This is a genomic window from Neptunitalea chrysea (assembly GCF_027924145.1).
GTDB classification, from domain to species: Bacteria; Bacteroidota; Bacteroidia; order Flavobacteriales; family Flavobacteriaceae; genus Neptunitalea; species Neptunitalea chrysea.
Window position 1 is genome coordinate 1 of the sequence record NZ_BRVP01000026.1, and the last position, 41,750, is coordinate 41,750.

The following is a 41,750-nucleotide window of genomic DNA, read 5'->3' on the forward strand; positions in this document are numbered from 1 at the left end:
CAAAACAAAAAAAGCCCGCACTAATGCGAGCTCAATACTTTATCAAGTAAATCTAGAATAAAATTACGCTAAACCAGCGATTCTTTTAGTCAATCCACTTTTTAAGTTAGCAGCCTTGTTGCTATGAATGATATTTCTCTTAGCTAACTTATCAATCATAGAAGCAACAGTAGGATATAAAGTTTCAGCTTCTTTCTTATCCTCTAACGAACGTAACTTCTTAAGAGCGTTACGCATAGTTTTGTGCTGATATTTATTTCTTAAACGAACTGCTTCGTTTCTTCTAATTCTTTTTAATGCTGACTTGTGATTTGCCATTTCTTTGTGTTTTTTAAAACCTAAAGGTTCAAAATTTTTACTCTCCTAATATATAACCAAGTTGTAGCCCGTAGGGGAATCGAACCCCTCTTACCAGGATGAAAACCTGGCGTCCTAGCCGATAGACGAACGGGCCAGCAATAACTTAAACTTTTAACTCGTTTGTAGTCCGTAGGGGAATCGAACCCCTGTTACCAGGATGAAAACCTGGCGTCCTAACCCCTAGACGAACGGACCATCTTTTTCGTTATTGCGGATGCAAAGCTACAATATTTTTTCAACTACGCAACACTTTTCGAGAAAAAAACATTTTTAATATGCTTTTGCAAATAAAACCCTCTTTTTAGAAGGCTTTCCGGTAAAGACACACACCCCTTCTTCTTCTTTTGCATCCAATGGAATACAACGAATTGTTGCCTTTGTAAGGTCCTGAATTTTCTCTTCTGTCTCTGTAGTACCATCCCAGTGAGCAGAAACAAATCCGCCTTTACCCTCTAAAACTTCTTTAAACGCATCAAAAGTATCAACTTCCGTAATATGTGTTTTTCGGTACTCAAAAGCCTTGTTATAAACATTCTCCTGAATCTCCACTAAAAGTCTCTCTACAGTAGCCGTTAAATCTGCTATTTGAATACTCTCTTTAGTTAGCGTATCTCTCCTAGCTAATTCTACAGTCCCATTTTCCATATCTCTTTTCCCAATAGCAACACGAACAGGAACCCCCTTAAGCTCGTACTCATTAAATTTCCATCCTGGCTTATGTGTATCTCTATCATCAAACTTAACAGACACTCCCTTAGCTCTCAATTCTTCTAAGTATGGTGTTATATATTCTCTAATCAACTCTAATTGATCTACCCCTTTATAAATAGGAACCACCACCAATTGAATGGGGGCTAATTTTGGAGGTAACACCAACCCATTATCATCACTATGCATCATAATCAACGCCCCAATTAAACGAGTAGACACTCCCCAAGAAGTAGCCCAGACATATTCTTGCTTTCCTTCTTTAGTAGTATATTTAACATCAAACGCCTTTGCAAAATTTTGCCCCAAAAAGTGAGATGTTCCTGCTTGTAAAGCCTTTCCATCCTGCATTAATGCTTCAATACAATAGGTTTCATCTGCCCCAGCAAATCTCTCTGCCTCGGTTTTAATACCTTTTACAACAGGCACCGCCATAAACTCTTCCGCAAAAGTAGCATACACATTCATCATTTGCTCTGTCTCTTGTATTGCTTCTTCCTTAGTACTATGTGCCGTATGCCCTTCCTGCCATAAAAACTCAGCAGTTCTTAAGAACAACCTTGTACGCATTTCCCAACGCACCACATTAGCCCATTGATTTACTAAGATTGGTAAATCACGATACGACTCAATCCAGTTTCTATAAGTATTCCATATAATAGCTTCACTTGTTGGTCTTACCACAAGTTCCTCCTCAAGCTTAGCTTCAGGGTCTACAATAAGCTTCCCCTTATTTTCTTCGTCTCCTTTTAATCTATAATGTGTAACAACTGCACACTCTTTTGCAAAGCCTTCAGCATTTTTTTCTTCTGCTTCAAAAAGACTTTTAGGAACAAAAAGTGGAAAATATGCATTTTCATGCCCTGTTTCTTTAAACATTTTATCTAACTGCGCCTGCATTTTTTCCCATATAGCATACCCATAAGGCTTAATTACCATACATCCTCTAACCCCCGAATTCTCAGCTAAATTAGCCTTTACAACTAACTCATTATACCATTTTGAATAATCTTCTTCTCTACTGGTTAACTTTTTGCTCATTTTATATAATTTGGCACAAATTTTGTGATTATGTTAAATAAATAATTGTTTCAGCAAAACTAATTATTTTTGTTATGTTCAACAATAAAAAATATGCAATGATGATGACTATTACCACACATATTAAAAAGGAAAATATATTTATCCTATTTCTAGGTCTAACAATAACCACTTTAATGGTTTCTTGCGGATCTTTTCAGAGTTCGTCATATTATGACACTGACGGTATTTACAGTTCAAGCAATGTAAATTATAATGAAGTTGCTGTTACAGAAGCTCCTGATGACACACAATATTCAAGTGTAGATGCATATAGAGCCTATATTAGTGAATTAGCAAGTGAAGAAATACCTAATGATTCTACTCCATATTTCACCGATATAGATGCATATTACAGTAATGATTCTGTTGTTGACTCTACAGAAGTAGCCACAAACATCAATTATGAATATGCAGATAATGGATATGCTGGATGGGGACAAAACACCTCTGATGTTAATGTAAATGTATATTCAACTCCATATTACGGTTACGGATTTGGATTTGGATACAACTATTATGGCTGGGGATGGAACAATCCCTATTACTGGAATGCAGGTTGGTACAATCCTTATTGGTATGGAGGATTCGGGTTTCCAAATTACGCTTATGGATGGGGCGGATACCATGGATGGAATAACTATGGTTGGAACGGATACTACCACCCACACTACCCATATCACAGAAATAATATCGCATACAGTAGAACTAGAAGAGGTACTCCGTCATTAGCCGCCTCTAGAAACACCCGTAGTGTTGTTAATAACGCAACTAGAAGGGTTAATAGAAATGCAGTTGTTTCAAGAAGAAGAACCAAAAGCGCTACCACGAGAACAAGAAGTAATTCTAGAACTAGAACATACACACCTTCTACAACTAGGAGCACTACAAGAACTAGAACATACACACCTTCTACAACCAGAAGTACTACAAGAACCAGAACATATACCCCTTCTACAACTAGAAGTACTACAAGATCTTATTCACCTAGCAGATCATCTGGTAGCAGAACAAGAACTTCAGGTGGTGGAGGTAGACGTAGATAATTACCTCTATACACGCGATTAAAAATTTAAAATACTGGTTTTTAAAATAAAAAAACATGAAAAGATTTTCCTTATTCTTAGTTATGTCAATTGCTATGACACTAAGTACAAAAGCTCAAGATATAACAGATGCATTAAGATATAGCACAGATGAACTAACAGGATCAGCTCGTGTAAGAGCCATGAGCGGTGCTTTTGGAGCTCTTGGAGGAGACATTTCTGCTATAAGTATAAATCCTGCTGGTTCTGCAATTTTTACCACCTCTGAAGCAGGTGCTACCCTTGGTAATTTCAGTACACAAAACGACAACAATTTTTTCAATACTTTAACTACCGAAAACAATAATAAGTTTGACCTTAGTCAGGGAGGCTTTGTTTTTGTACTTAACAATACTAATGATAAAGCAAATTGGAAGAAATTAAGTTTAGGAGTTAATTATGATATTACAAATAATTATTCAAACTCGAACTTTATAGCTGGTATTAACACTAACAATTCTATAGATCAATATTTTTTAGCTTATGCTAACGGTGTAGAACTAGGAATTATGGATGCAGGCTCTTATCCTGATTTGGACAACGTTTCTAATAGCCAATATATAATTGATTACATATACCAATATCTTGGACAATATGATGGATTTGCTCAACAACAAGCATTTTTAGCTTATCAGGCATATCTTATAGACCCTGTATCTAATGACGCAAGCAATACCGGATATGTTTCTAATGCTTTATATACAAATGGTGTAGATCAACAATACTCCTTAGAAACTACTGGAGCCAATAGAAAATTTACCTTTAATTTTGGAGCTCAGTACAAAGATTTTCTACATTTAGGTCTTAACCTAAACAGTCATGTTATAGACTTTAAAAAGAGGACTTACCTATCTGAAATAGGTTTTGATGCATACTCAAGTACAGGAGATTATTCTACTGTTCAAGAAATTGGATTTGAAAATTACCTTGAAGTGTATGGTAATGGTTTTTCTTTTCAGTTAGGAGCTATTATTAAAGCAGGTAATAATTTAAGGTTTGGTGCTACTTACGACTCCCCAACCTGGTACAGTATTGATGAAGAATTATCTCAGGGTTTATTTGCAGTATCTGTAGATGATATCGGAAATGAATATGATGCAGACCAAGTATATCCTAACATCACAAATGTTTATGAAACCTATAAGATTAAAACTTCAGGAAAGTTATCTGGTAGTGTTGCATATGTTTTTGGCAAAAAAGGGCTTTTAAGCTTTGATTACTCAAGAAAAGACTATGGTTCTATAAAATTTAAACCTGAAAACAATTCTTATTTCCGTTCTCAAAATCAAGTTATTAATAACTCACTAACTACCGCTAACACCTATAGACTTGGTGGTGAATATAGAATTGATAGATTTAGTCTAAGAGGAGGATATCGTTTTGAAGAAAGTCCATATAAAAACGGAGTTACTGTTGGTGATTTAACAGGATATTCCTTAGGAGTAGGATATGATTTTGGAGCTACTAAATTAGATATATCGTACGACAGAGCTGAACAAGATAGCATGTATCAACTATACAGTGTTGGCTTGACTGACGCATCTAATATCACCACAATTTTTCAAAACATTATGATTTCTCTTAATTTTAAACTGTAATAAAATTAACAAATATCCTTTGAAATAATTGACAAGAAACCAAAAGTAAGTTAAGCTATAAAATAAAAAAGAGGGGAAAAGGGAAAAATATTAGGGGGGAATGAATTTATGTTTTGATTAAAACATATAACCTAAGCTAAATTGAATGTTTGATAATCTAGAATAATTACTCCCCATGAATTTAGCCTTAATAAATTGATCAGGAATACCATAAATGTAACGAGTAGTAACAAAAATACCACCTTCAAATTTATAACTTAAACCAGCTACAAGACTAGTATCAAAATCTCTTGCATAATCTTCTTCAACGGCTGTACCATCAACTTTTTCTGAAAGTTTCAATCCAATTTGTGGTCCAATCTCAAAACTACTAAAGCCTTCAGCGAAATAAATTTTTGCTAAAACAGGTAACTCAACGTAATCCAATTTATATTTAACAGCGGTTCCATCTGTTAAAACAACTTGAGTACCTTTATCTGAGTAAAACAATTCAGGTTGAATAGAAAATGAATCTGACATTGGAAATTCAGAAACAAAACCAGCGTTTAAGCCAATTTTTGATTTTTGACCATAAGGAAACTTACCAGTTAAGGATGCAACGTTTACACCAGCCTTTACACCAAAACTTGCTTGTGCGTTCACACATAAAGCTGTGAACATGAGTGAAACAATTAAAAGAACAGTTTTTTTCATAGTTTTCAGTTTTCAATTTTATATAAAAATAATTAAAAAAAATGCAATTACCACAAAAACATATGGTTAAATCTTATATATAAATCCAAAAACAGGATTTTTACACTATTAGTAATACAATCAGAAAAAACACAACGTTTCTGCATAAAATTAACACTTTTTAAGATTCTTATTTAGATATCTGCTATGTTTTTTAACAAAAATAACCATATGTTATAATTCTATACCTCAAGCACTCATTTATTCGGTAAAGTATAAAAAAAGAGAGGTAAACTACTAACCCTTTATATTATTATCATCTTCTAAACAGGTTATAAAACCTAATTCCTTTCCCAAACTACCAAACTGTATTTTTACATTCTATACTAGAAAGAATTAAATCTCGAACAAAAATATTATTCAATTAATAAGTATATCTAGCCTATGAATAAAAATTGTATGCTATACCTACAACAATATAAGTCTCAAAATCCTTAGCATCAGCATCAAACCTTCACCACCTGTTTGAATCCATTTCTTCATTAATAATAAATCTTAAATCTTAAAACCAAATTATGGTTCAGCTTCTACACATAATTATTAAATAAGATAAAGTTTACTAATACACACATCTGTATATAATCTCATTAATATTCTAAATCATCTTCGTTATGTTAATTAGCAAAACTTTGAGCATACTATAAAAGAAAACCTATCTAATAAAGATGTTTCGGCTAACAATCCCATATATAAACTGGCTCTAAAATCTTTTCCTTATTCAAAAATAGAATTCTTAATTCTTGAGTTGCGTTAACAAAATTGAAAATAAACTCAAAAAAAGTAAATTACCTAAAACGTTTTAGCTTTTTATAACAATTATTTAAATTAAAATAACCAATAAAACAGGTTAAATATTGATAAATTGCCTTTTTTTTTAGATTTTATTGCCATTTTAAAAATATTATATATATTTGCTTTAGTAGTGAACTATTAGTTACTAAGGATTTTTTGAAGATTCATTTTGTGTTTGGGGGAATGTAAATATGACTTCAAAATCAGAAACCACCTGAAATTTTAGGTGGTTTTTTTTATTTTTACATTAATGAATTGGAAAACTGCCATAAAAGACTATGAATTCTATTTAAAAATAGAAAGAGGCCTCTCTGAGAATTCTGTTAACAACTATATTTTCGACATTCGGAAACTAGAAAAATACCTTTTAGACTCCAGTATTAATTCTTTACCTCTAACTATTTCACAAGAGGAAATTCAACAATTTATTTATACCGTTTCAAAAGAAGTACAAGCTAGCTCTTTAGCAAGGCTTATTTCTGGATTGAAAAACTTTTTCTCCTATTTAGTTTTTGAAGATCTTAGACAAGATAATCCTGTAGAATTGATTGAAAGTCCTAAAACAGGTAGAAAATTACCAGATGTACTATCTATTGGAGACATTGATAGCTTAATAAATGCTATTGATTTAAGCAAACCAGAAGGACAACGAAACAAAGCAATACTAGAAACGTTATATGGTTGCGGTCTAAGAGTTAGTGAACTATTGGATTTATCTATTTCGGACCTTTATTTTGAAGAAGGGTTTATAAAGGTTACAGGAAAGGGAAATAAACAAAGATTTGTTCCTATTTCTAACACTGCTATAAAGCACATTAACCTTTATCTTAATGAACTAAGATGTCACCTAACAATAGACCCTAAATTTTCCGATATCGTATTTCTTAATCGAAGAGGTAAGAAATTAAGCAGAGCCATGATTTTTACAATTATAAAACAATTAGCCGTAAAGATTAATCTTGATAAAAAAATAAGTCCGCATACCTTTAGACATTCATTTGCAACTCATCTATTACAAAATGGAGCTAATTTAAGGGCAATACAACAAATGTTAGGACACTCAAGCATTACTACTACAGAAATTTATATGCATATAGACAGACAACATTTATCTGAAGTAATACATACGTATCACCCCAGAAATAATTAGAAGTTCTTATCTACTAAATAAATTAAACTAGTCATTGTAGCCGCACCCAATTCAAGCTCTCTTTTATTTACCGCATCAAAGCGGTCATTTGCCGCATGGTGGTAATCAAAATATCTTTGAGAATCTGGTCGTAAACCAGCTAACATTGTACCTTCTTTCTTTAATGGACCAACATCGGCACCTGAACCTCCTTTTTCAAAATAATGAATAAGATAAGGTTTAAATAAAGTACTCCAACTACTTATTACATTAAATTGTTCATCATTGCAATCAAAAGAAAAACCTCTAGGCGTAAAGCCTCCCGCATCGCTTTCCAGAGCAAAAAGGTGTTTTTCATTTTTTCTTTCTGCTTCTTCAGCATATTTTAAAGCTCCATCTAATCCACTCTCCTCATTCATAAACAAAACCACACGTATGGTATGTTTCGGCTTATAATCTAGCACTTTAAACATACGCAATACTTCCATACTTTGTACGCATCCAGCACCATCATCATGAGAACCATCTCCTAAATCCCAAGAGTCTAAATGCCCACCAACAAGTATAATCTCTTCAGGCTTTTCACTTCCTTTAATTTCTCCAATAACATTATAAGAATCTACCTTTCCTCTGTAACCGCAAGATTGTTTAAAGTGCACCTGAAGATCTGGTGTTGCAGACAACATTGCGCTTAAAATTTCAGCAGCACTTGTGCTAATAGCCGCTGCAGGTATTCTTCTTTCCTCAGGTAAATCTCCATAACTCATGGTACCTGTATGTGGTAAATCATCTATACGTAAATTCATAGATCTCACAAAAACGGCAGCAGCTCCTAATTTTGCAGCTTCCTCTGCCCCATGAACACGCTGATCTACACAACCACTATAAGCCTCAAAAGTTTGAATTAAATCTGCCTGCATGGGTCTATTAAAAAACACTATTCTCCCTTCAACCCTATCTCTCGTCAACGTTTTTAATTCATCTATGCTTTTTACTTCTATAACTTCGGTAGTTATACCCAAAGGTAATGTTGGAGACGAACCTCCTAAGGCACAAATAGGTAAGTTTGTATTTCCAGTTTCCGTTTTTATATAGGCATATTCCTTAGCTCCTCTCACCCATTTTTTAACCGTAACAGGTTGTAACCACACCTTATCTAAGCCTAATTTATCTAATTCTTCTTTGGTATAATCTACCGCCATTTGAGCACCAACGGAACCTGTTAATCTACTACCTATATGATTAGACATATAATCTAACCATTCATAGCTTTCACCGTTGAGCAAAGCGGTATTATAAAAATTCTTAAGGTATTGTTCATCCGTGCTTTGTGCACCTCCTATTAAAACCCCCATTAAAAAAAGAATTGCTACTCTTTTCATTTTCACTCAGACTTAAGTTGTTCTTTAAAATTATCTATATGTTTTTGGATTTCTGGACTTAAATTAGGTTCCTTTACATCCTTATACTTTTTCAATTCGTCATACATTATGGATGTTACAATTAACCTTGCCGCATCCTTATTATCTGAAGGTATAATATGCCATGGCACATCCCTTTGACTTGTATTATTAATAGCATCAGTATAACAGGCTTGATAATTATCCCATAATTGACGCTCTTTTAAATCATCTGGAGAAAACTTCCAGTTTTTCTTCTTTAATTCTAATCTTCTAAGCAATCTGTTCTTCTGCTCGTCTTTAGAAATATGAAGGAAAAATTTAAAGACGATAGTTCCTGTTTTAAAAATATGGCTCTCAAAATTATTAATTTGCTGAAATCTATTCTGCCAAAATCGCTCATCAATATCATCTACACTATGAATTCCCGGAATTTTTTCTGTTAAAACATACTCAGGATGTACTCTACTTATAAGCACATTCTCATAATGAGTTCTATTAAAAACACTAAACTTTCCTTTCTCTGGTAATGCCACATAATGCCTCCATAAAAAATCGTGTCTTAGCTCTAAAGCAGATGGTGCCTTAAAACTATGAACTACAATACCTCTAGCGTTAAAATCCTTAAAAATTTCTCGAATTAAACTATCTTTTCCTGCTGTATCCATTCCTTGGATACATACTAAAACTCCATATTTACCATGGGCATATAAGGTATTTTGAAAATCTCCTAGCTTTACACGAACCTTTTTTAATTCTCTTTCCAATCGCTTATCAGAAGCATCAAAATCTTCATAGGTAGAAATACTCGATAAGTCTACCGGACTCTGGACTATATATTCTGAAGCATCAATTTTTTTCATGTACTCTATATTATGATTTACCAGAGAAAAGCTCTACATCGCCAGCGGTAATTTCATTTCCTCCTAAAATAATAAGACGCTCTATTACATTGCGAAGCTCTCTAATATTACCTGTCCAGTTAAGACCTTTTAAAACCTGAACAGCATCTTCATTAAAAACTTTTGCTACCGCCCCTTGTTCTTCAGCTATCTTCTTAGTAAAATGATCTACCAATAATGGTATGTCATCTCTTCTATCATTAAGTCCTGGCACCTGTATTAAGATGACCGCTAATCTATGATACAAATCTTCTCTGAATCTGCCTGCTTCAATTTCCTCTTTTAAATTTTTATTAGTAGCTGCTACAACTCGTACATCAACTTTAATATCTTTATCACTACCCACTCTGGAAATTCTATTCTCTTGAAGCGCTCTTAATACTTTAGCCTGAGCTGCCAAACTCATATCTCCAATCTCATCTAAAAAAATAGTCCCCTTATCTGCAGCCTCAAATTTACCCGCTCTATCTTTCACAGCAGAGGTAAAAGCTCCTTTTACATGACCAAATAATTCACTCTCTATAAGCTCTGAAGGTATTGCAGCACAGTTGACCTCTATCATGGGAGATTTACTTCTAGAACTCTGTTCGTGTAGCTGATGTGCAACCAACTCTTTACCAGTACCATTACTACCTGTAATTAGTACTCGGGCATCTGTTGGAGCCACCTTTTCTATAATTTCTTTAATTTGAGTAACCTCTTTACTTTCCCCAATTATCTGGTAATTTTTACTCACCTTTTTTCGTAGACGTTTATTTTCTACTACTAAAGTCTTATTGTCTAAAGCATTTCGTACTGTATTTAAAAGCCTATTTAAATCTGGCGGTTTTGATATGAAATCGAACGCACCTAAGCGCATTGCATTCACTGCAGTTTCTATATCCCCATGACCAGAAATCATTACAAAAGAAGTGTCAGGTTTCAGTTTTTTAGCTTGTTCCAATACTTCAATACCATCCATCTTAGGCATTTTAATATCGCAAAGTACCAAATCATAATCCTCGGATTTTATTTTCTCTAATCCTTCTGCACCATCACCAGCCTCTTCTATTTTATAGTCTTTGTTTTCTTCTGAGAGTATTTTTAGCAGCACTCTTCTAATAGCTGCTTCATCTTCTATAACAAGTATTTTAGACATAGTTAAAATTTAAATCGAATTCCAGTCCTAAAATATACTGAATTTTTATCATGTATAACGCAAATATCATACCTCTCATTGCTCCGAAATGTACAATCATTTTATAAAGAGTGTCTACATCCGTATAAAAAAGTAAATGATAAGTAGAATAATACCCATACCCAACGCCTAATAGCACATTTATCATAGATTCATCCTATAACAACATACCTTCTATCAGTTTGTTTTTCTGAATATTAGCAAAAAAGTTGTCGAATATACCAAAGGTTTATACCTACTTTTATCATTTAAGATAATAATATACATTCGTTTTCAGTATCCTTCCTAACCTCTATCTACTTTTTTAGAATATTTTATGAAAGATTTATGTTTTCATTTTAAAACTCAACCCGATGCTATTCGGTAAAAACTAATATTTAAGCCACTTATAAAGTTCTTTATAAGAAGGCTTTTTACCATACATAAGAATTCCTATTCTATAAATTTTTGAAGCAAGCCATACAACTCCAAAAAATGTTATATATAACAATACTATAGATACTATAATTTCCCATAAATCAACTCCAAATGGAATTCTCATTAACATTACTATAGGCGATGTAAACGGTATAAAAGAGAATATAGTTGCTACTGTACCATTAGGGTTATTAATCACTGTAAAAAAACCAATATATACCGCTAACATTAATACCATAATCACAGGCATCATAAATTGCTGAGTATCTGTTTCACTATCTACCGCTGCTCCTATTGATACATATACTGAACTGTAAAGCAGATATCCCCCAATAAAATACAGAAGAAAACAAACAATTAAGGTTACCAAAGGCAGTTTAAACAGTTCCACAACACCATCCTGAATCATTGCTTCCATAGCTCCCGAATTTTCTAACATAGCTCTATGCGGTGTTTCAATAGTAGCAACATCTACATTAAAAATAGAAGACACCACAATTGTTAATACCGCACCTATACAAAGCCAAACAATAAACTGTGTAATTCCGGCTAGAGAGGTTCCTATTATCTTGCCCATCATTAATTTAATAGGCTTAACAGAAGAAATAATAATTTCAATAATCCTGTTCGTTTTTTCTTCAATAACGCTTCTCATAATCATATTACCATATATAATAATAAACATCATTAGAAAATACCCTGCAGCTCCTCCAAAAACTAACTTTAAAATATTGGCAGTTTTTGAAGATTCCTCTCCATTAAAATTCTCAATTTTTATATTTACTGTAGTCGTAGCTTTATGAATCTCATCTATAGATACTCCGTCTGTCTTTAAATTTCTTTCAAAAGACTTATCTTCTAAAATTCCCGTCATGTAATTAACTACTCCCATTCCAGGAGAATCTTCTGAGTAAAACACGACATCATTTTTTTGTTTCGCTATAGGTTCATCAGGTATATAAAGCACTCCATATTCTTCCTTACTAATTGCATTTGCAACAACCTCAGAAAAGTCAGCCTCTTTATTGGTATTTACGAAATGAAAATTCTCAAAATCTTTAAAATCACTTATATACAAACCTGTTTCATCTAAAACAGTAATAACTTGCTTCTCCGCATTATTAATTCGAGATAAATAGGCTACTAGAACTATTAGACCTGTGAAGATTAAAGGGCTTAAAAAAGTCATTACTATAAACGACTTATTTTTTATTTTTTGTAAGTACTCCCTTTTAACTATTAGTAGTAACTGGTTCATATATTATGATTATTAACCGCTTTAATAAAAATATCATTTACACTAGGTATTAACTCTTTAAAGTGAGCTACTGTTCCCCTATTCATTAAAAAACTGAGTAGCTCATTTGGACTACTATCAGCATCTATCTGTATAGAGAATTTAAGTTCTTCTCCCAATGTTCTAAAATCCGCTTCGTGCATTTTAAAATGACTATTCATTATTTCATTATACACTGCACCCTTATCTTTTACATCAAGTGCTATTTCGTAGGTGTTGCTTCTAAATTGTCTTTTAACATCTATCAGTTTCCCATCCAATATCTTATTTGACTTATTTATTAAAGCTATCTCATCACACAATTCCTCAACCGACTCCATTCTATGAGTAGAGAAAATAACTGTTGCTCCATTTTCTTTCAACTTTAAAATCTCGTCTTTAATTAAATTTGCATTAATAGGATCAAAACCACTAAAAGGCTCATCAAAAATTAAAAGCTTAGGCGTGTGAAGAACCGTTACAACGAACTGAATTTTTTGAGCCATCCCTTTAGAGAGCTCTTGAATTTTCATATTCCACCAATCCCCAATTTCTAATTTATCAAACCAATATGTAAGTTTTTCTTTAGCTTCTGCTTTACTTAACCCTTTAAGCTGCGCTAAATACAACGCTTGCTCTCCTACCTTCATACTTTTATAAAGTCCACGTTCCTCTGGCAGATATCCTATGTTAGCAATATGTTTTGGCTGTAGTTCTTCGCCATCAAACAACACCGTTCCTGCGTCTGGATAGGTTATCTGATTAAGAATTCTAATAAACGAAGTTTTTCCTGCACCATTAGGTCCAAGAAGCCCGTAAATACAACCTTTAGGAATATTTATAGACAAATTGTTTAAGGCAACATGGCTGCCATATTTTTTATGTATGTTGGTAGCCTCCAACAAATTATTTGTCATACGTCAAATTTTAATCAAAGGTATTGAAATAGCTATTAATTAAGGAAAATTTAAAAGTATTTTAAGATGAAGTAAGTACCCTATAAACAAAAACCCACCCTTAAGGGTTTAAGGATGGGAAAAAAATTGCTATGAAAAAGAAAAAATTAATGCTAGTCTTGACTAGCATGTGCCAAATATAAAGTTTTTTTGGCAAAAAACAAGTTTAAATCAAGAAAACATATCTTTTACTTTTTCAAAAAATGACTTGTCGCTTTTCTCTGGTTTTGGGATAAAATGCTCATCCTCTTTAAACCTATCAAAAAATTCTTTTTGCTCTTTATTCAGGGTTCTAGGTGTCCAAACATTTACATGAACCAATAGATCTCCACTACCATATCCATTTAAACTAGGAATCCCTTTTCCTCGTAATCTTAATATTTTACCAGACTGAATACCAGTCTCCAACTTAATACGTACTTTCCCAGTAACAGTATCTATTTCTTTAGAGGTACCAAGCACAGCATCAGGAAAGGAAATATACAAATCGTAATGTAAATTCTCTCCTTCTCTTTTTAATGTATCGTGCTCAACCTCTTCAATAGCCACTAATAAATCTCCCGGAATTCCATTACCTGGAGCGTCGTTTCCTTTACCTCCAACTTTCAGTTGCATTCCATCTGCAACCCCTGCAGGAATTTTTATAGAAACGGTTTCTTCAGAAATCTCTAATCCATGCGCGTCGGCTCCATGCGGTTTATTTCCGATTATTTGACCAGAACCACCACATGACGTACAAACGGTAGAAGTTTGCATTCTTCCTAAAATAGAATTTACAACCTTTGTTATTTGTCCGGTTCCATGACACGTAGGGCACGTTCTATAATCTACTCCTTGAGCTTTTACCTTTCTTCTTACCTTTACTTTTTTCTCTACTCCATTGGCTATTTCTTCAAGGGTAAGTTTTACTCGTATACGTAAATTACTTCCTTTCATTCTTCGTTGGCCTCCGCCACCAAAACCTCCGAAACCACCACCACCAAAAGCACCTCCAAAAATATCTCCAAATTGACTAAAGATATCATCCATATTCATATGGTGACCTCCGCCAAAACCTTGACCTCCTTCAAAAGCAGCATGACCATACTGATCATATTTAGCCTTTTTATCTGAATCGCTTAACACTTCGTAAGCTTCTGCAGCTAGTTTAAACTTTTCTTCAGCCTCTTTATTTCCTGGGTTTTTATCAGGGTGAAATTCAATTGCTTTCTTTCGATATGCCTTTTTTATTTCAGCCGCTGTAGCTCCCTTACTTATACCTAATATTTCGTAAAAATCCTGCTTCATGGGTATTTTTTAGATTATTGTCCAACTACTACTTTTGGATGACGTATTACCTTATCTCCTAATTTATAACCTTTTTCTATAACATCTACAATTTTACCTTTAAGATCCTCTGTAGGTGCAGGTATTTGCGTTATTGCATCATGTATTTCGGCATCAAAAGTAGTTCCTGCGATTACCTCCATTAGCTCTAAACCCTTTTGCTGTAGCGTATTCTTAAACTTTCCGTGAATTAACTCTACCCCTTTCAGTACCTCTTTATCTTCAGACTTAGCTATTTCCACTAAAGCTCTGTCAAAATCATCTAATACAGGCAACATAACCAACATTACTTCTTTATTGGCTGTTTTCATATTATCAATACGCTCTTTTGCTGTTCTTCTTTTGTAATTCTCAAACTCAGCAAATAAACGTAAAAATTTATCTTTTTCTTTATCTAACTCAATTTGAAGTTTTTCTTCTACAGAAAGTTCCATCTGCTCTTCAGAAGCAGTATTTTCTTGAGTCTCTATTGTTTCATTAGCAGTTTGCTCTTCAACCTCTGCCTTACTTTGTTCCATATCTTTTTTACTCATGACAGTCTAAAAAAAAATTTATAAACACATTTTTGATTGGCAAAAGTATTGCCAATAAATGTAAAATGCCAAAATGTCACGATATTTTATACAAGATATATGGATATCCTAAAAAAAAGTATTCAAACTAATAAATCAACCAGTGCGTCTTTTAAATCGGTAAACTCAAAAACATACCCTTCTTCTAAAACCTTATCAGCAGATACGTTTTGACTACAAATAACTAAACAACTCATTTCACCAAGTATTAGTTTCAAAAGAAATTTTGGAACCCCTATTGGGTAAAATGGCTTTTTAAGTATTTTGGCAATTTCTCTAGTCATTTCTTTATTTGTAACCGGATTAGGTGCTACCCCATTATAAACTCCTTCTTTTTCATTTTTCAATAAGTGCATATAAATACCTACTAAATCATTTATATGAACCCATGATTGCCATTGATTTCCACTAGCTAAAGGAGCCCCTAAAAACATTTTAACACTAGTTACCGATGGTTTTAGAAAACCTCCGGAGTTACTTAAAACCAATCCTGTTCGAATTTTAGACACTTTAATATTCAGCATTTTAAAAGCATCTACGGTATTTTCCCAATCCTCTACAACTTCTCCTAAGAAAGAATCATCAATTAAAGCATTTTCTTCATGGTAAACATCGGTAAAAGAACTCGGATAAATACCAATTGCTGAAGCAGAAATAAGCTGCTTAACAGATGTATTTTTTGTTTTTACAAGTGAAGCATACAGTAGACTTGTAGTACTAGTTCTACTTTTAACTATTTTTTCTTTATAAGAAGCTGTCCATCGCTTTGCTATATTGGCTCCAGCTAAATGAATTATTACAGAAACATTGGAAAAACAATCCTGATCAATATCGCCGCTTTCAGGGTTCCAATAATATCCCTTTAAATTTAGCTCATCTTTTATTTTATCTTTCCGTGTTGTCAAATAATTAACCCTAAAACCTTGTGCTAAACAAGCCTTTACTATTTGACCCCCAATTAAACCAGTTGCCCCAGTAATTAAAACCCTCATATGATCGAATAGATGTAATTAACCCAACAGCAAATTTACATTTATCTTAATTAAAAAGCACTATTTTACAGACATTTAACGTTAGTTACCGTAAAAGCTACATAATACCCAATAGCGTTAGTCTCTGGAAGCTCTTAGCATTTCTCTCTTACCAGGCGGACCAGGTAATTTTTCTACCATAAACCCCACTTCCTGCATTGCTCTCCTTACACTTCCTTTAGCTGCGTAAGTAACCAATATACCTCCCGATTTCATGGCATTATACATTCTTTGAAAAATAGCTTCTGTCCAAAGTTCTGGTTGAACTCTAGCCCCAAAGGCATCAAAATAGATAAGATCGAATTTCTCAACATCATCTATCTCAGAGAAAAATTGTTTTCTTTTCTCTAATTGAAAAAATGGAGACAACGCTATCGGCTGTCCCCATTCACTTATATGCATTTCCTTAAAGATTTCTATATTATCTTGGGCATTCAACTCTTCAACATAATTAAGAAGCGCTATTTCTTCATTAGAAACAGGATAAGCTTCAACACCTGTATACGCCAATTCTTGACCGCTTTTTTTCGCTTCTAAAAAGGTAATAAAAGCATTTAAACCAGTACCAAACCCTATTTCAAGAATCGAAAGTTTTTTCTTTTCTTGAAAGCAATCTAAACCTTTATCTATAAAAACATGATACGCCTCTTGAATGGCTCCATGAGAAGAATGATAATTTTCATTCCAACCTTCCAAATGTATTGTAGTACTTCCGTCAGCAGTTTTAACCACTCTTCTTTTCATAGTATTACTTTATAAGTAATTTTTTAATTCTTGGTATTGGTCCTCCACATTTTTGTTGATGACACTGAATACAAACATTTACTGCATTATTAAATGCATCTGTCTTATTATTATAGGTTGCTGAGTATAAATTCTCTTCCGCATTTATATAAAGCTTAGCCCACTTTTTAAAATTTTCGTCGTTATCTTTATTATCTGTAAATGTAGCAGAGTAAATCTCATAATAAAACTCAGGTATTTCACCTATTGAATCTCCTTTTTTAATCTTCTCTTTAACCACAGCATGCTCTTTATGCATTTTCTCCATTAGAGCAGCCATTTCAGACATTTCATACATTTTAAAAACCTCTTCAGTTTTCGCATCATCATCCTTAGATACTTTTTTATTCGAAGAAGTTCCGTTTTCACAAGAAAATAAAATTCCTAAAAAGCAGAACAATAAAAGATATCTCATCTACTCCTGTTTAGGTTCTTCAATCAGTACTCCTGAAGCTAAAAAAGCGTATTCTCTTTTAGGCTCAGTAATTGCAGTAATTTCTGCATCAGATTTACCGGCATCTTTTGCATAATGCTTAAGCTCATCTACTGAAGTTTCTGTAACAAATGCTTTACCACTTACAACGGTTTGTTTATTACTTGCATTCATAGGTACAAAAAAACCGTAATCTTTAAATCTGATAAATGTTTCTTCTCCTTGTTCTAATCCAACCTTCATCCAACATCCTTTCTTTTGACAAACACTTTCTATAGTCCCTTCAAACTTAACATCAATCGTATCTCCGGCTTTTAAGTGCTTATAATCTTCTGTTAATTCAGATGTAGAAATAGCTCCACTACTAACTATTTCATCTCCAAAAGATTTATATACTACTTCTTTTTCTTTTTTACAAGAAGCTAGTACGAATAGAGTAGCGCACATTACGAATAATTTTTTCATTTGGTTATTTTTAGAATAATTATTTAAAATATGTAAAATTATAACATTATAATTGCAAAGTAAGCAAATTTTAGAGTTTCTGTAATTACCAAAAGAAGGTTTTATTGTGTAAATTTGTCTCTTAAACTCAAATTTTTATGGAAACATCTAGTTTAATTAAAGTTACTAAGACTGAAAATAGTAAAATTAACCAGGTAGATTTTGACAATCTTGTCTTTGGAAAAACATTTACAGATCACATGTTTATTTGTGATTATAAAGATGGCTCATGGCAAACCCCTGAAATTTTACCTTACCAGCCATTAACTTTAGACCCTTCTGCTAAAGTATTCCATTATGGCCAAGCTGTTTTTGAAGGTATGAAAGCCTATAAAGATGAGCAGGGTAAAGCATGGTTGTTTAGACCAGAAGAAAATTTTGAACGAATTAATAAATCTTCTAAAAGATTGAATATTCCTGAGTTCATTAAAGAGTATTTCTTAGAAGGATTAAACGAACTTTTAAAACTTGACAGTGCTTGGATTAAATCTGGGCAAGATGCTGGAAATGCATTATACATAAGACCGTTTGTTATAGCTACACAAGCAGGAGTTATGGCTTCTCCTTCAACTGAATATAAATTCATTATTATCTGCTCTCCTGTTCAGGCATATTATACGAAAGATGTAAAAGTAAAAATTGCCGATTATTATAGTAGAGCTGCAAACGGAGGATTTGGTGCTGCAAAAGCGGCTGGTAACTACGCCGGACAATTTTACCCTACTAAATTGGTACAAGAAGAAGGGTACGATCAGGTTATCTGGACCGATGACACCAATCATGAACACCTTGAAGAAGCAGGTACAATGAACATCTTTTTCCGTATTAACGATACCTTGGTTACATGCCCTATAAGTGAAAGAATACTTGATGGTATTACCCGTAAAAGTGTAATTACCATGGCAGAAAAACTAGGGATAACAGTAGAAGTTAGAAAAGTTACCGTAACAGAACTAATAGAAGCCGCAAATAATGGTAGCCTAAAGGAAAGCTTTGGTAGTGGTACGGCTGCAGTCATTAGTCCTATTGGCACTATTGCACATAAAGACAATGTTTGGACATTAACAAAACCTGAAGATTGTTACTCTGCCGCTATTAAGAAAGCAATCTTAGACGTTCAATACAACGTTGCTGAAGATACGTTTGGTTGGAGATATGAAGTAAAATAATTCAACTTTTAAATTATAGCAAAGAAGCCGTAATCTAATTACGGCTTCTTTTATTTATCTAAGATTTTTTTAATATTTGGTTTAAAATAATCTGGTCCTTTCATTACTTTCCCATCTTCTCTATAAATAGGTTTCCCATCCTTACCAAGTTTACTCATATTACTTTTTTGTATCTCATTAAATACTTCATCTATCTTATATTGCATACCATGCTCTATAATAGTACCACACAAAATATACAACATATCCCCTAAAGCATCAGCCACCTCAACCATATCTCCATTTTCAGCCGCCTCTAAGTACTCTTCATTTTCTTCTTTCATCAATTCATACCTAAGTTTAAGAAGTTTATCTCCTAACTCTACAGTGGGTTCTTGTCTTACTCCTAAACCAAATGCAACATGAAAATCTGTTACCGCTTTTATTTTAGCTTTCATCATCTATTTATTTTAAATTTGCCTAAAATTAAAAAAATATGTTCAGTACAGGACAATGGATATTTGCAGCATGCTTTGCAATTGTATTTATTACGCTTACAGTAATGATGTACGCCAAGGATAAAAAACTCCACAAGAAGAACTATTCTGGTGTTTTATGGGTTCTGGCGGCCTTTATCGTTTTTATATTTACGATAATATTAATTAAACACTATATAATTGAGTAATTTCACTTTTTAGATTAAGTTATTTTTAATTTCCCATAAAAATAACTCTATCATGTAAAACTGGCTTATTTTATTAGTACTTTTAATTTGTGAAACCCAAAAAACATTCTGCTATGATTTTGTTTCTCGCTATTTTATCTACGTTACTTGTGTTGAACTTTTTACTACTAATTTTTAGTGTAAATAAAACTAACAGCAAGCAAAAATCTGGTTTGGAAAAAATTTATTTCAAGCCTAAAATGAAAGAGTTTGAATTAAAAGAGAATGCACAGTATTCAATCAGCTAACCGGTTCTTTTAATTAAAGAAGAAAAACCTTTAAATCTTTATTATGCTACATGCTAAGATTTAAAGGTTTTTTTATTTTAAAACATAAATCAGAATTTAGACTTACAATTTGTTATATATTTTTAAATCTACCTACATTATTGTTACACATACAATAGAATAAACTATATATCTCTAACTTTAAAACACTTAAATAATAACAGATTAACAATTTAACACAATAAAAACCAATACAATAACAATTTAACTTCAAAATAATTAAAAACTCAATAAAAAGATATTTTTTTTGCTTAAATAATTTTACTTATAATTTTTTTAATATAAATTTAACATTCACAAAATCTTATACAATGAAGAAAATTGAAGCTATCATTAGAAAGTCAAAATTCGACGAAGTAAAAAAGTCGCTTCATGAAATTGAAGTAACCTTTTTTAGCTATTGGGACGTCACCGGTGTAGGTAACGAAAAACAGGGGCACGTCTACAGAGGAATCACTTACAGTACTACAGACATTCAGCGTAGATACCTGTCTATTGTAGTATCTGATGAGTATGTTGAGAAAACGGTTGAAGCTATTTTAAAATCGGCTTACACCGGTAACATTGGAGATGGTAAAGTATTTGTATCTCCGGTAGATAATGCATATAGAATTAGAACACGTGAAAAGGATGAAATATCCTTACAGTAACAACACACTCTAACAACTAATTAATTACAAAAACACAAAACTATGGAAGTACAACAAGATGCTTTAGCTAAAGCTCTCGAACCGATTAATGGAGATTTTGATTCTTTATGGATTACCCTTGCAGCTGTTTTAGTATTCTTTATGCAAGCAGGATTTACACTTGTAGAGGTTGGTTTTACCAGAAGTAAGAACTCCGGAAACATTATAATGAAGAACGTTATGGATCTATGTGTAGGTTCTATTATGTTCTGGGCAGTAGGATATGCTTTTATGTATGGAGATACTCCTATATTAGGAGGTTTTTTTAGAAGCAGCTCAGCCGATCAAGGTTATTTCTTATTTAGTGCCGATGATTATTGGAACTTATTTTTCCAAACTGTATTCTGTGCAACAGCAGCTACTATTGTATCTGGTGCCGTTGCAGGACGTACAAAATTCTCAACATATTTAATTCTTTCAGCTGTTTTAACCACTTTTATCTACCCATTCTCTGGTAGCTGGTATTGGCCATTTGATGATGATGCATGGTTAAATGTTGCAGGATTTATTGACTTTGCAGGATCATCTGTAGTACATGCTGTAGGGGGTGGTGCTGCTTTGGTAGCTGCTATTATGGTTGGCCCTCGTATTGGTAAATACGTAGATGGTAAAGCACAAGTAATACCAGGACACAATATGACTTACGGAGCCCTTGGGGTGTTTATTCTTTGGTTAGGGTGGTTTGGTTTTAATGGTGGTTCTCAATTAGCTTGGGGTGGTGATGATTCCGTTTCTGCTGCCAAGGTTATTATAAACACAAACCTTGCTGCTGCCATTGGCGCAGTTGTTGCATTATTCTTCACCTGGATACGCTATGGTAAAGCAGATATTTCTATGACACTTAACGGTGCTTTAGCCGGTTTAGTAGGTATTACAGCAGGTTGTGGTGCTGTTGACCCAATAGGAGCATTAGCCATTGGATTTATTTGTGGTATAGCAGTAGTTATATCTATTGAACTTATTGATAAAGTTTTCAAAATTGATGACCCAGTTGGTGCTATTTCTGTGCACGGAACTTGTGGTTTCTTAGGTACAGTACTAGTAGGTTTATTTGCTACTGACGGTGGTTTATTCTACGGTGGTGGCGCTAAACAACTTTGGGTTCAAACATATGGATCTTTAGCTTACATTGCGTGGGCTGCAGGTACAACATTTATATTACTATTAATATTAAAGTATACTATAGGTCTAAGAGTCACTGAACAAGAAGAGGTAGAAGGACTAGATTTCCACGAGCACGGAACTGTTTGTTATCCTGAACATATAACAAAAGAAGACTAAATAAGGTTCATTTCTTCATACTATTAAGACATAAAAAAACGGAGTGTTTGGCGGAACACTCCGTCGTAACTAAATCGTTCTTCAATAGTTAAGATTAAGAATTACATTACAGGAAGTTAAAACTCTAACATAATCTAATAACTCAAAACAATGAAAAAGATTAACGTTGCAAATATCGTAAAAAAATCTATTTTTTTAGCATTAGCTTTAGCATCAGCAAATATTTTTGCACAGGATGCAGATAGTTTAAAGACGAAAAAGTTATCGATCAGCGGATCGGTAGATGCATATTATCGAGCTAATATTACGGCTCCGAACAATGAAATGATGGTTGCTCCAGGAAGTTCATTTGCAAACTTACCAGGATTTGCACTTGGTATGGCAAATTTAGTAGCAAGCTATGATGGTGAAAAAACCGGTTTTGTAGCCGACCTTGTATTTGGTCCAAGAGGTACAGATGCCGTATTTGCTTCTCCTATGTACTCTAATACTGGAGACATCATCAACCAATTATACATGTATTGGAATTTAAGTGAGTCTGTTACTTTAACCTTTGGTAATTTCAATACATTTTTAGGATATGAAGTTATCTCTCCGGTAGCTAATTTTAACTACAGTACTTCGTATATGTTCTCATACGGACCATTTTCTCATACAGGTGTAAAAGCAGATTTTGCTTTATCTGATGATTTTTCATTAATGTTAGGTGTATTAAACAGTACCGATTTAACTGAATTTAACCCTGACGGAAAATATACACTTGGAGCTCAGTTAGGCTATAAAGGTCAGTTCTTAAACTTTATTTATGGAACTCAAACAGGATTATATGAGCCTACAATGCAAATTGACTATACTGGTGGATTTGATGTATCTGATACATTTTTCTTAGGTATTAATGCTACGTATAACGATACTGATGGCGTAGGTTTCTATGGTGCTGCCTTGTACCCTCAATACACATTATCTGACTCTTTTGCTTTAGGGCTTAGAGGTGAGTATTTTGCAGAAAATGGAGATTTTGGTGCTATTGGTACAGGAGTTGAAGATTCTAGTGTTATGGCTGTAACATTAACTGGTAGCTACACTGTAGAAGATTTAATTATTAAGCCTGAGGTACGTTTAGATAGTACTTCTGAGGAGGCATTTATTGATAATGATTTAATGCCATCTAAAAGTTTAGCGTCTTTCCTTATCGCCTTTGTATATTCTTTCTAAGCAAAATATGTATTTTGTTTAGAAAAACTCCCGGTATTACCGGGAGTTATTTTATTAATGAAATTTTTTCACCCCGGCTTCTATAAGCACAGTTAAACGATTTTCATCGGGTACAATAGGACAAGAATATCGCTTGTTATATGAACAATAAGGATTATACGCCTTATTAAAGTCAATAATCATTGTAGTAGCATCTGGGATATTTGAATCTATATATCTTCCACCACCATACGTTTCAGAACCATTGGTTTCATCTAGAAAAGGAATAAATAAATAATTTACATATTCTTCTTTTAATTTCAACTCCTGACTTTGGTACACATTCAATTGGTACTCTTTTCCCTTTAAGGTAAAGTAGGCAATTCCGTATCTTTTATACTCAGGAGCTCTATCTGTTGTAGTTTTCATTCTAAATGAAGGTTCAAATGGTGTTTCCTCAAATCTTGCCGTTACTCTATATACTGTATCAATAGGATAAAAAGACAATCCTTTAAAGTTTTTACGATCTGCCTGGGTTAACGGAGAAGTTTTAGCATTTTTATACTCTTTATTTAACTCTGCCTGAAATGCCTTAATTTCAGTTATTGGATCAACAGAATCTGATATTTTATAATTAATAGCCTCTTCTTTAGCTATATAGCGTTTATCATCTTTACACGATGTTAAAAAAAGAGTTGTTACAAAAATAACAGCAACCAATTTAAATGTTAATTTCATATTTTTTAATTTTTATATACAACCAAAAACTTTTTTATCTACTTTTGTCACAAAGGAATAAAAAACCATGTTAAATATTACTATACATACCGTAAAATGTTCATATCAAATGATATGGAGGCATCGGGACGTGCTGTAATTTTAACTTATAAAATAACAATCAATCAGAAATCCCGATATGTAATGTATCGGGATTTTTTTTATATATAAACCAATGAAAAAAATTACTTTAAACTATCTAAATTCATTTAAAGGGCTCTCTAAAGAGGTTTGGTGGCTTGCTTTAATAACACTTATTAACAGAGCAGGGACTATGGTGATTCCTTTTCTATCAATCTACCTTGGAGATTATCTTAAATTTTCAAAAGAACAAATAGGAACTGTCATGATTTGTTTTGGTTTTGGGTCTGTAGCAGGTTCATGGATTGGGGGGAAATTAACTGATAAAATTGGTTATTATAAAGTTATGGTTGGTAGCTTGGTTGCTACTGGTTTTTTCTTTTGGGGACTTCAATTCCTAAATAGCTTTTACTCTTTCTCTCTTGGAATTTTTTTAGTAATGATGGTTGCAGATACATTTAGACCCGCTGTTTTTACCGCTTTAAATGTTTATAGTAAAGAGGAAAACAAAACCAGGTCGCTAACCTTAATACGTTTAGCTATTAACCTTGGCTTCTCAGCCGGTCCTGCTGTTGGTGGTTTCATAATTGTAACCGCAGGATTCTCGGGACTATTCTGGGTAGATGCTATTACATGTATCATTGCAGGGCTACTGTTATTAAAAGTATTACACCCTAAAAAGGCAAAAGAAATAGACACTCATAAAACTGAAAATCCATCATCGGTGTTTAGCGATTTTCCATACTTAGTATTTTTCTTAAGCATGGTACTATTCAGTTTCATTTTTGTACAATTAATGTCAACTATGCCTTCTTTTTATAAAGAGTACCATCATTTATCGGAGGACACTATTGGTATTATTTTAGGAGTTAACGGTTTGCTTATTTTTATTTTTGAAATGCCTCTTGTAAAATATATTGAAAAGAGAAACATCAAAAACATAGATAGTACTATTATTGGAGCCATTTTAACCACATTAAGTTTTATAGCTATACTATTTTCGTCCTATAGATTTGAATCTATATTTACAGGGATGTTATTCTTAACTTTTGGAGAGATGATTGCCTTTCCTTTTTCCAATAGATTTGCTATGAAAAGAGCAAAAAGAGGGAATTTTGGAGAATATATGGGATTGTATAGCATTGCCTTTTCCATTGCCCATATAGCAGGCCATAAGTCAGGATTTGAAAGTATCGCTCATTACGGATATGTATTCACATGGAAGCTTATGGCAATAATAGGTGCCTTTACTGTAGTAGTACTTTGGTTATTAAAGATAATATTAAAAAGAGAAAAAAATCAGGAAGCAGTTTAAACTCGCTTCCTGGTATTTCTTTGAATTTCACGATTCTCTACCACATTAGATAATATAATATGGGTACGTGTTTCTCCATATTGTATAACTTTATCTATAAATTCCTCAAGATGGTTTTGATCAAATAATATCACCTCCATAATAATATTCTCCACCCCAGTAATTCGGTAACAGTTAACCACTTCTTTAAATCCTCTTACTATTTCTAAAAAAGGTTTTAACCTACCAGAAAACACCTTTAGAGTTACAATGGCCTTTAATTGATGTCCGGTTGCTCTATGATCTATATTGGCTGCATATCCCTTTATCACCCCTAGATCTTCCATCTTTTTAATCCGTTCAGTTACAGCCGGTGAGCTCAACCCTACCCGTCTTCCAATCTCTGCATTGGTTAATCTTGCATTTTGCTGTAATAACAGTAAAATAGACCAGTTTATCTCATCTTTTATCATGAAGGTATTTTTTCATTAAAACCTAAACTATTAAAGCAAATTTAAAAAAATGCTTTAAAATCTAAAGCAAAGATACTCATTATCTTATTAAATTTGTTAAAACAATTGCTCTAAACTATGTCCATTCATTCATCACGAAACAATTCTTACAACAACCGGCTAACACATTTAGAGGTTTACAAAAAAGCTATTGAGTTATTTAAGACTAGCAGATTACTAGCCACTTATATAACTGACAATAAAGACATTGGTTCTATGAATACCTCTAAACAAAAATCTGATAGGTACTCGTTGCAATTAGTAATGGATAGCATGAGTTTGGTTCCGGATATTGCAGAGGTACATACTACGTTTGATGTAAGCATGAAGAGATATAAAATCAGACGAATGAAAAAAACGTTAACAAGATTACACAAGTACTGTGATTATATAGAAAAGCGCTATGAGCACGCTAAAGATTATATTCACTTGCTACGACAAGAAATTATAGCTTATAGAAAAGCACATACAAGCTGGGAAAATAATCTCTTTAAGAATTCTTAATTAACAAGGTTAAAAAACACCTACTACACCAATGGTACCATAACCAGCTTTAAAATGCCAAGAAACTAGTTTCTTTTTACCTGGTACATTATACTTTTCTTCTGCGAATAAGAATTTATCTACTGCATCTACCGTAACAATACTTAATACAATTCCTGTAGTTACATCTGTTGCCCAATGAGCTCCATCCCACAATCTTGATAACGGTGCAATTAACCCTACACTATAAATACCACTTTTAACCCAAATATTATCAAACTGTTTAGCTAGTGAATGTGCTATTGTAAATGTTAAAATAGAATGTCCTGAAGGAAAAGAATGAAATCCTGCTGCTTTACTAAAAGGATCAAAGGCATGCTTACCTAGCCCTTCCTTTGGTCTTGCACGTCCAACAATTGTTTTAGAAAATGTTTGCAATAACCCGGCGGCAGACCCTGCAGTTATCATTAAAACACCTGTTCTTCTAATTTTTTGATTGTTTGTAAACAAGCCTGTAAGGTAAAAGCTTCCCATAGCTATGTAAGCATTTTGCGGACTACCAGAATACCATCCTATTTGCTTTAACATATGTGGAGCATGTTCATCTTGTTCACTGAAAAAAGTATTTAAATTGGTATCTAATGAATATAAAATAACCTCACTACCTATAAAAGCTCCCGCCGTTAAAAAGTCTTTTTCTTTCCAATGAAATGGTCTAGAATATGCATATTTAATACCCTGATACGCTGTTAAACCATCATAGGTAAAACGCTGCCATAAGCTTTGTTTTTCAGGGTTTTGCTCAGGTACTAATAAGCTATCAATCTGTGAATAAGAATGTACGTATACAAATAATAAAAATAGGGGGATGTATTTTAGCATTTTCAAAAAACTAGTATTTATGAAGTCACAAAAATAAAAAAATAAACTCAGCTAAGGTTTTCTATATTTTTTTAAGTTACTTTAAAAATTAAAACTCATAATTTATGAACTTATTTATGGTTCTTCTGGGTTGCACACCTGAAGGGAGATATACAGAACAACATGATATTTTTTTCGGAATTGCCGAAGAGCTCAAAGACTTGATAGACGACTTTAATGAATTTTGGCCAGAAGCTAAAGGTAAACTACATATTGATGTCTGGCGTAAAGTTGAATATGTAGATGGCTATAAAGTAAGTATACAGCCCAAAACTGGGGGAACAAAAGAAAAACAACTCTTCTTTTTAAATCTTGGAGGCTATAAACCTGGAGATTTTGAAGAATACCATTACAAAACACTTTGCTTGGGCACTACGCAAGCAGAAGCTATTAAAAAAGCAAAAAAAACATCCTTTTACAAACATTGTGGTTTTGAAGGAGCAAATTCACATATTGATGACAAATATGGTATTGACGTAGATGATGTATACAACGTAGAAGATATTTTAGCTCCTAAATTCAAAACTCAATTTGAGCTTACTTTTACAGTAGATGAAAATTGTAAAGAAGATAATTTTAACATTGGATACCTAAAATTAAGCACCCTCAAGTAAACTACTTAGGGGCAAACCCAAGGAGCATTTAATCTCAATTATTGAGTAAACTTTAACCTACTTACCTCATTCATCACATCATATGAACTACCGTTTTTTTACTCTTCTATTACTACCCAAGCAGCAGAAGAATGCCACTCTATACTAAAAACAGCTACGCTTAAACTATATAAAGACAAAGATTCTTTCTTTGTCATAAAACATATTAGAAAAATCAAAAAAAACGTGGATACATATCTATCCACGCTTTTGGTATATATCATTTTCTATAAAAGTTTACATATTTCTTCTATACTGCCCTCCTACTTCAAACAATGCGTTGGTTATCTCACCTAAAGAACAATACTTAGCTGCTTCCATTAACTCGTTAAAAATATTTTGATTTTGAATAGCAGCCTCCTGAACTTCCGACAAGCATTTAGCCGCTTGATTATCATACGTTTTATAAAGATTTTCAAGCGTTGCTATTTGATTTAGTTTTTCCTCTTCTGTTGCTCTAATCACCTCTCCCGGGATAGTTGTTGGTGAACCTTTACTACTTAAAAAGGTATTAACTCCTATAATCGGAAATGCCCCTGAATGTTTTAAATGCTCATAATACAACGACTCCTCTTGAATTTTAGAACGTTGATACATAGTTTCCATGGCTCCTAAAACTCCTCCCCTTTCGGTAATTCTATCAAATTCTGTTAACACGGCTTCTTCAACTAAATCGGTAAGCTCTTCAATAATAAAAGAACCTTGTAACGGATTCTCATTCTTAGCCAAACCAAGTTCACGGTTAATAATTAACTGAATAGCCATAGCTCTTCTTACTGATTCTTCTGTAGGAGTAGTGATAGCCTCGTCATACGCATTAGTATGTAATGAATTACAGTTATCATAAATAGCATATAACGCCTGAAGTGTTGTTCTAATATCATTAAAATCGATTTCTTGAGCGTGTAATGACCGCCCTGAAGTTTGTATATGATATTTCAACATTTGCGCACGTGCATTGGCATTGTACTTATATTTCAGTGCTTTTGCCCATAATCTTCTGGCTACTCTTCCAATCACCGCATATTCAGGGTCAATACCATTAGAAAAGAAAAACGACAGGTTAGGTCCAAAGTCGTTAATATCCATTCCTCTACTCAAATAGTATTCTACATACGTAAATCCATTAGCTAAGGTAAATGCTAATTGTGTAATAGGATTAGCACCAGCCTCCGCAATATGGTACCCAGAAATAGAAACCGAATAAAAGTTTCTTACTTTTTCATTAATAAAATACTCCTGAACATCCCCCATTAAACGAAGGGCAAATTCAGTTGAAAATATACACGTATTCTGTGCCTGATCTTCTTTTAATATATCGGCCTGTACAGTTCCTCTAACCTGAGTTAGGGTTTCTATTTTTATTTTGTCATATACTTCTTTAGGTAATACCTGATCTCCTGTTACACCTAATAGCATTAAACCTAATCCGTCATTTCCTTCAGGAAGTGCACCTTTATAAGAAGGTCTTTCTATGCCTTTAGCATCGTAAATCTCTGCTAGCTTTGTTTCTACGGTACCTTCTAATCCGTTTTCTTTAATATACTTCTCGCAATTCTGATCTATTGCCGCATTCATAAAAAAGCCCAACAACATTGGTGCCGGCCCATTAATAGTCATGGATACAGAAGTAGTAGGATTGCTCAAATCAAACCCTGAATACAATTTTTTAGCGTCATCTAAACAACAAATAGATACTCCGGCATTCCCTATCTTTCCATATATATCAGGTCTATGATCAGGATCGTTACCATACAGCGTTACCGAATCAAATGCAGTAGACAATCTTTTTGCAGGCATTCCTAAACTTACATAATGAAATCTTCTGTTCGTTCTTTCAGGACCGCCTTCACCCGCAAACATACGTGTAGGATCTTCACCTTCTCTTTTAAATGGATACAATCCTGAGGTATAAGGAAACTCTCCAGGTACATTTTCCTGCAATACCCATTTTAAAATATCTCCCCAAGCTGCATATTTAGGCAATGCTATCTTTGGTATTTGAGAGTGCGATAACGACTCTGTATGCGTTTTTATTTCAATAGTACGGTTACGCACCTGAAAACTATAAATAGGATTCTTATAAGCATTCACCTTGGTTTTCCAACCTATGATAACCTCCCAGTTATAAGGGTCTAAATTCATTTTTACCTTATTAAACTCGGCTATTAATAAATCTGAAAACTGCTTATTTTCTTCTGTAATATAGGCTTGTAACACTTCTAATTGTAATCCGTGCTCATACAATAACGCCTCTTGCTTTGCACTATCTTCGCAATGAACTACCGTACAGAGCGTTTTAAAAATACCATATAACTTTTGAGCTACTTCACTCTGTGCAACCACCTTATTATCGTACCCACGGTTGTTTTCTGCAATCTCAGATAAATACCTGGTTCTGCTCGAAGGAATTACGAATATCTTCTCACTCATTTCTTTTGAGATTTCAAAAGTAGAGCTTAAGTCTGCACCAGCCTTCTCTACCATAGCCCCCATTAAATCACGATATAATAAGTTTGTTCCAGGATCATTAAACTGCGAAGCAATAGTTCCGTAAACAGGCATCTCATCAACATTTGCATCAAATAACATATGATTTCTTTGGTACTGCTTTTTAACATCTCTTAAAGCATCAAGAGCACCTCTTTTATCAAACTTATTTATTGCTACCAAATCGGCAAAATCCAGCATATCAATTTTCTCCAATTGAGTAGCTGCTCCAAATTCTGGAGTCATTACATATAACGAAACATCTGAATGATCTAAAATTTCGGTATCACTTTGTCCGATACCCGAAGTCTCTAAGATAACCAAATCGTACTGTGCTGCTTTAAGTACCTTTACAGCATCTGCAACATGCTTAGATAATGCTAAATTTGATTGTCTTGTAGCCAATGAACGCATGTAGACTCTGTTGGTATTAATAGCATTCATTCGTATACGGTCTCCAAGTAACGCCCCTCCTGTTTTACGTTTAGAAGGATCTACTGATACAATACCAATTGTTTTCTCAGGAAAATCAATTAAAAACCTACGTACCAACTCATCTACTAATGATGACTTACCTGCACCACCTGTACCCGTAATACCCAACACAGGAGTACCACTGTTTTCAATTAATTTTTCAACTTTAGCAAAAGCGCTCTTTGAATTCTCTGGAAAATTTTCCGCTGCTGATATCAATCTAGCAATAGCGTTTATATCCTTTTTAGCTATTAAATCAGCTTCATTTTTTAAATCAGCTCCTATGGCAAAATCCGATTTCTCTACCAAGTCGTTAATCATTCCTTGCAAACCAAGTTCTCTCCCATCATCCGGAGAGTAGATTCTAGTAATTCCATAAGCTTGTAGTTCGTCTATTTCTTCCGGCAGAATAACTCCACCTCCGCCTCCAAAAACACGTATATGAGATGCTCCTTTTTCTTTTAACAAATCATACATATATTTAAAGTACTCCATGTGACCACCTTGGTAAGATGTCATAGCAATAGCATTGGCATCTTCTTGTATAGCCGTAGTAACAACTTCTTCTACACTCCTATCATGTCCTAAATGTATTACTTCTACTCCGGTAGCCTGAATAATACGCCTCATAATGTTAATAGAGGCATCGTGTCCGTCAAAAAGGGATGCAGCAGTAACAATTCTAATTTTATTTTGGGGTTGGTATATATTTGGTTTTTTCATGTTAACACAACGTTGTTTTTATACGCTTAACAATTTTACAATTTTTACCTTGTAAAATTACGAATTTTTTAAATTAAACATACATGTATGATTTACAAATAGTTAACTTAATGTTAAATTGATTTTTTAATAACTTAAAAAAATGTTAGAAGGTAATATTAGTCACTAAATTTAACTCTCACTTATAAAAACTAACTTTTATCTTTTTACAAAATGAAACAATTTTTAACCTTCACAATCCTGTTATTCACAGGGTTAACAATTTGGGCTCAAGAACTACCCCCTAATGCCGATCCGGGTAAATGCTACATTAAATGTATTACACCTGATGAATTCAAAGAAGTTACCGAAACCGTTGTAATTTCTCCTGAATACAAAAAATTAAAAACCCTTCCTGCTACTTATAAAACGGTTGAAGAAAAGGTACTTGTTAAGGAAGCTTCTAAAAAACTAGTTTATGTTCCTGCGGTTTATGAAACTGTAGAGGTATCTTATACTTCTAAAGAAGAAACTAACAACCTTAAAGTTGTTCCTGCTGAATTTGGTGATGAAGTAAAAACTTTTGAAACGTACCCTAAAATTGGACGTTGGGAGTACAAAGTATTAGAAGATTGCCCATCTGCCAATAAAGAAGATTGTATGGTTGCTTGTTTTGTTGAATATCCTGCCACCAGTGAAGATCTAGCTGTAAAAACACTAAAATTGGATGCATCCACAGAGAAGGTTCCTGTTAGTGGTGCCAACAAAACCTATAAAAAAGAGATGGTTAAGGAAAAGGCTACCATGAAAGAAATTGAAATTCCTGCCGAATACAAAATCATCAAAAAAGAAGTAGTTGACACCCCTGCAAAAGTTATTGAAGAAACAGTTCCTGCTGTTAAAGAAACTATTACCAAAACAGTACTGGTTAAAAAAGGAGGTATGACCGTTTGGGAAGAAGTAGATTGTAAAATTGCTAGTGGAAATAATGTACTACCAATACTTTATAAATATAACAGCGCAAGACTAACTAGTGAGTCTAAGAAAATCATTGATGATAACTTACTAAAATTAATGAAGGAGAAAACAAACTTAAGAGTTGAAATTATGGCTCACACCGACTCTAGAGGTAATGACGACTATAATATGAGTTTATCTCAACAAAGAGCTCAGAGTGTTGTGAACTATCTTGTATCTAAAGGAATTAAGAGAAATAGACTTGAAGCTAAAGGATATGGTGAAACAAGACTAAAAAATAGATGTTCTAATGGGGTTAACTGTACAGAAGCTGAACATCAGGTAAACAGAAGAACCGAATTCAGAATTATCCAATAAGTACTTAGAAAATATTAATGAAATACCATCTAGAGTAGTCTAAACAGGCTACTCTTTTTTTATTCTTATTTTGGTTATTTTCATAACCTTTTGCTGTACTTTAATACCAAAGGTATCCTCCAAATCTTCTCTAAATAAATTATCGTGAAGATAATGTAAGTTCCAATCATAGAGATTCTCATCCTTCCCATTATATACAAATGAAATTCCTTTAACATCAGAAAGTAAATTTGCTAATTCACGAATAGTAAGATTATCCGCTTCTATTCTATCTGTAGTAATAAGAAAATTAGAAGAATTTTCATCACTTCCCTCCGACCAATTTATTTGATCATTCCTCCATAACATATTACTATTTACCACTTTTAGTTCATTTACTTGCTCGCTCTGTGACTCCTTCTCCATTCGTAAATGATATTTGTTCAGTACTTCATTTAATAACTCCTCATTTTTTGAGGTATAATACTGCCTATTTGCTTTAAAGCTCACCTTAAAATCTGTAAAATCAGCAATCATATCTGCCGTAGCTATATTCAATAGCTTTGCCATTAAAACAGAAAGATCTCCTCTGAATTCAATAAATTTTTCATCCTCTTTGTAGAAATCTTCATAATGTGTAGCCTCCCCTGAAACTTTTTCGATTTCATACGTATTAATATCATCCAACTTCACCGTTTCTTGCTTAACCACTTTCATAAAGGAAGAAAGCTTTTTACTCTTATTACCACGGTATTTTTTTAAATATACATTGATTTTTTTGTCCGTTAAATCACCCGGATGCCCCTTCCATATAATATCGCCCTCTGTAGTAAACAGTACTGCATACGGTCTCGAAATTACATTATACCTAGAAAACGTATATGAATCTTGATCAGTTACTACCATTAAATCAATAGGTCTCTTTTTCAAATATTTCTGTACCGCATTTTTCTGTTCATCTGTTATAGAAATCATAAACAATTCGTTTGCATACTGTTTCTGAAGAACCTCCAATTGCTCGGTAGCAGGTATACATGGACCGCACCAAGTTGCCCAAAAATCCAATAAAATCAATTTTTGATTCTTATAATCAATAATCTTATTTGACTCAAGAACATTGGCTACCTTCATAGGTTGCCCAAAGCATAAAACCGGAAATAATAGTAAGACAACAATTTTTCTCATTCAAAAAAATTAAATATCACATTAGAAAAATACAGAAAAAGATAATGCATTACACCTCTACAAATTAAAACTTAACCTAAATAAAACAATCATCTTTATTCATACTTGCTATTAGTTAGCAAACTTCTTTTCACAACTCAAAAATATTACCAAAAAGAACTTTCCACACTAAAGTATTCAAAAATTGTATGCAAAAACCATAAATACGGCTAACTATACACTAATTATCTTACTTTTATTATTATAAACTACAGCATATGCACAAAATATTGATATTAATACATTGCAAAGACACTTCCGGAATTATAGCTACCGTAACCAATTATATATATAACAGCGGGGGAAACATTGTGTATATAGACCAACATGTAGATAGTGAAAATGGTATCTTCTTTATGCGTCTGGAAAGCGTTTTTGATAGTAGCGATTTTAACTACGATCTTTTTAAAACCAATTTTGGAACAGAGATTGGAGATACATACCAAATGAAATGGAAAATGTACACCTCTGATTATACTCCAAAAATGGCGCTATTTGTATCTAAATATGATCACTGTTTATATGATATTCTAAGTCGTTATAATGCCAGAGAATGGAACGTTGAAATTCCACTAATTATAAGCAATCATCCCGATTTGGAACCAGTGGCTCACAACTTTAAAATACCCTATCACCATGTCCCTGTAACCAAAGACACAAAAAAAGAAGCCGAGGCAAAACAAATAGCATTGCTTAAAGAATTTAATATTGACTTTATTGTTTTGGCAAGGTATATGCAAATAGTATCAGAAAAAATAATTACGTTGTACCCTAATAAAATAATTAATATTCACCATTCTTTTTTACCTGCCTTTGTGGGAGCCAAGCCTTATCACTCGGCTTTTAAAAGAGGAGTAAAAATTATTGGAGCCACCAGTCATTATGTAACCGAAGAACTAGATGCAGGCCCTATTATAGAACAAGACGTTACACGCGTAACACATACACACAGTATTAAAGACCTTATAATGAAGGGAAAAGACCTTGAAAAGATAGTCCTTTCAAGAGCTATTAAATTACATATAGAAAGAAAAACCATTGTACATGACAATAAGACAATCATTTTCAGCTAATTAATTTTGTTAAAATTTAATTAATTAAGCTTTTATAAATATGAAAACATACTTATACATTGTTACTTTGCAAATTGAAACCACATAAATATTATAAAATGACCATAAAAAATTTAGTTGTTATTGTATTCCTTACATTGGTTTTTAGCAACACACAGGCACAAATTAATCTTGGAAATGTAATTGACAAAGCCACAGATGCCGTAACCAGTGGAGATATAGACTTAAGCGCCACAGATATTGCTGCAGGTTTAAGAGAAGCGTTAGATAAGGGGATTGATGAACAAGTAGAAAAATTAACAGCAGAAAATGGTTTTTATAAAAATAATTTGGTAAAAATAACGTTACCTAGTGAGCTTTCTAAAGTAGATGCTACCCTAAGAAGATTTGGTATGGGAGATTTAGCAGATAAAGGTATTATTGCTATGAACAGAGCAGCAGAGGATGCGGTAAAAGAAGCTACTCCAATTTTTGTTGATGCTGTAAAGGGTATCACTTTTACCGATGCTAAAAACATACTAATGGGTGAAGATAATGCGGCTACTTCCTATCTTGAAGCAAAAACAACAACTCCATTATATGAAAAATTTTCTCCCGTAGTTAAAGAATCTTTCGATAAAGTAGGAGCTAATGATATTTGGGCTACCATCATTTCTAAGTATAATAGCTTACCACTTACAAAAGATATTAATCCTGACTTAACCGATTATGTAACCCAAAAGGCTCTAAATGGGGTATTTACAATGATTGCTGTAGAAGAAAAAGAAATAAGAACAGACCTTAATTCAAGAACTACAGACTTATTAAAGAAGGTTTTCGGAGCACAAGATTAAAAAAACATTCGTTTAATTTAATGTACTGCTAAACTTAAATTAACCTGTTAAAATATTAATTTTTAGACATTTGCCTCGAATTCCTGTTTAAGGCATATAGTTGGACAAAAATTTTTTGAATTAGCATTACAAAAGACCAATTTACCGATTGGTCTTTTTTATTTTAGATAATCTACCTGAGATTCATAAACACCTTGGTTAACACGTCTTTTACTTTCAACTCGTCGTAAGTAGGTTAAAACTGCCTTATTATAAATATCTTTTTTATCAATATTCACACCATGTCCACTTTTTTCGATAATCTTTAACTTAGCGCTGTCATTCTCTTTTACAAACTTTTTAACAAAAGGCAAAAACATATAATCCTGATTTCCATTTATAAAAAGTACTTCAGACCGCAATCCTACCAAATTAAAAAAATGCATTAATGCAAAGTTCTCTTTTGCCATACGTAACCACAATCTATACATCTCTTTAGAAAAAAGCTCCTTTGTACCCAAAAACAACTCTCTGGTTAGCTTATTACAAGGCATCGGAAAACTAACCGCTACCGAAACTGAATATAAATATTTATGTGGTACAAACCTTCCTAAAAAAAGGAAGGCATACAAAACCATAGAAAACATAAAATTAATGTTTAATATGGCCGATGTCATTACCACACCATTCACCATTTCGGGATATTCTTCTAAAATTTGACGTATGATTAAATTACCCAAAGAAGCTCCAACGAAATGAGAACTCTTTATTTGTTCCTTATCTAAAAGTTCTATAACCTCTTTTGCTATAAATTCTATACTATAAATATGGGAACCGTTTAAATTGAAATCATTTTCAGTATACCCATTAAAATCAAGGATTACTATATTATAGTATTTCTTAAAAAATTCAATCTGATACTTCCAGATACTGGCACTCGCACTCGCACCATGCACCAGTGTTAACCATTGTGAGGTAGAATCATTTTTTAATATGGTATATCCTAACAATTTATTATAAAAATCTATTAAAGATAAAATAATATTTTATACATAAAAAAGTAAAACCTTGAAAATCAAATTTTAAGAATAAAAATAAAAATTGAAAGGATTAGATTTTTACAAATACGCCTGCATTTGTTGCTGTAATTTTAATGCTTCATTTCTCGCTACCTCAGCAAAGTCTTCTTTGTTGGAAGCATAAATAATTCCTCTTGTAGAATTAATTAGTAGACCTACATTTTCAGAGATCCCATTTTTACAAACCTCATCAAGGCTTCCTCCCTGAGCGCCAACCCCCGGAACTAATAAAAAGGCATTCGGAACAATCTTTCTAATTTCTGTAAAGTAAGAAGCCTTTGTGGCTCCTACTACATACATTAACCGATTGCTATTCGCATAGGTCTTAGATACTTCTAGAACTTCTTTATACAATTCTCTACCTTCTAATTGCTTGGTTTGAAAATCGTATGCCCCATTATTAGATGTTAATGCCAATAAGATGGTATGCTTATTTTCAAAGTTTAAAAAAGGTTCAACACTGTCTCTTCCCATATATGGTGCTACGGTCACACTGTCAAAATTTAAATCTTCAAAAAAAGCTTTGGCATACATACTTGCCGTATTTCCTATATCTCCCCTTTTTGCATCGGCAATGGTAAAAACATCAGGATACTTTTCGTTTAAGTATCTAATGGTTTTATCTAGAGCTTTCCAACCTTTAATACCATAGGCCTCATAAAAAGCTATATTGGGTTTATAGGCTACGGTTACATCATGTGTAGCATCTATAATAGCTTTATTAAACTCAAAAATAGGATCTTCTTTTTCTAATAAAAACTTCGGAATCTTATTTAAATCTATATCTAGTCCTACACATAAAAAAGATTGCTTCTTTCTAATTTCAGACGTAAGTTGTGTTGTTGTCATTCCGTTTTAAGTCAATTAAAAAACTTCCGATTCTTTTAATTTTTCTGTATTTGCTACTAACTGTAACTCATCAATTACTTTTTGAAGGTTACCGTTAATAATACCATCCAAATCATATAATGTTAATCCAATTCTATGATCGGTAACACGACCTTGTGGATAGTTATAGGTACGAATTTTAGCAGAACGGTCTCCACTACTTACCTGAGAATTTCTTTTTTGAGCATCTTCTTCCTGCTTTTTAGCAAGCTCCATCTCGTATAATCTAGAACGTAATACCTGAAGTGCTTTATCTTTATTCTTATGCTGTGACTTCTGATCCTGACATTGTGCTACTAATCCCGTAGGTACGTGTGTTAATCGTACAGCAGATTTCGTAGTATTCACAGACTGCCCCCCTGGCCCTGAAGAACAAAATAAATCAATACGTACATCGTTCATGTCAATCTGCACATCAAACTCTTCAGCTTCTGGTAAAACCATTACAGTAGCAGCAGAGGTATGTACTCTACCTTGCGTTTCAGTTTGCGGAACACGTTGCACACGGTGTACACCTGCTTCAAACTTTAAGGTCCCGTAAACATCTTCACCGCTTACTTCAAAAACAATTTCTTTAAACCCGCCTGAGGTACCTTCATTCATATCTACTAAAGAAGTTCTCCATCCTTTACCTTCACAATACTTGGTGTACATTCTATAAAGATCTCCTGCAAAAATACTGGCTTCATCACCTCCTGTACCGGCTCTTATTTCTACCATTACGTTTTTAGCATCTTCCGGATCTTTAGGAATCAACATATATTTTATCTCCTCCTCTAACTGAGGTAAGCGTTCTTTAGCTTCTTCCAATTGCATTTTAGCCATTTCAACCATCTCATCATCACCCCCATCAGCAATAATTTCATTGGCTTCATCTATATTGGATGTTAAGAGAACATACTCTTCTCTTTTCTCTACAAGAGCTTTCAAATCTTTATACTCCTTATTTAACTCCACATAACGTCTTTGGTCTGCAATTACATCCGGTTGGATAATAAGATCAGACACCTCATCAAAACGCTGTTTTACATATTGCAATCTTTCTAACATAAGTAAACTCTTGAATTAAGAGTGCAAAATTACAAAAAATTCTAATTAGTAATCAGACGTTATGAAGAACGCTTAAAAAAGATGTTAATTAAACCAACAAATATCATTTGTTAGAAAATTTAATATTTTTTTGAAGTCTAGTAATTGTTAATAAATCACCCCCTTCGTATTTTTGAGATAATCTGGGTGTATTACACGCTATCACTCTATATGTATTGTAACTTATGGCCATAGAACACACAATTAAGACAATAGAAAAAACAAGAAAAGCTATTGCTAGAATAGATGAAATTATTCATTTATGCCTTGAAGAAGAAGAAAAATATAGACCACAACTACAAACACTAAACGAAGAATATAAGCATAGTGCAAAAAATCTTATTCACTATTTGGTTTTCAGACGCTATCATTCAGGCGAATTACAATCTTTTGTTTTTAAAAATGGATTTAGCGGATTAAAAAATGCAGAAGGGAATGTAATGTTTAGTCTTATTGCTACTAAAAAGTTATTAGCCTTAAGTATTGGCGATGCACCTTGCAACGATGAAGAACCGGAACTCACCTTTAAAATGGCTCAGAAAACATTGCAGAAAAGAGTAAAGGCATTGCTTGGTGACAAAAAGAAAAAACGTCATGTACGTATTATGGTTACACAACCCAACACCTCTGCTAAAGACCCTAATATTGTTTACGGCATGATGGAAAACGGTATGAACACCGTTCGTATTAACTGCGCGCATGACGATGAAGAAACCTGGCTACAAATTATAGAAAATACTAAAACAGCCATGGAAAAACTTGATAAAAAAGTCACGATTTCTATGGATTTAGGCGGACCAAAAATACGCACAGGTGCTATTAAGTCAGGTCCCAAAGTAGTGCACCTTACCCCAGATAGAGATGCTTTAGGACATGTTGTAAATCCCGCCGTGGCAATTTTAATCAAAGAGGGTGAATTGTTTCCTGATGAAGAAAACAATTACATACCGGTTCCGGAAAGTATGATAAATGCTCTTGAAGAAGGTGACGTCATACGCTTTTATGATACCCGAGATAAAGTACGTGAATTAAAAGTTATTGTGAAAGAACGTAAATTGGTATGGGTACACAGTAATGTTTCTGCTTACCTACAAACAGATAATGAATTGTTTATTTTCAAGAAAAATATTTCTTTTAAAATTGGCGAAATCCCTCCATTAGAGCAATACCTGATATTAAAAAAAGGAGATTACATTACCATCCATAAAAACCAAATAGACGGAATGCCGGCACAATTGGACAAAGAAGGAAACATTGTGAAACCTGCTTGTATTTCATGTACCTCTCAAAAGGTTTTTAATCTTGTAAAAAAAGGTGAAGCTATTCTTTTTGACGACGGTAAAATTTCTGGGGTTGTTGAAGAAAATACGGGAGATGTTTTAAAAGCACGTATTACCTATGCTAAAGAATCGGGTGCTAAATTAAGAGCTGATAAAGGAATTAACTTTCCGGAAAGTAATCTGAAATTAGCCGGATTAACCGCTAAAGACAAACAAGATCTTAAGTTTGTTGCCACTCATGCCGATGTAGTGAACATGTCCTTTGTAAACAGTGTATCGGATGTAGATGATTTATTGGAAGCATTGAATGAGATTGAATCTGAAACCAAAGTGGGTATCATTCTAAAAATTGAAACCATGACCGCCTTTAAGAATATTGTAAAAATTATCATCACCGCCATGAAACATAAATTGGTTGGAGTAATGATTGCCAGAGGAGATTTAGCAGTAGAATGTGGTTGGGAAAATATCGGTTTAGTTCAAAAAGAATTACTGCGCATTTGCCACTCTGCACACATACCGGTAGTTTGGGCTACTCAAGTAATGGAAACTTTGGCTAAAAAGGGAATTCCTTCAAGAGCGGAAATAACCGATGCAGTAATGGCACAACATGCCGACTGTGTGATGCTGAATAAAGGCATGTACATTAACGAAGCCATAGAGTTATTAGACACCATACTTATCAACGTAGAAAAAACCAGATCTGACAAAAGAGCTTTCTTTAAACAGATTGAAGGTATAGATTAAATTAATCAATACAATACGTAAACTACCTCGAGGTAAGCCCACGAAGCATTTAATCTCAATTATTGAGTAACATCTTCCTTTTCATCTAGGAGCAACGTTCCCTATACAATTTCTAATAGTACTTTTAAGTATATAGAACCAAACAAGTAAACTTCTATTAACCCGTTGTGCATTTATAAAAAGTTGTGCAAACTGCTAAAATGCAGTAAATTGTAGTAACCACACTATAATTTATATGCACAACTTTCAAGCAAATTACGACAAAATACTCAA

At 33.3% G+C, this 41,750-nt stretch carries 37 protein-coding genes and 2 tRNA genes; 14 read left to right on the forward strand and 25 right to left on the reverse strand.

Going from position 1 to position 41,750, the window contains the following annotated elements; genetic code table 11:
* Positions 1–63: 63 nt before the first annotated feature.
* The 4 genes from rpsT to proS form a co-directional block, all read right to left on the reverse strand.
* Positions 64–318, reverse strand: a complete 255-nt coding sequence (gene rpsT, locus NBRC110019_RS14660) for a 30S ribosomal protein S20 (protein WP_281756101.1) — start codon at positions 316–318, stop codon at positions 64–66.
* 64 nt (positions 319–382) lie between these two features.
* Positions 383–454 (reverse strand) — tRNA-Glu (locus NBRC110019_RS14665).
* 29 nt (positions 455–483) lie between these two features.
* Positions 484–555, reverse strand: a tRNA-Glu gene (locus tag NBRC110019_RS14670).
* Positions 556–630: 75 nt separating this feature from the next.
* Complete coding sequence (gene proS / locus NBRC110019_RS14675) at positions 631–2,109, reverse strand: proline--tRNA ligase (RefSeq protein ID WP_281756103.1); 1,479 nt, start codon at positions 2,107–2,109, stop codon at positions 631–633.
* Between the two features lie 74 nt (positions 2,110–2,183).
* On the opposite strand from proS, the gene NBRC110019_RS14680 reads away from it, so the two are divergent.
* Together NBRC110019_RS14680 and NBRC110019_RS14685 are read left to right on the forward strand one after the other, a co-directional pair.
* Positions 2,184–3,194, forward strand: coding sequence for a hypothetical protein (locus tag NBRC110019_RS14680; protein ID WP_281756105.1), 1,011 nt, complete (start codon positions 2,184–2,186; stop codon positions 3,192–3,194).
* Between the two features lie 56 nt (positions 3,195–3,250).
* On the forward strand, positions 3,251–4,831 hold the full coding sequence (locus NBRC110019_RS14685) for an OmpP1/FadL family transporter (RefSeq protein WP_281756106.1): 1,581 nt from the start codon (positions 3,251–3,253) through the stop codon (positions 4,829–4,831).
* A 117-nt stretch (positions 4,832–4,948) separates the two neighbouring features.
* Here the strand turns inward: NBRC110019_RS14685 and NBRC110019_RS14690 are convergent, their stop codons facing one another.
* Positions 4,949–5,524, reverse strand: a complete 576-nt coding sequence (locus NBRC110019_RS14690; protein WP_281756108.1) for a porin family protein — start codon at positions 5,522–5,524, stop codon at positions 4,949–4,951.
* 1,081 nt (positions 5,525–6,605) lie between these two features.
* Here NBRC110019_RS14690 and xerD point away from each other — a divergent pair.
* Positions 6,606–7,505 (forward strand): site-specific tyrosine recombinase XerD, encoded by a 900-nt coding sequence (gene xerD / locus NBRC110019_RS14695; RefSeq protein ID WP_281756109.1) that lies wholly within the window; start codon positions 6,606–6,608, stop codon positions 7,503–7,505.
* Here xerD and NBRC110019_RS14700 read toward each other — a convergent pair.
* The 11 genes from NBRC110019_RS14700 to NBRC110019_RS14750 all read right to left on the reverse strand — a co-directional run bounded on the left by NBRC110019_RS14700 (position 7,502) and on the right by NBRC110019_RS14750 (position 18,222).
* Positions 7,502–8,866 (reverse strand): M20/M25/M40 family metallo-hydrolase, encoded by a 1,365-nt coding sequence (locus NBRC110019_RS14700; protein ID WP_281756110.1) that lies wholly within the window; start codon positions 8,864–8,866, stop codon positions 7,502–7,504. The genes xerD and NBRC110019_RS14700 overlap by 4 nt on opposite strands.
* 2 nt (positions 8,867–8,868) lie before the next feature.
* Positions 8,869–9,747 (reverse strand): PPK2 family polyphosphate kinase, encoded by an 879-nt coding sequence (locus tag NBRC110019_RS14705; protein WP_281756112.1) that lies wholly within the window; start codon positions 9,745–9,747, stop codon positions 8,869–8,871.
* A 10-nt stretch (positions 9,748–9,757) separates the two neighbouring features.
* A complete protein-coding gene (locus tag NBRC110019_RS14710) occupies positions 9,758–10,924 on the reverse strand; it encodes a sigma-54-dependent transcriptional regulator (protein WP_281756113.1) in 1,167 nt (388 codons plus the stop codon).
* Positions 10,925–11,333: 409 nt separating this feature from the next.
* The gene (locus tag NBRC110019_RS14715) at positions 11,334–12,638 is read right to left on the reverse strand and encodes an ABC transporter permease (RefSeq protein WP_281756114.1); all 1,305 of its coding nucleotides are present in this window, start codon (positions 12,636–12,638) and stop codon (positions 11,334–11,336) included.
* A complete protein-coding gene (locus tag NBRC110019_RS14720; protein WP_281756116.1) occupies positions 12,635–13,573 on the reverse strand; it encodes an ABC transporter ATP-binding protein in 939 nt (312 codons plus the stop codon). The genes NBRC110019_RS14715 and NBRC110019_RS14720 overlap by 4 nt, the downstream gene beginning before the upstream one ends.
* 210 nt (positions 13,574–13,783) lie before the next feature.
* Complete coding sequence (dnaJ, locus tag NBRC110019_RS14725; protein ID WP_281756117.1) at positions 13,784–14,899, reverse strand: molecular chaperone DnaJ; 1,116 nt, start codon at positions 14,897–14,899, stop codon at positions 13,784–13,786.
* 14 nt (positions 14,900–14,913) lie between these two features.
* Positions 14,914–15,471, reverse strand: coding sequence for a nucleotide exchange factor GrpE (locus NBRC110019_RS14730; protein ID WP_281756119.1), 558 nt, complete (start codon positions 15,469–15,471; stop codon positions 14,914–14,916).
* A 122-nt stretch (positions 15,472–15,593) separates the two neighbouring features.
* Positions 15,594–16,502 (reverse strand): TIGR01777 family oxidoreductase, encoded by a 909-nt coding sequence (locus NBRC110019_RS14735; RefSeq protein ID WP_281756121.1) that lies wholly within the window; start codon positions 16,500–16,502, stop codon positions 15,594–15,596.
* A 117-nt stretch (positions 16,503–16,619) separates the two neighbouring features.
* On the reverse strand, positions 16,620–17,285 hold the full coding sequence (gene mnmC2, locus NBRC110019_RS14740; RefSeq protein ID WP_281756123.1) for a tRNA (5-methylaminomethyl-2-thiouridine)(34)-methyltransferase MnmC2: 666 nt from the start codon (positions 17,283–17,285) through the stop codon (positions 16,620–16,622).
* Positions 17,286–17,289: 4 nt separating this feature from the next.
* The gene (locus NBRC110019_RS14745) at positions 17,290–17,739 is read right to left on the reverse strand and encodes a hypothetical protein (protein ID WP_281756125.1); all 450 of its coding nucleotides are present in this window, start codon (positions 17,737–17,739) and stop codon (positions 17,290–17,292) included.
* Positions 17,740–18,222: a DUF4920 domain-containing protein gene (locus tag NBRC110019_RS14750; RefSeq protein ID WP_281756127.1), complete on the reverse strand. Its 483-nt coding sequence runs from the start codon at positions 18,220–18,222 to the stop codon at positions 17,740–17,742.
* A 137-nt stretch (positions 18,223–18,359) separates the two neighbouring features.
* Between NBRC110019_RS14750 and NBRC110019_RS14755 the strand changes: the two genes are divergently transcribed.
* Positions 18,360–19,430 (forward strand): branched-chain amino acid aminotransferase, encoded by a 1,071-nt coding sequence (locus NBRC110019_RS14755; protein WP_281756130.1) that lies wholly within the window; start codon positions 18,360–18,362, stop codon positions 19,428–19,430.
* Between the two features lie 50 nt (positions 19,431–19,480).
* On the opposite strand, the gene NBRC110019_RS14760 is transcribed toward NBRC110019_RS14755, so the two are convergent.
* On the reverse strand, positions 19,481–19,867 hold the full coding sequence (locus NBRC110019_RS14760; RefSeq protein WP_281756163.1) for a pyrophosphohydrolase domain-containing protein: 387 nt from the start codon (positions 19,865–19,867) through the stop codon (positions 19,481–19,483).
* Between the two features lie 864 nt (positions 19,868–20,731).
* Between NBRC110019_RS14760 and NBRC110019_RS14770 the strand changes: the two genes are divergently transcribed.
* From NBRC110019_RS14770 to NBRC110019_RS14780, 3 genes are all read left to right on the forward strand, one after another.
* Entirely contained in the window at positions 20,732–21,070 is a 339-nt protein-coding gene (locus NBRC110019_RS14770) for a P-II family nitrogen regulator (protein ID WP_281756133.1), read from the forward strand.
* A gap of 42 nt (positions 21,071–21,112) precedes the next feature.
* Complete coding sequence (locus tag NBRC110019_RS14775) at positions 21,113–22,390, forward strand: ammonium transporter (RefSeq protein ID WP_281756134.1); 1,278 nt, start codon at positions 21,113–21,115, stop codon at positions 22,388–22,390.
* A gap of 150 nt (positions 22,391–22,540) precedes the next feature.
* On the forward strand, positions 22,541–23,605 hold the full coding sequence (locus NBRC110019_RS14780) for a porin (protein ID WP_281756135.1): 1,065 nt from the start codon (positions 22,541–22,543) through the stop codon (positions 23,603–23,605).
* Between the two features lie 54 nt (positions 23,606–23,659).
* On the opposite strand, the gene NBRC110019_RS14785 is transcribed toward NBRC110019_RS14780, so the two are convergent.
* The gene (locus NBRC110019_RS14785; RefSeq protein WP_281756136.1) at positions 23,660–24,322 is read right to left on the reverse strand and encodes a DUF1684 domain-containing protein; all 663 of its coding nucleotides are present in this window, start codon (positions 24,320–24,322) and stop codon (positions 23,660–23,662) included.
* A gap of 214 nt (positions 24,323–24,536) precedes the next feature.
* Here NBRC110019_RS14785 and NBRC110019_RS14790 point away from each other — a divergent pair, with 214 nt between their 5' ends.
* On the forward strand, positions 24,537–25,757 hold the full coding sequence (locus NBRC110019_RS14790) for an MDR family MFS transporter (protein ID WP_281756137.1): 1,221 nt from the start codon (positions 24,537–24,539) through the stop codon (positions 25,755–25,757).
* Here NBRC110019_RS14790 and NBRC110019_RS14795 read toward each other — a convergent pair.
* Positions 25,754–26,209, reverse strand: coding sequence for an Lrp/AsnC family transcriptional regulator (locus NBRC110019_RS14795; protein WP_281756139.1), 456 nt, complete (start codon positions 26,207–26,209; stop codon positions 25,754–25,756). The genes NBRC110019_RS14790 and NBRC110019_RS14795 overlap by 4 nt on opposite strands.
* A gap of 117 nt (positions 26,210–26,326) precedes the next feature.
* Between NBRC110019_RS14795 and NBRC110019_RS14800 the strand changes: the two genes are divergently transcribed.
* The gene (locus NBRC110019_RS14800) at positions 26,327–26,752 is read left to right on the forward strand and encodes a hypothetical protein (protein WP_281756140.1); all 426 of its coding nucleotides are present in this window, start codon (positions 26,327–26,329) and stop codon (positions 26,750–26,752) included.
* 9 nt (positions 26,753–26,761) lie between these two features.
* Here the strand turns inward: NBRC110019_RS14800 and NBRC110019_RS14805 are convergent, their stop codons facing one another.
* Positions 26,762–27,613, reverse strand: a complete 852-nt coding sequence (locus NBRC110019_RS14805) for a phosphatase PAP2 family protein (protein ID WP_281756142.1) — start codon at positions 27,611–27,613, stop codon at positions 26,762–26,764.
* A 104-nt stretch (positions 27,614–27,717) separates the two neighbouring features.
* On the opposite strand from NBRC110019_RS14805, the gene NBRC110019_RS14810 reads away from it, so the two are divergent.
* Complete coding sequence (locus tag NBRC110019_RS14810; protein WP_281756143.1) at positions 27,718–28,266, forward strand: DUF1543 domain-containing protein; 549 nt, start codon at positions 27,718–27,720, stop codon at positions 28,264–28,266.
* Between the two features lie 276 nt (positions 28,267–28,542).
* On the opposite strand, the gene NBRC110019_RS14815 is transcribed toward NBRC110019_RS14810, so the two are convergent.
* Positions 28,543–31,992: a methylmalonyl-CoA mutase family protein gene (locus NBRC110019_RS14815; RefSeq protein ID WP_281756145.1), complete on the reverse strand. Its 3,450-nt coding sequence runs from the start codon at positions 31,990–31,992 to the stop codon at positions 28,543–28,545.
* A 213-nt stretch (positions 31,993–32,205) separates the two neighbouring features.
* On the opposite strand from NBRC110019_RS14815, the gene NBRC110019_RS14820 reads away from it, so the two are divergent.
* Positions 32,206–33,306 (forward strand): OmpA family protein, encoded by a 1,101-nt coding sequence (locus tag NBRC110019_RS14820; protein ID WP_281756147.1) that lies wholly within the window; start codon positions 32,206–32,208, stop codon positions 33,304–33,306.
* Between the two features lie 48 nt (positions 33,307–33,354).
* On the opposite strand, the gene NBRC110019_RS14825 is transcribed toward NBRC110019_RS14820, so the two are convergent.
* Positions 33,355–34,470, reverse strand: coding sequence for a TlpA family protein disulfide reductase (locus NBRC110019_RS14825; protein WP_281756149.1), 1,116 nt, complete (start codon positions 34,468–34,470; stop codon positions 33,355–33,357).
* Between the two features lie 257 nt (positions 34,471–34,727).
* Between NBRC110019_RS14825 and purU the strand changes: the two genes are divergently transcribed.
* Both purU and NBRC110019_RS14835 read left to right on the forward strand, forming a co-directional pair.
* The gene (gene purU, locus NBRC110019_RS14830) at positions 34,728–35,582 is read left to right on the forward strand and encodes a formyltetrahydrofolate deformylase (RefSeq protein WP_281756151.1); all 855 of its coding nucleotides are present in this window, start codon (positions 34,728–34,730) and stop codon (positions 35,580–35,582) included.
* A gap of 98 nt (positions 35,583–35,680) precedes the next feature.
* Positions 35,681–36,415: a DUF4197 domain-containing protein gene (locus NBRC110019_RS14835; RefSeq protein ID WP_281756153.1), complete on the forward strand. Its 735-nt coding sequence runs from the start codon at positions 35,681–35,683 to the stop codon at positions 36,413–36,415.
* A gap of 158 nt (positions 36,416–36,573) precedes the next feature.
* Here NBRC110019_RS14835 and NBRC110019_RS14840 read toward each other — a convergent pair whose 3' ends face one another.
* The 3 genes from NBRC110019_RS14840 to prfA all read right to left on the reverse strand — a co-directional run bounded on the left by NBRC110019_RS14840 (position 36,574) and on the right by prfA (position 39,411).
* On the reverse strand, positions 36,574–37,404 hold the full coding sequence (locus NBRC110019_RS14840; RefSeq protein ID WP_281756155.1) for an alpha/beta fold hydrolase: 831 nt from the start codon (positions 37,402–37,404) through the stop codon (positions 36,574–36,576).
* 108 nt (positions 37,405–37,512) lie between these two features.
* Positions 37,513–38,322, reverse strand: a complete 810-nt coding sequence (gene pyrF, locus NBRC110019_RS14845; RefSeq protein WP_281756157.1) for an orotidine-5'-phosphate decarboxylase — start codon at positions 38,320–38,322, stop codon at positions 37,513–37,515.
* 15 nt (positions 38,323–38,337) lie between these two features.
* Entirely contained in the window at positions 38,338–39,411 is a 1,074-nt protein-coding gene (gene prfA / locus NBRC110019_RS14850) for a peptide chain release factor 1 (RefSeq protein ID WP_281756159.1), read from the reverse strand.
* A 224-nt stretch (positions 39,412–39,635) separates the two neighbouring features.
* Between prfA and NBRC110019_RS14855 the strand changes: the two genes are divergently transcribed.
* Positions 39,636–41,477, forward strand: a complete 1,842-nt coding sequence (locus tag NBRC110019_RS14855; RefSeq protein ID WP_281756161.1) for a pyruvate kinase — start codon at positions 39,636–39,638, stop codon at positions 41,475–41,477.
* Positions 41,478–41,750 lie beyond the last annotated feature (273 nt).

Excerpts from the sequence above, each read along its gene's own strand:
- rpsT (WP_281756101.1), bottom strand. The coding sequence starts at position 318 with ATGGCAAATCACAAGTCAGCATTAAAAAGAATTAGAAGAAACGAAGCA.
- proS (WP_281756103.1), bottom strand. The coding sequence starts at position 2,109 with ATGAGCAAAAAGTTAACCAGTAGAGAAGAAGATTATTCAAAATGGTAT.
- NBRC110019_RS14680 (WP_281756105.1), top strand. The coding sequence starts at position 2,184 with ATGTTCAACAATAAAAAATATGCAATGATGATGACTATTACCACACAT.
- NBRC110019_RS14685 (WP_281756106.1), top strand. The coding sequence starts at position 3,251 with ATGAAAAGATTTTCCTTATTCTTAGTTATGTCAATTGCTATGACACTA.
- NBRC110019_RS14690 (WP_281756108.1), bottom strand. The coding sequence starts at position 5,524 with ATGAAAAAAACTGTTCTTTTAATTGTTTCACTCATGTTCACAGCTTTA.
- xerD (WP_281756109.1), top strand. The coding sequence starts at position 6,606 with ATGAATTGGAAAACTGCCATAAAAGACTATGAATTCTATTTAAAAATA.
- NBRC110019_RS14700 (WP_281756110.1), bottom strand. The coding sequence starts at position 8,866 with ATGAAAAGAGTAGCAATTCTTTTTTTAATGGGGGTTTTAATAGGAGGT.
- NBRC110019_RS14705 (WP_281756112.1), bottom strand. The coding sequence starts at position 9,747 with ATGAAAAAAATTGATGCTTCAGAATATATAGTCCAGAGTCCGGTAGAC.
- NBRC110019_RS14710 (WP_281756113.1), bottom strand. The coding sequence starts at position 10,924 with ATGTCTAAAATACTTGTTATAGAAGATGAAGCAGCTATTAGAAGAGTG.
- NBRC110019_RS14715 (WP_281756114.1), bottom strand. The coding sequence starts at position 12,638 with ATGAACCAGTTACTACTAATAGTTAAAAGGGAGTACTTACAAAAAATA.
- NBRC110019_RS14720 (WP_281756116.1), bottom strand. The coding sequence starts at position 13,573 with ATGACAAATAATTTGTTGGAGGCTACCAACATACATAAAAAATATGGC.
- dnaJ (WP_281756117.1), bottom strand. The coding sequence starts at position 14,899 with ATGAAGCAGGATTTTTACGAAATATTAGGTATAAGTAAGGGAGCTACA.
- NBRC110019_RS14730 (WP_281756119.1), bottom strand. The coding sequence starts at position 15,471 with ATGAGTAAAAAAGATATGGAACAAAGTAAGGCAGAGGTTGAAGAGCAA.
- NBRC110019_RS14735 (WP_281756121.1), bottom strand. The coding sequence starts at position 16,502 with ATGAGGGTTTTAATTACTGGGGCAACTGGTTTAATTGGGGGTCAAATA.
- mnmC2 (WP_281756123.1), bottom strand. The coding sequence starts at position 17,285 with ATGAAAAGAAGAGTGGTTAAAACTGCTGACGGAAGTACTACAATACAT.
- NBRC110019_RS14745 (WP_281756125.1), bottom strand. The coding sequence starts at position 17,739 with ATGAGATATCTTTTATTGTTCTGCTTTTTAGGAATTTTATTTTCTTGT.
- NBRC110019_RS14750 (WP_281756127.1), bottom strand. The coding sequence starts at position 18,222 with ATGAAAAAATTATTCGTAATGTGCGCTACTCTATTCGTACTAGCTTCT.
- NBRC110019_RS14755 (WP_281756130.1), top strand. The coding sequence starts at position 18,360 with ATGGAAACATCTAGTTTAATTAAAGTTACTAAGACTGAAAATAGTAAA.
- NBRC110019_RS14760 (WP_281756163.1), bottom strand. The coding sequence starts at position 19,867 with ATGAAAGCTAAAATAAAAGCGGTAACAGATTTTCATGTTGCATTTGGT.
- NBRC110019_RS14770 (WP_281756133.1), top strand. The coding sequence starts at position 20,732 with ATGAAGAAAATTGAAGCTATCATTAGAAAGTCAAAATTCGACGAAGTA.
- NBRC110019_RS14775 (WP_281756134.1), top strand. The coding sequence starts at position 21,113 with ATGGAAGTACAACAAGATGCTTTAGCTAAAGCTCTCGAACCGATTAAT.
- NBRC110019_RS14780 (WP_281756135.1), top strand. The coding sequence starts at position 22,541 with ATGAAAAAGATTAACGTTGCAAATATCGTAAAAAAATCTATTTTTTTA.
- NBRC110019_RS14785 (WP_281756136.1), bottom strand. The coding sequence starts at position 24,322 with ATGAAATTAACATTTAAATTGGTTGCTGTTATTTTTGTAACAACTCTT.
- NBRC110019_RS14790 (WP_281756137.1), top strand. The coding sequence starts at position 24,537 with ATGAAAAAAATTACTTTAAACTATCTAAATTCATTTAAAGGGCTCTCT.
- NBRC110019_RS14795 (WP_281756139.1), bottom strand. The coding sequence starts at position 26,209 with ATGATAAAAGATGAGATAAACTGGTCTATTTTACTGTTATTACAGCAA.
- NBRC110019_RS14800 (WP_281756140.1), top strand. The coding sequence starts at position 26,327 with ATGTCCATTCATTCATCACGAAACAATTCTTACAACAACCGGCTAACA.
- NBRC110019_RS14805 (WP_281756142.1), bottom strand. The coding sequence starts at position 27,613 with ATGCTAAAATACATCCCCCTATTTTTATTATTTGTATACGTACATTCT.
- NBRC110019_RS14810 (WP_281756143.1), top strand. The coding sequence starts at position 27,718 with ATGAACTTATTTATGGTTCTTCTGGGTTGCACACCTGAAGGGAGATAT.
- NBRC110019_RS14815 (WP_281756145.1), bottom strand. The coding sequence starts at position 31,992 with ATGAAAAAACCAAATATATACCAACCCCAAAATAAAATTAGAATTGTT.
- NBRC110019_RS14820 (WP_281756147.1), top strand. The coding sequence starts at position 32,206 with ATGAAACAATTTTTAACCTTCACAATCCTGTTATTCACAGGGTTAACA.
- NBRC110019_RS14825 (WP_281756149.1), bottom strand. The coding sequence starts at position 34,470 with ATGAGAAAAATTGTTGTCTTACTATTATTTCCGGTTTTATGCTTTGGG.
- purU (WP_281756151.1), top strand. The coding sequence starts at position 34,728 with ATGCACAAAATATTGATATTAATACATTGCAAAGACACTTCCGGAATT.
- NBRC110019_RS14835 (WP_281756153.1), top strand. The coding sequence starts at position 35,681 with ATGACCATAAAAAATTTAGTTGTTATTGTATTCCTTACATTGGTTTTT.
- pyrF (WP_281756157.1), bottom strand. The coding sequence starts at position 38,322 with ATGACAACAACACAACTTACGTCTGAAATTAGAAAGAAGCAATCTTTT.
- prfA (WP_281756159.1), bottom strand. The coding sequence starts at position 39,411 with ATGTTAGAAAGATTGCAATATGTAAAACAGCGTTTTGATGAGGTGTCT.
- NBRC110019_RS14855 (WP_281756161.1), top strand. The coding sequence starts at position 39,636 with ATGGCCATAGAACACACAATTAAGACAATAGAAAAAACAAGAAAAGCT.